We start from the raw sequence: 57,671 nt of genomic DNA, 5'->3' as shown, positions 1-57,671 counted from the left end.
TACCACAGCTACATAGATACAAACTTAACGTTCCCGTGTTTGTATCCATGTTCCCATGTCTACAAACACTATCTAAAATAGCTGTAGAAATATGTATGGTTGGCTGATGTTAACTGACCACTCACTAACATATTGTAGTTCTCCGTTTCTCATTTCTTTAAGGATATTAAAATAATAAACCATTTTTATCCACTTGTCAAGAATTTTTATACATAAATTGTCAGATTTTTCAATTTTTTTGATATTTCTCTTGATGATAAGCAGTATTAGGCGTTTCATTTCCTTTTAGTATTCGATCCAATAGTCTGGGAGACTGTTGGAGGTTGGAAATAAAACGAGTGTAACTCGTGTCAACAGCTGCAGACATAATTGAATTCGAGCTAAGCACTGTGTGAAAAAGATAGGCAGCTGTTTCGGCTTTAGCCGATTACAGCTGAGAATCCCTTTAGTGGATAGGTAGCTGTTCTCGCTTTAGCTAGTTACAACTACGAACGCCTTTAGGGGGACGTAGCCGTTGCGAACTCTGTTCGCTTACGGATACGGAAGAAATAATCCAGTGGATTGTTTCTTCAAACAAAGTACACAGTGTACTTTATACGCTTTCATATCTTATAGTAGTTCGTTTAAGGGTTTGAAAATAATTTTTTCCAAATCAGCAATGTAGATAGAAAGCTGTTGCTGCTTGCCAAAGTATTCTACTAGGAGGGGCTGAGCTTGGATTTTTTGATTAAAATCTTTCAAGCGTTCCTGCAAATCCTCACCCGGCAGCTCACCCGCCTGCAACTGCCCTTGAATCTCACGTTGGAAAGAAATGTAGTTCTCCAACAGCTCTTTTGCTTCTTGATTGGCTTCAATCGAATCCTTCATCGCTTCCACTGCCTTGTATTCTGGCAGTTGGCGAATGCTACGCTCTAATTCATTGGCAATATCATAGATATTTTGTGTCATAATAATAGTCTCCTAATCTACGAAAACTTGGTAACTCGTCTGAGTGCGGATGATGCCCTCAGCGCGCTCCAAATCTTCTTTATTTTTAAACGTAATTTGTAAAATACCGTGAATATCCGCTCGATTATCCTCGTTGATACGGATATTGACGACTGAAATCCCCCGCAATAATTCAAGAATCTGTAAAATGGTGTCTTCTTGGTCAGGGATATTGATGAAAAGGTCATAGAAACTGTCCACTCCAGCTCGTTTATGGATTTCCATTTCTTTGCGAATCCGACGCCCTTGATCAAAAAACTGCCAGATAGCCTCCTCAGCGCCTGCTTCTATCAACTGCTGGATGTCTTTTAGACGCTCACCAAACTCTGCCAAGCGCTCGACAATACTCGTCCGATTGGTCATGAGGATACTGGTCCACATGCCTGGCTCGCTCTCTGCAATCCTCGTCATATCTCTGAAACCTCCCGCTGCAAAATGCTGGGTAAAGGGATGGTCTTTTCGATAATCGCCTGCCTGATTCATCAGACTAGAAGCTAAAATGTGAGGAAAATGTGAAATTTGGCTGGTCACACGGTCATGCTCTGCCGCATCAATCTCAACAAAACGTGCATGAAGGCCTGAAAGCACCTCTTTCAAGCTTGGAATCGCATCCGCCTTGGTCAGACGACTAGGCGTGAGAATATAGTAGGCATTCTCAAACAAATGGACATCAGCTGCAATTGCACCTGTCTTATGGCTTCCCGCCATGGGATGGCCACCGATAAAATGAATGTTCCGTACAGATAGGTAGGTCTCTGCCGCCTCCACAATAGCTTCCTTGGTCGACCCTGCGTCGGTCACAAGCACCCCTTCTTTCAGGGGCAAGGTGGACAATTCCTTCAAAAAGTCAATGGTCTGCTGAATGGGCACACAGAGAAAAATGATGTCTGCTTCTGCTGCAAACTGGCTTAGATGGTCTGTTGCCTCATCCACAATTCCATGTTCCAAGGCAATCATCCGAGACTGATCGCCACGATTGTATCCGACAATCCGATACTCTGGATGCTCCCTACGAATCCCCAAGGCTAGCGAACTTCCAATTAAACCCAAACCCACGATATAAATGGTCTTTGTCATGTTTAAAATTCTTTCACAAATCTCCTGTGCTGCTCAACAGCTTCTCTTAGTTCTTCCATGTTGTCTGCCGAGAATTTCTCCATGATTTCTGTCGCAAGAACAGTAGCTACAACTGCTTCCATGACGACACCCGCCGCAGGTAAAGCCGTAGGATCTGATCGCTCCACCGTTGCCTTATAAGGCTCATGCGTCTCAATATCAACAGACATCAGGGGTTTGTAGAGGGTCGGAATCGGCTTCATCACTCCGCGAACGATAATGGGCTCGCCATTGGTCATGCCCCCTTCAAAGCCTCCGAGGTTATTGCTGGATCTGCGATACCCTGTCTCTTTTGACCAGACGATTTCATCCATGACCTGACTGCCTTTACGATAGCCCGCTTGAAATCCTAAGCCGAATTCTACACCCTTAAAGGCATTGATGGATACGACAGCTTGAGCAATTCTTGCGTCCAGCTTGCGGTCCCACTGAACATAGGAACCAAGCCCGACTGGCACACCGCCGACAATGGTCTCAACAATCCCACCGATGGTATCTCCGTCACGTTTGATTTGGTCAATATAATCCTTGATTTCTTCCTCACGTTCTGGATTGACAATCGAAACTTCAGATTGACTGGCACGCATCCGAATGTCTGCTACTGTCAGTCCTTCTGGAACATCGATTTCTTTGCCACCAAAGACGACCACATGATGAGCAATGACAATATCTAATTCGGCCAGCAAGCGCTTTACCACCGCACCGACTGCCACCCGCATCGTTGTCTCACGCGCGCTTGAGCGCTCTAGAGAATTACGCAAATCATCAAAACGATATTTGATGCCTCCAACCAAGTCCGCATGTCCTGGCCGGGGATGAGTGATTCTGCGTTTGCTCTTTAAGCGATCCTCAATGTCTTCTACCGCCATAATATCCAACCATTTTTGATGGTCCTTATTGATGACGTGAAGCGTGATAGGAGCTCCTGTAGTCTTACCATGCCGTACACCAGAGGTGATTTCCACTTGGTCTGTTTCAATCTGCATTCTAGCTCCGCGACCATAACCACCCTGACGGCGTTTCAAATCCGCATTGATGTCTGCTGCTGTCAAGGCCAAACCTGCTGGAACACCTTCGATAATCGCAGTCAAGCGCGGTCCATGAGATTCACCCGCTGTTAAATAACGCATTTACTCCTCCAAGATATTCAAGATTTTGTGAACAGCCGACAAGGCAATTTGCCCTGGGGCACTGGCCTCATCGAGGCTTGCAAATGTCCAGCAAGAGCCTGTAATCACACCTGCCACACGCGATAATTTTCCTAAATGTCCCATAGACATAGTCGCATAGGCCTGCTCCGCATTCAGCGTCTTAAAGCCACGGGTATAGTTCATGACATCGAGGACATCCTGCTCTGTCTGTGCCATCACGGCCATCTTGACAACGGCAGGGGACAAGCTGGTCAACTCCGACATGATTTCCATGTAATTTTCAGGAGTTTCTTCAAAATTATGGTAACTCAAGACCAAGTTTGGAAAGTCCAGCATTTCCTCAAATACTTCTTTGTGTGAATAATATTCAAAGTCGATGAATTCTGGCTGATACAAACCCGCAATTTCTTTTAATAAATGGATATATTCCTCGTTTGTCAACTCAATATGTCCACCTTCACGGCTGGTTCTCAGTGTAAAAATGACTTCTCGACCCACAAATTTTTCAAAAACAGCTGGCGCAACGGTCAAAATTTCCTCCTTAGAAAGAAAGTCAGCCCGCCACTCAATGATATCGGCAACTGCTAATCGGTCTACATCTATATTGGCAACTTCCTCGAGACTGCGAGGCATGATGGGAACTACAATTTTCATTTTTCTACCTGTATCGTAAAGACCTTGAGGTAATTACTACTTTCATCTTTTTGATTGGACACAAAATCGCTCGGCAAGCGATAAGTCTTGAGATAGCGGTGATTACAGCGACCAAATCCCTTTTCGATTTCTTTTTTAAATTTTTCAATCGGAACATTGGAAGCATTCGTTGATGCAATGATGATTCCTTTAGGACTTAAAATCTCTATGGATTGGGCAATCAACTGATGGTAATCCTTGGCTACAGAAAAGGTCTGTTTTTTATTACGCGCAAAACTTGGCGGGTCAAGGACAATCACATCGTAGGTCAAGCCTTTGCGTTTGGCATATTTAAAATACTCAAAGACATCCATCACGATAAAGCGATGCTGATCGACTGCTAGCCCATTTGCCACAAAGTGCGCTTCTGACAATTCTTTTGACCGTTTGGCCAAGTCTACAGAGGTTGTCTCACGAGCTCCACCCATTGCAGCGGCAACGGAAAAAGCAGCTGTGTAGGAAAACATATTCAAGAGACTTTTTCCAGTAGCAAGTCCATCGACTAGTGCTCCTCGTACTTCGTGTTGGTCAAGGAAAATCCCTGTCATCAAGCCATTGTTCAAAAAGACCTGATAGGCCACCCCATTTTCAAAAACAGTCAATTCTTGAGGCGCTTCCTCACCATAAAGGTAGGCTGATTCATAGTCCAGTCCCTTAAAGCGAATCTTTTCATAAGCTCCTAGAACATCTGGATAAACTGCCTGAAATGCTGCCACAATCTCATCCTTAATAGAATAGATATATTCATTATACCACGAAAAGACCGCATAATCCTGATAACGGTCAATGGTGACACCTCCAAAGCCATCGCCATCTTGATTAAACAAGCGGTAGGCTGTTGTTAGAGGCGAATGTTCATAGGATTGTCGCTTTTGTCTTGCTTCCAACAGCAAGGCTTGCATAAAATCCTGATTTATTGGCTCTTTCTTTCTCGAAATAAGCCACCCCACCCCCTTGTTTTGCGCAGAAAGGTAGGCTTGCCCCACAAACTTCCCTTGCCCATTGACCAAATGAACGAGGGCATTTTCTCCCCCAAGAGACGGAAAATCACGTGCTTCCAGCACACAGATTCCCTGCTTAATTTTTCGTTCTACAATGGGGCTTACTGTCAATTCTATCATAACTTGATTATAACAAATTTTACATGATATCTCAAAAAAACTTCTCTTATTCACATGCTAAAGGTGCGAAAAAACGATTTTCAAACTCTTATACTCTTTGAAAATCTCTTCAAACGTTGTCAGCGTCGCCTTGCCGTACGCCAGTACAGCCTTCGGCTAGCTTCCTAGTGTGCTTTTTGATTTTCTTTGAGTATTATCTGTTACGATTTTTGATTGTTTACAAACGATTACTTACCACGCAAACAAATGACTTCGTTCTGACTAACCATTCACGAACTTAAAAATATTAAAACAGGTGATATCTACTACATACGATAGAACTCTCTACTCCTTGATGGAATGTTTGAGGGCTTAGACTCAAACATTCGCACTTAAAATCCAACATTGGTGTGGGTTGGGTGCGTCCGTACTAGCCAAGAAAGTATCAAAAATCTACTTTTAAACACCTTTCCGTGTAAAAAACTTCTCTTACTAAGGAATATTTTAAAAATATGGTATAATGGACTAAGATTTTGTAAAATGTACAATTACTAGAAAGGAAGCTCTCGTGAACAAAAATCGTTATCTATTATCAAAACTATTACGTTCTAGAATGGGCTTTATCCTCATTTTGGTCACACTCTACTGGGGAAAGACACTGTGGGCTTACCTCATTGACTTTAATTTAGATACCGAGGGTTTTTATCAGAACTTTATCCTCTTTATCAATCCACTTCCTGTCGGTCTCCTCTTTATCGGCCTTGCTCTCTACGTTAAATCGACCAAGTGGTTTTATCGAACAGCTGGACTTCTCTACTTCTTATTATTCTTATGGCTATTTTCAAATACCCTCTACTTTAGAGAGTTTTCGGACTACATCTCGATTTCCACCATGATGGCGAGCTCGAGCGTTGCCTCAGGATTGTTCCAAACAATCCTCAAGGCCTTGAGGGTCTGGGATTTGATGTATGTCATCGATTTCATTGGGATGGCCTATCTTTATGTCAAGAAAAAAATCCCTGTTGATCCACAACCTTTTAATAAGCGATCCAGTTTTGCGGTCACCGCCCTCTCTATTCTGCTCTTTTCGATCAATCTGTTTCTCGCAGAAATTGATCGCCCTGAGCTCTTGTCACGCGGCTTTTCCAATACCTATATCGTCCGTGCCCTGGGGCTTCCCTCTTTCCTAGGCTACAACGCATATCAGACCTACAATGTCCACAAAGACCGTTCAGAAGCCACTGCAGAGGATTTAGTACCCGTCAAACAGTATGTCTCCGAGCAGTATGCCAAGCCAAATGATGAATACTTTGGTCTCGCCAAAGGGCGCAATGTCATCTATCTGCACTTGGAAAGTCTACAGCAATTCATCATTGACTACAAGCTTAAGGTCGAAGAAAAAGAGTATGAGGTCACGCCTTTCCTCAACTCTCTATACCACTCCAACTCCACCTTTGCCTTTTCCAACTTTTTCAACCAAGTAAAGGCAGGGAAAACCTCGGATGCGGAAACCATGATTGAAACCTCCCTCTTTGGGCTCAACCAAGGGTCCTTCATGGTTCAATATGGGGGAAGTAACACTCAGCAAGCAGCACCCCACATCCTCTCTCAAGAAGCAGGCTATGCTTCAGCTGTCTTCCATGGAAACGCTGCTAGTTTCTGGAATCGCAATAACACATATAAACAATGGGGTTACAATTACTTCTTTGATAAGTCCTACTTTACCGAAACCACTTCGGAAAATTCCTTTGAATACGGCTTAAATGATAAGGTCATGTTCGCAGACTCTATCCAATACTTTGAGCATTTGCAACAGCCTTTTTACACCAAATTTATTACCGTTTCAAACCACTATCCCTATACAACCAGCCTCACAGGCGAGGAAACGGGATTCCCACTAGCCGATACCAAGGATGAGACCATCAACGGCTATTTTGCTACCGCTAATTATTTGGATGCTTCTATCAAAGCCTTCTTTGATTATTTGAAAGCTACTGGCTTGTATGAAAAATCCATTATCGTCCTTTATGGTGACCACTACGGCATCTCTAATTCCCGCAATCCAAGCCTTGCTCCCTTACTCGGTGCCAACCCGGAAACATGGTCAGATTATGACAATGCTATGCTCCAACGTGTTCCGTACATGATTGTGATCCCAGGAATGAACAAGGGAAGAATCATCGATACTTTCGGTGGGGAAATTGATGCTCTTCCTACGCTCGAGCATCTCTTAGGGATCGACGCTAAAAAATACCTACAAGTCGGACAGGATTTGCTTTCTAAAGACAACAAACAGATTGTAGCCTTGCGGACTCCCGGCAACTTTATCACTCCAGAATACACCAGCTATGGTGGCAAACTCTACAAGACGCAAACAGGGGAGGAAATTACCAACCCTGATGAAGCAACTCTGAAAAAAGTGGAGGCTATCCGAACCAGCGTCAAAAATCAGCTGGCCGCTAGCGATGCCATTCAGACAGGGGATTTGATTCGTTTCTTAGACAATGGTCTTCCTGTAGTAAACACCAAGGATTTCTCCTATATTGATTCCCTCAAGGCGCAACTGGCTCTTGAGTCAGAACTAGGAGACCAGTCAACCAGTCTCTATAGCAAAAATGGTGAACAATCCACGGTTGAGCTATTCCAAGCTCCAAGCTATCGCATTCTGCATGAACCTACACAGGCCTCAAGTACGAGCGAAAGCTCTACATCGACTTCAACCTCTACCACTAAAAAAGAATAAAGCAGTTGGGCACAATGCCCAGTTGCTTTTCTTTCTGTCCTAGTCAAGCATCTCGATACCAAAGGTACAAAAAAAGGTAGATTGCTCTACCTCTTATAGTGAATTGAAATAAAGGTTAGGACATCGTTAAGTCGCTTTGATGAACGCTAGTTCTATCTGCAGCTCCTTGCCTTGTCCTATTCCTTTCTCAATCCACTATAGATGATTATTTACCAAGTTTTGCTTTTGCAGCATCTGCAAGTGCTGTGAAAGCAGCTGCATCGTTTACTGCAAGATCAGCCAACATTTTACGGTTTACTTCGATTTCAGCCAATTTCAAACCATGCATCAATTGTGAGTATGAAAGACCGTTCATGCGAGCCGCTGCATTGATACGAGTGATCCACAATTTACGGAAATCACGTTTTTTCTGACGACGGTCACGGTATGCATAGTAGTAAGAGTTCATTACTTGTTCTTTTGCAGTACGGAACAAGATGTGTTTTGCACCATAGTAACCTTTAGCTAATTTTAAAATACGTTTACGGCGTTTGCGTGATACAACGCCACCTTTAACACGTGCCATTTCTATTTTCCTCCGAATAATTCTCTAATTTCTAGTAGCTCGACTTATTTAAGTCCTGTAAGCATTGCTTTGATACGTTTGAAGTCACCTGAATGTACCATTGCTGCTTTACGAAGGTGACGACGTTGTTTTTTAGTTTTACCGTGGAAACGGTGTGAAGTATAAGCGCGGAAGCGTTTCAATCCACCAGAACCTGTACGTTTGAAACGTTTAGCTGATGCGCGGTGAGTTTTTTGTTTTGGCATTTTAATTCTCCTTTTGCTTAGTAAGCTTATTTTTTCTCCGAAGCTGGTGCCAGTTGCATGAACATTTGACGTCCATCCATCTTAGCTCTTTGCTCAATAATCGCAATATCTTGCGTTGCTTCAGCAAATTCTGCCAAGACCTTTGCTCCAACTTCTTTATGGGTAATCATACGTCCTTTGAAACGGATGGATACCTTTACTTTGTTCCCTTTTTCAAGGAACTTACGGGCATTACGAAGTTTTGTATCGAAGTCTCCCTTATCAATTGTCGGACTGAGACGCACTTCCTTGACCGTCACAACGCTTTGTTTTTTACGTTGCTCTTTTTGTTTTTTCTGATACTCAAATTTGAACTTACCGTAGTCCATAATCTTCGCAACAGGTGGTTTAGCTTGCGGTTGAATCAACACTAAATCAACGTTAGCACTATCAGCTATCGCTTGGGCTTCATTGAGTGGTTTAATTCCTAACTGTTCACCCTCGAGACCGATAAGACGAACTTCACGCACACGAATTTCATCATTGATGAACAAATCTTGCTTTGCTATGGCTTTCACCTCATTTTATTTTTTTCGAGAAAAACAAAGTGGACTTGCTAACACAAGTCCACCACTACACCATTATCTTTCCGAAGAAAATGTAACACGTAGAGCCAGACAACGTTAGTCGCAAGGCGAGAAGCTCTCACTTCTGCTTTTCTCAATGTCAATAGTATACCAGTACTTTTTTTACTTGTCAAGAATTTCTTTTGCTTTTTTGGAAATAAATGCAACAACACCCTCAATAGATACACCGGTCGTGTCAAAGGTGATGGCATCATCTGCCGCTTTTAGAGGAGAAACAACTCGTGTACTGTCCTTATGGTCACGAAGAGCAATTTCTTCCTTCAAGCATTCCAAGTCAGTCGGAATACCTTTTTCCTTATTTTCCTTAAAGCGACGAAGTGCTCGTTCTTCAACGGATGCAATAAGGAAAATCTTTAACTCCGCTTCAGGAAGCACAACTGTCCCAATATCACGTCCATCCATGACAATGCCACCTTGAGCTGCTATCTTGCGTTGCAAGTCAACCAATTTCTCACGAATAGGAGCAAGGGCCGACACCCAGGACACATTGTTGGTCACTTGATTTTCACGAATGGCATGGGTGATGTCAACATCGCCGACAAAGACCAACTGTTCTCCCTTTTCATTTCGCCCAAAGCTGATAGGAAATTGATCCAACAGGGCAACAATGGCGCTACTATCTTCTTGCTCTACCTGATGTTGCAAGGCCAGATAGGTCGCCGCCCGATACATGGCACCCGTGTCCAAATAGGTATAACCGAATTGTTTAGCGATAATCTTCGCAACCGTACTCTTACCACTTGATGCAGGACCATCAATGGCGATTTGAATTGATTTCATAGTTCCTCTTACTTAATCTTAACGAGGTCACCTGGGTTTGCCCACCAAGTGCCACCAGGGCCTGTCATTTTATCCGGATTTAGACGTTCCAACTCTTGAGGAGAAATACCTGCACGAGCTGCAATCATATCACGTCCTTCACCTGCCTGAACAGCAATAGTTTCACCCGCGACTGCTGTAGAAGATTGCGTTGTGTCTTCTGCACTACTGCTGCTTGGTTCACTTGCTGGAGCGGATGATCCTGACGGCTGACTACTTGTACTTGCTGCAGAAACATCTGCCTTAGTGCTACTTGCTACGGCCGCTGTACTGTTGCTATTGTAGAATTCTTGAGTGGCATCTGTCTTGCTACCTCCATGAGAGAGATAGACCATCGCAATAGTGGTTATAATCACAATAAATAAGAATAGTACCGCTAATATACTAAGTACTCTAGTGCTAGAGCTACCTTTCGCTAATCGGCTTCTTCTACTTTCAGTAGATTGATAAATTTCCTCATTCCATGGTTCTTGTGACATGACTAATCTTTCTCCTTGTTTTTTTTATAAAATCTCATTACAATACTAAGTATGAACATTACACTTTATCCAGAAAAATGTATCGCTTGCGGACTGTGCCAAACAATGTCAGATGTCTTTGACTACGATGATGACGGCATTGTCATATTTGCCGATGACCACCAAGCATCTACTATGACACTATCTGACCGAACAGACGCCCTATTAGCAACAAAATCCTGCCCTACAAAAGCGATTTCTGTCGACTAGTTAGTCTTTATTCGCATAATATTCTTCAAAATAGTCCTGCGTGACCAGATGATCCGTCAAGACAATTTCCCCTTGAAAATGGGGATTGAGGGCGATCGCATTGACAAAATACTTTTTCGGCCACTTGCGGATATAATAGACTTTTCCCTCTGGCATATCGGTCGAAAAAATTTTCACGAATAGATAGGTCACTTCAATCTTAGAAATCGTATCTATCCGAACCTTTTTTGAAGCAAAGGGATTTGCCGAAGCAATTCGTAAATACTCCTCATCGATCACAAAATACCGATGCCAACCAATCCCAAACATAATAATGACCATGACAAATAGCTGAATAATGGTATCAGATATTCGCAACTTTTCTAATATAAGAGATAAGGCAAGAAAAGCCGGAGTAATTGCTAAGGACCAATAAATGATGGACCAGGACAATTCTGGCTGCCAGTGATATCGAATCCGACCAAATATCTTAATCATGTCGCTCCTCCTCCTACCATTTTAGCATAAAGCGAGAAAAATTTCATGACGAACCCCCTTGATGAGACAAACTTTTCAAAATAAAATAAATAAAAGCTCGAAGTATTTCTTTACTACTTTGAGCTTTTATATGTTCACATATATCTTATGCTAATCAGCGACTGAATAATGAATCTATCTTTTATACTTATTACTTCGGGGGAGGAAACTTCGTTTCCTAATTTCCAACTTCCAACAGTCTCCCAGACTATTGGAGCGAGTACTAAAAGGAAACGAAATGACTATACAAAAGGTATTAATAAAACTGTACAAGACCAGATGCTTTATCAAAATATCCAGCAGTATCCCAGTCTGCGCTAGCTGGAAGTCCTGTTAATCGTCCATTAAATACGATGCTATTTGTAACGACACGTGCTGATGCAGCATTATTGGCAACAGCTTGAGTATCTATTTTAGTCATAATACCATTATTGATATTGAACTGTGGTGTTCCTGTCCAGCTTCTTGTCGGGATATACTGTCCACCGCTCTTCAGACGAATATTGGTAAATTGAGCATTGATTGTATCTCCTGATTTACGGGCAGCTCCTTCTACTCACAAAGCGATATCCGAACGATTTGCCAATGCAGGATTTTTTCCTCGAACAGCTTCTACTCCATTAATATAGCCTACGTAAGTCCCATCTCCTTGTAAGGTCAGCATCAGACGATAGGTCGTATTTAGCTTCGCATAATAATTTGCTCGATGGTAAGATTGTCCGCCTGCGTCATTGCTTTCGATATTTTCAATGAGGAATGCCGTTTTGCCTGTAAATGGAACTACTGCAGCACTATCATATTGCAAGCCAAAGCTAACACCAGATGTCGGCGTAACCATAACCAATTTAGCATGATAGCCCGTGCCACTACCTGATAGAGTCACATTTGATTCAATCGTTAACTTAGAACCTGTATTTTCAATAGTGCTATTTCCAGAAGGAACGGTCGTTGAGATAGCTGGACCTGAATTATTTTTGTCAGGAGCAGCATTATGGTACTGGGTCTGAATCGGAACACCCACTCGAAGTGCATTCAATTTCACACCCTCTTGGCTCCATCCATGTCGTGGCAAGACCTTGTATTCGTTGGTGTCTGTTGTGAGATGGTGAAGTCCTCTCAGTGCTCGGTTATAGACACGATAGATACTAGATGAACCGCCAGAATAAAAGACAGGATTTCCACCATTATCCATCGTCCAACCATGCTTTTTGGTTAAAACAGATACCTCATTACGATCTGTTGTGTACAAATGATTTTGAAGTCCAGCATTATACAGACGATAGACTGGTACACCTTGACCATTATCTGGAGCATACCAAGCTTCTCCCTCATAACCCCAGCCATGTGAAGTAAACAAGACATCTTTTTCATTCTTATCTGTCGTATACAAATGCTCACCATTTTGTCGATTATACAATCGATAAACAGTTGTCTCTGCCTCTGCTTTTACAGGATATATACCAAGAACAAACCCGAATAAGCACAGAAAAGCGAGTAATAAACAGTTTTTCTTTTTCATCCTAATTTCCTCCTCAAGTATAAGAGCATCAAAAATATCCTCTTCGTCAACAATGAATACATAAGTATTATGGATTTATCGGTTGTTGGGTTTTAGCTGCAAAATATTTTTGTAGTTGTGACTCTAGGATTTCCTTGCTAACATCTGACAAGGGCTCTACTTGACCTTCTTGCGTTGATAGCAGAAAACTATTGTCAAAGAAAACAGTATCATAAGAATTATTATTTTCTTTCGGGAAGAAGAGACTCTTTCCTAAGAAATAATTTTCCTTACTAATATCAAGATAATCGAGTACTGTAGGCGCTAAATCAACCGAATTTCGTCCATGAACATTTATCTTTTGAGGCGTTATCCCTTCATAATACATAAAGAAAGGTACCATATCAACATCCGGATTTGCACGAGGATAGTCTGGGAATAGGTTGATAAATTCAGCGTCTTGATAAGTCGCATGATCCACTGTAAAGATAAACAAGGTATCCTTCGCTAAGCCACTAGCCTTAAACTTATCCATAAACTTTTTAAATTGAACATCAAAATTATAAAAACGGTTCAATAATGGGCTTTTCCCGTCGTCAAAGCGTTCATGTGGTGAATCAAGAGACAAATGCGTCCCATAAGTATACATGGTTGTAAAAAATGGTTTATCTTCCGCAGCTTGTGCTTGAATCGTATTATATAGCAAATCAAAGGCCTCTTTATCAGATATCGTACCATTACGTCCTTCATACCTTTTGGAAGGATCAGATAATAGGTTTTGAAAGTTTAAGCCTTCCAAATAAGTTGTAAATTGAGTGTTATTTGGCTCAACATTGATAAAGCTCGTCTGATAGCCCTCTGTAGCTAAGATATCCTGCATTGATATAAGCGTGTTTTGATCATAATTATCTAACTGATAACCTGAATAAAGCTGTCCAATAATCCCCCGATAGGTTGCAAAGGTATGGTTATAATAATTGGTAAAACTCAATGATTCCTTCTGAAGCTGGGCAACCGTTGGCATCAGATTACGGCTATCATCAATGATATTTTGAGATAAGCCTTCTACAAAAACCAACACAATATTTGGCTTTTCTTTCAAGCTTTCTGGACGTGCTATAGCAGAGTCAATATGGGAATGATAAAATTCTGATGTCACATTGGGCTGGTTCTCAATCTCTTCTAGTTGCCTCTGATAGGATTGGGCATCAAGTCCCAATTGATAAAGAGCAAAAAACGGAGAGTACATACTTCCTTGCATCAAAGTAATCACCAATTCACTCAAGAGAACCATTGACAATAATTTGTTGAAATTCACATAGGGTAATTTAAAACGCCGAATGGGAAGGATAGAAAAGAAGAGAAGGGCACCAACTCCTGTCAGGTAGAGCTCTAATTTCCCACTTAAGGATTCGATAGATTCTAAATTGGTCAACATGACCAAGGTCAGATAGCTACCACCAAAAATCATCATCAAAATCTGTGTATTTAATAGTAATAATGCAAGAGAGTTGAGGAACACCCCAAGCCATTTATTAATTCGTAATAAATGATTTGAAACAAGGAATATAGCTGATAACTCTAATAAACTAACGAAAATATAGATATTATTTTGATGAATCTGATGCGAATAAAGGATGATGAGTGCTGTGAAGGAGTACTTCAAGATGGTGGAAATCACCAGTCTCATGTCCCAAATAGCCTGTAATGTTTTTTTTAGTTTACTCCCCATATCCTATCCTCTAATCTCGTTTTTTCAACTATCTTCATATTAATTTCTGTCCTATTCTTCTCATAATGTATTTTATGGCTCTTGCAGGGCCAATAATGATATATTTAAGCGCACCCTTTATACCGCCCATATGATCAAAATTGACATATGTATGTGGAAGCGCATCTCCCCGTTCATTCAAGAGCTTACTATCCACAAATGGCGTCAGGTCAATTGGATTCTTCGCAATTCTAAAATCATAACCCTTGTCCCAAGCGATGTAAATCAGCAAGCGCTCGATAGCGTGTAAAATAGAATTTTGTGGCAACGGCTCTGCTGGTACATCCTGATCTGCCAAATTCAAGTCAAACAAGGCTTCGAGAGCATCATATTTAAACCAGATATAGGTGCCATAAGACATGACGAATGTATGGAAAGCAGCGAAATCAATCTGCTTTTTACAGCCCATTTTCTCCCACAAATCATTCATAATCGGCGCAATCTGATGTTCATTATAGGCATCCACAATCTTGTTGAAACGAAAGAAGGTTGGAATATCTGCGATGACAATCCCTAAATCTTCTTGTTGCTCCATACGCGATAAAATACCATTTGCTGGGCGAACCAGCATCGTAATCAGTTCCTTGCGCCAAGATTCACCAGCCCAAAAGTCTGCTTCTTTGGATTTTTTTGTATGAAAATGTCCGATATGGTCATAGCCCTTGAGTCGCTTCTTGAGTTTGAGCATAGGAAGAACATCGCGCCCGATATTTCCTGTTACAACAATGGTAGCTGGTCGGTTGTTTTCTGCCAAAATGACCTCAATCTCCGCAACTTTTTCCTTACAATCCGTTGTGATAAAGAGATCATAAGAAAACGTAAATGCTTCAAAAGCTGTTAGAAATTCCTGCAATAAATCCACATAAAAAACATGAAGATGGACTGCAACTTTTTTCTCAATCAAGCTCAAGTTTTCAGTAGGTAGGAGGTATTTTCGAGCTAAAAGGTATTTAAAGTCTGGGTGATTGATTTTTGACATATGGGATACAATCAAATCAACTGGATAGTTGCTATTTGCTTCAATCTCATTTAAGATGTAAGGAATAATGGACTGATTCGCATCAATCGTTTTGACTTTTATAAACGGAACGCGATTTTGAATAATTGCTGTCGGATTGTAATAAGAAAAATCTGGATGCAACATGCCTGTCGTATCAAAATCCACTGTATCACATACTGTTTTGTAGCGGAATCCTGCTTCTACAAGATTGGTTGTCACCTGCGTTTCATAGTTTTTGATTACTTCTTGAACATCGGTAACATTTTCAATCCTTTGCCAGAAGGTTTGGAAAACTGTTGAACGTACTACTTTTCCTGAAAACGCTAGGTAATAGCTCTGAATGTGTTCTGGAAAATCCTTCGTTGCCCGATGATTGGTCATGCCCCAGAAATCAACGTCCTCATCCCCTTCAAATCTACGATAGACCTCACCCATATCCCACAAGGGCCCAAAACAGGTATCATTCATCAAGGTAACCGAATCATACTCTCCGAGAGTTGAAAAGCCAACATGCGTCATACCATCCCGCCAGGCCGCAAAGTCAAAGCCGATATTCTCACGCTGAACAAAAGTATCAATTAAGTTCTCGTTTTGTAAAAGCTCTACTGCTTCTTGGGAAAGCTGACTATTTGAGATGAAGACAACTGTTGAAAACAGCGGTCTCATGTGCATCAATTGGTATTCAACATGTGAACTAAGATTCTGAAACTTATTAAAATGCACATATAAAAGTAGGCGCTTCATTTTTTTCTCCTAAAGAAATTTATTAATTTAGTTGGAATGGTCCAGCGACGTGACGCAATCACGCGGTTATACTGATTGGTTAATGCTAATACTTGTTCTTCTAAGCGCTGGATGGCGAGATGTTCTTGCTGATAACGTACTTCATGAGCTTCCATCTGTTTCACTTTCTGTCGCAAATCAAGCAATTCTTGTGCCAATTGTTTTCCAATATAATCATCTGAGATTGTCGAATCAATTTCATACAACTGATAGCTCAGCTGCAGCCTTCTACCATAAACAGAAGGTACTTGGAAAATAATTTGTGGATCGGAATTTGGAAAAATATAAGAATCACGATACACTAATCCATTGGTAAACATCGGAAGAAGACTAGTATCATAATCAAGGGTAAGAAGCTGTACCTGAGCATAAAAGCTAGGCCGCTCAGTCAAATCAATTCGAATTCGCTGACAGTCTATTGGTAATTCAATCTCAATATTGCCGCTGATGTCAAGAGGATAAACGGCTTTGTTATCCTCACTAAAAGCCCCTTCTTTTTCAAAGTAGACCGTGATAGACTGTTCTTCTACAATGGATTGGAGCTGCTGATGATTGACTTCACCTAAGAGATAGCGAATCGCATGAATTCCTTGAGTTGATACCTCAGGATTCCCCTTAATGGCAGCAAGAATATGTGCATAACAGCTTTCGATACGATATTTTTCTTGCGCCATCTCCTGTTGAGCAAGACTACACTTTTTATACGTCTCAAACTGCTCTAAACACTCTCTTAAGCAACGCGTTAATTGGTCCACATTCCCTAAAGGATAGAGGGTTCCTGCATTCAAAAACTGATGAGCTGACTGATAACCTAGATTATTCGATACAATCACTGGTACCCCGTTTAGAACAGCCTCTACAAAAACAAGAGAAAAAGTTTCCGATTGAGAGTTAAAAACACAGATGTCTGATTGAGTGACCCATTCCCAAGGATGATGTTTATGACCGAGAAAATGGATATTTGCCAAACCGTGCTCCTCAATATAGGCATCACATAGCACCTTGTACTCCTCATCCCAATCACCAATAAAGACGAGTGGATACTGGGATTGTGCTAGTTGATGGTAAGCCTTTATCAGCTCCAATTGATTCTTGTTTTCATTGATTCGTCCAACGGAAACAATCCGGCGCTCCTTGCTTTCTTGTAAATGGGTGCTTTCTAAATGTGAATAAGGGATAAAGGATTGAATATCCACCGAATCAGGAAATAAGGTCTTCAAAGTTGCAAAAAGATTACCATGAACAGCAAAGATACCTGCTGAACTCTGAGCCATAAACTCAAGTTTTTCCCTATAGTATTCAAATTCTTTCACAGGAAACTCATGGATGAGCCAAAAATGGGGGACTGCTTCACAAGCAGCTGCTAGGCTCCCTTGAAACACGTTGGCTGTATTTGAAATAACTAACTGAATGTTTTCATCTTTGATAATCTTACGAATGCTAAAAACAGCCTGCTGATAAGATAGCACCTGTTCTGTTTTTAAAAATGGAACCGCCCCAGGTGCCTCAGGCCACCACCATTTTACAGTTGGAATAGGAAAGAGCTTAACCTGATGATTTTCCAATTCTTGAACGTATTTCTCTTTGGTTTCATGCTGATTATCCGGATAAACATTGAAAATCTGATAACCCATGTCTGCCAAATAAATCATGAGATTTACAATAGACTTTTCCGCCCCATTATCCAATGTTCCCGTTGGAGAAACAAATAAAATCCTTTTATTCATCTCTTATTCCTCTTTACATCCACTGACCGTTACGCTTCAACAAACCTGTTGCAGCATCTTGCTCTGAGGCAGTCAGCATCTCATCCCTCTCTCGTTCCACAAAGATGACGGGGGTATTCTCCTCGGGCAAGAAAGCTAAGACCCGCTTATGTTCATCTCGTACCGTTGCCACTAATTTTAACCTTGCTTGATTAAAATAAGGGAAACTGCAGCGATAGTGGACAACATGCTTGCCCTTTTTGTGGATTGCAATATCCATTGAGTTGTCATTATAGTAACCAACATTCGTATCCAAATCAACGAAAGACATGGCAATGTGTGTCGACTGTTCTTTTAACAATTCATAAGAAAATTCAAACTCAAATTCGTCAGTTGGTGTCATATTGGGACGAGATAGTAATTTAGCTGTAAAATGTTCCACTTCCAATTGAACTGGTGGCACTTCATCAACTTGTTCGTCTTCAACAGCTGCTTGTGGGGCAGATGTTACCGTATTATCAAGACTGTACTGATTAGCAACATCATAGGGATTCCCAAGTGCTTTGACAAGGCCATTTTCAATCAGAACAGCCTTGTTACAGTATTTTTTGACGGCGCCCATGTCGTGGGTGACGAGAATCGTTGTCTTGCCACTTTCCTTACGTTCCATGAAGTAATCGTTACATTTGCGTTGGAATGCTTCATCCCCCACTGCCAATACTTCATCAAGAATCAAAATATCTCCCTGTGCTTTAATAGCAACAGAGAAGGCCAAACGAACCTGCATACCACTTGAGTAATTCTTTAATTTTTGATTCATAAACTCTTGGAGCTCGGCGAACTCGACGATATCGTCGTACATGGCATCGATTTCTTCCCGAGAAAATCCAAGGAGGGCCCCATTTAAATAGACATTTTCACGACCAGTCAGCTCTGGGTTGAAGCCGACTCCCAACTCAATAAAGGAAACGAGTTTCCCGTTTACCGTAACAGAACCTTTTTCGGGTACGTAAATTTGGGAAATAATCTTGAGCAGGGTTGATTTTCCCGAACCATTGCGGCCAAGAATCCCAAAGAAATCACCCTTTTCCACTTCAAAAGAAATGTCTTTTAAGACATGCTGCTCCTTGTAGCCTTTGATTCCTTTGAATCGATTGACCATGGTTGTCCGCAGGCTTTGCGTGGCTTCTGTCGGCAATTTGAAAAATTTGCTGACATGATCTACTTTTACTGCAATCTGTTTGTCTGTCATTAGAGAATCTCCGCAAATTTCTTAGAATGTTTCTTAAATACTATTACCCCAATCACAAAGACTACGATTGGGATGAGGTAAGGAATAAGGACAATGGCCTTATTTTGAATGATTTGCCATACAGGAATATTGGCCCGATCGATGACAAAATACCGCATATCTTGGATAATTTGAGCAAGGGGATTGAGCATGATGAGCTTGGCTGCTAGGACGCTTTTATTCATCACAAAGGAAAGCGAGTAGATAATCGGCGTCGCATACATGCCTGCCTGCATAAAGACTTCCCAGATCTGTGCTAGATCACGAAAACGAACAAAGAGGGTCGATAGGATAAAAGCCACCCCTGTCGCAAGCAAGAATAATTCTAAAAAGAGGGGGAAGGCAACGATGACTGTCCAAGTAAATTCAACCCCATTGAAAATCGAAAAAATCAAAACCACAATCAGGTTAATCGAAAAGTTAATCGCCGCTCCAAAAATCGAAGACAAGACGATAATTTCTTTTGAAAAGTGGAGTTTTCTCAGCAAATCACCACGTGTCACGATGGACACCATCCCCATATTGGTCGCTTCTGAAAAGAAGGACCAAATGACATTTCCCAACAAAAGGGCTACTGGAAAATGGGGAACATCTCCTCCTAAGCGAAGAAAATGAATGAAGACGACATACATGATAGCAAAGAGCATCAAAGGCTTCAAGATGGACCAAAGGTAGCCAATCATACTTCCCTGATAGCGTAATTTAAAGTCTGTTTTAATCAATTCTTTTAGTAAAATACGATTTTTTGTGGAAAAAATATCCATGTTTACTCCTTATAGGCAAATTTTGTCAGAATTAGGCTGGTAAAGACAAGGGTATGAAATCCCTTATTTTTCCGATAGCCATAGGTGCGCAGGCGCTTGAGACGCTCTGCAAATGGCACCTCCATGAGGGTGACAAAGTTCTCTACTAATGCTCTGTCTGTAGCTGTTAAGGGCAGGGCTAAGAGATTTTTTGCCTGTGTCTGGCTATCTCTGATCAATTTCCAATATCTAGCAAATAGTACATGGGGACGAATCCAATTCTGTATGCGTTTTTTGAGCGTTCTTGCTCCCAAAACATTGGCTTCGTGCTGACGATAGAGTTCAGTCGGATCATCAATGTAGACTAGATTGCCTACAGCAGAAGCCACAAGTGCCAAGTACCAATCGTGCATGAGCAGGGCATGTGCCTCACGCCCTGTCCAGAGCTCTGCTAAGGCATGATTGATCATGGCAACGCCACCAGTGACTGTATTTTCGGTTAATTCCTGTACCAATTGAGTATTGGCATGATCCGACTGAGTTTTGATCATACTTTCAGACATAACAGCCAAATCCTGTCCCACCACTTTCAAGTCTGTGTAGACGAGCAGGGGCTTTTCTACCTTACAGGCTGTTGCAGCGACAAGCTGGATTTCCAGCTTATGAGGTAGCCAGATATCGTCTTGGTCACTAAAGAAATAGTAGTCTGCTCTTTCATATTTTAAAAGAGTGTGAAAACTTTGAATCACGCCGAGATTTAACGTGTCATCTGGATTGATGAAGAAAATTCGCTCGTCTTTTAGACAATAGTCCCTGATAATCTGCCGTGTCCCGTCGCTTGATCCGTCATCGCGAATCAACAGGGTCCAGTCCTGAAAGGTCTGCTTTCGTATACTCTCAATTTGTTCCGCTAAAAATCGTTCACCATTGTAGGTGGATAGTAAGATATGTACTTTCATTGTAAAAATAAGTCCTCATACTGGCCGACAATTTTCGCCCATGTATAGTGAGTTTCCATGCGTTTTTTTGCTGCTTGACCCAGAGCTTGGTTTTCCTCTTGAAGGTCGATATCATCTAGCAAATTCGCTAAATTCCCCTCTTGCTTGGTCCAATAACGGGCGGTACCCGCCGCTACTTTTTGGTTGAAATCAACATCCAAAATCAGGTTTTCATTGGTCTGAGCAAGCGCCTCCAGTAAGCCTGGGTTGGTCCCGCCGACCTCGTGTCCGTGGAGATAAGCGCGTGCTTCTTGGCGAATGTATTTCAGCAATTCCTGCTGATAGACGGTCCCTACAAACAAGATTCGCTCATCTGTATCAAATCTGGTCTCAGCTTTCAAGGTTTCAAAATAAGCCATCCCTTCGTGATTACAGATAATAACCAATTTTCTTGAAGTATGAGACGTCATAAATTCCCGAATAATGGTCGCATAGTTGTTTTCTGGAACAAAGCGCCCAACGACCAGATAATAGTCTTTTTCCACCAACTGAAAACGGTCAAAAAATGCGCGTACAACAGGGCTGTCCTTGGTCAAGCTGGTTGGCGCTAAATCTGTCCCGTAAGCAATATAGGTCGTCTTGGCCCACGGGTAGGCTTTACGGATGTACTCTTCAATCCCCTCATTGTCTGTCACCACAAAATCTGCATGGCAACTCATCAGCTTCTCAGAATACTTAAGATAGCTTTGTACAGGTCGTGACCACTTGCTCCGCTTCCACTCTAGCCCGTCTGGATTGACAAACAGTTGACCATCTACTGCATGAATTTTCTTAGCAAACGGCGCAATAAAGGCACCGATTGTATTTCCCAAAATATAGAAAATCGGCTCTTCTAGCTGCTCTTTTTTTATCATAGAAAGGGCGTAGCCAATCGCCATCATATCGTAGGCAATCACACGCGCTGGGCCCAACTTGGGAGGATTGATGGTAAAGCAGTCTACCCCCTTGTAATCACTGTGCTCATGATGAGATTGGTCTGACAAACAGGCCACATGATACTGGATATTCGTGCTGATTTGACGGCTGACCAACTGCTCCACAAACGTCTCAAAACCGCCGTACTTGGCTGGCAATCCACGACTGCCAATAATAAAAACGTGTCTCATAATATCCTAAACTCTAAAAAAGTATAATCAGATAATTATACCATAATTACAGGTGAAAAACATAGAAAAAGCGAGAAGAACTCGCTTTCACTATTTCGTTTCTTGCTGATAAAATGCTTTCAGGGCTTCTTGCCATGTTGGAATGGTAAAACCTGTTGCCTTGGCTTTTTCCAAACTCATGGTTGAGTTAAATGGACGTTTTGCCTTGGCAGGGAATTGGCTTGAATCTACTGGCAATACCTTGGTATCGGTATCTTTCAAAATCTCTGTCGCAAAGTCAAACCAAGTCGTATCTTCTTTCGCATCATTTGACAAATGGTAGTAACCAAATGCTTGGTTGGTGTCGACCAAGTGAACCATAAATTCTGCCAGAGTACGCGTCCAAGTGGGGCGGCCATGCTGGTCATTGACAACAGTCAAGGTGTCGCGAGTTTGTGCCAGATTTTGCATGGTAAAGACAAAGTTTTTCCCGTAATTTCCAAATACCCAAGCGGTACGTACTGTATAGAACTTACTGGCATAGTTTTCTACTGCTTCTTCACCCAAACGCTTGGTGCGACCGTATTCCGATTGCGGATCTGGCTGATCATCGACCTGCCATTCTTGACCAACTGGCAAATCTCCATTAAACACATAGTCCGTTGAGATATAGACCAAGGTTGCGCCGTACTGCTCAGCAGCTTTTGCAATATTTTCAGAACCTGTCACGTTAATGGCATAGTTCAATTCTTTTCCTTCATCTTCCGCCATATCCACTGCTGTGTAAGCTGCGCAGTGATAAACGATGCTTGGTTTGACTTCTTCAAAGAATGCCGCTACTTTTTCCGCGTTGGTAATATCCATTTCTGCCACATCTGCTGCGACATATTCAACACCACGTTCATCCAAAAGATGACGTAGCTCTGTTCCTAATTGACCATTACTACCTGTAATTAAAATCATGATTGACTCCTTTATTGCATTTCTTGTTTTATTATACCAAAAAAATAGAGAAGTGCCTTATTTGATGTTAGATAATTTAATAGTAACCAAAGAGCAATATACGTTATAGTCTAGTATTCATCATCTGTTCGTTTCTCAATAATGTAACGAGGGCGTTTTTTGGTTTCTAGGTAAATTTTTCCAATGTACTCGCCAATAATGCCGGTAGAGATAAGCTGAATACCGCCAATAAAGGCTACAATGATAACGGTACTAGCCCAGCCTGATACAGTAAAGCCAAAAAAGTACCGAAAAATGGTCCATAGAATAAAGAGAAAGGAAACAAGAGAGGTGAGCACCCCTAAACCAGTGATAAAACGCAAGGGCTTGACACTTAGGCTTGTAATACCATCAATGGCAAGGCCTAGCATTTTACTGAGTGGATAGTGGCTTTCTCCTGCTATTCTCTCAAAGCGGTCATATTCCACGATGGCGTAAGTAAACCCGACCATCGGAACCATACCACGTAAAAACAGATTGACCTCAGAAAATTCTGCTAAAGCGTCAATCGCGCGTTTTGACATTAGTCGATAATCTGCATGGTTAAAAATAATCTCAACACCTAATTTTTCCAAGAGGCGGTAGAAACCTTCTGCTGTCGCACGCTTGAAAAAAGTATCGGTCGTACGTTCCTTCCGCACACCGTAAACAATTTCAGCTCCATTGACATAAGCCGCTACCATATCATCCATGCAATTGATATCATCTTGTCCATCACAATCAATCGTAATGACAATATCCGCTACTTCTTTTGCTTCCATCATTCCTGCCAAAACTGTGCTTTGATGACCACGATTTCTAGATTGAGCAATTCCCACCACGTGCGAATCTTGAGCGTAACTCTCAATCAATTCCCAGGTTTTATCAGAACTGCCATCATCAACGTACATCATTTTGCTAGTTGTTGCCACCTTTTTCTCTGCAATCAACTGTTTTAACTTTGCTAAAAAGAGAGCAAAAGTTTCAGGCAATACTTGTTCTTCATTGTAACATGGAATGACAATATATAGGATTGGATTATCTCTCACTATCTTTTCTCCTTTGCTTGAACTTCTGATTCAGCTGAGCGTAACCTATCCCTGATAAGATAAGAATCTGCGGTAAAAATTGAATCAAATAGCGAGTCTTTCCACCCTCAAAAATCATTAAGAATAGCAACCCACCAAAGACTGCCAGACTGAGCATACTGGCTTTACTATCTGAACTATACCAAACAAATTGACAGACAAAACCAATAATCAAAATGATGTAGACCACTTGAATAAAGTAACGGTAATAATTGTAAGTCGGCTGGTCGGTATAGAGGAGGTAATTGCGAATTTTTTGGGCAATTGGGTGATGTTCTGTTTTAGCATAGAGAGGATTGATATAGTAAAATCCTTCCTTACTAGCATCTTGATAATTCCAACCTAGAGTTCCGTCTCGCATGGTTAGATTTTGTTTATAGAGGATATGCCCGACAAAAGTTGATAGGGTATATTCTTCTAACCGTCGCTTAATGTCTTTTAGGACAACTTCATTCGAAAAGCGACCGTCATAGTTGTCATCCACGCGTGTCTCATCGCTGACAAACTGCGATAAGCCCGTCTGAAAATCAATCTGATCTGTCCCTACATAGGTCAAGCCAAGGTCAATGTAAGCTAGAGCTGTAATACTATATTCCTTGTGAATGACTACCTCTTTTTGGCTATTTTTTACAATCATCAACCCCTTATAGCTAAGGATAAATACAGACAAAAACACAAACAAAGCCTGTAAGTACCATTTCCAATTTTGCACAAAAGCCTGAACCAAAAATACAGCAAGCGGCAAAATAATTAAGGTCGGTCTCAGCCATACGCCAATAGCCGTGATAAGAGCAAATAGAACAGCAGCGAGCACTCCCTTTCCAACCTCCTTACGTCGCGGATAAAAGAGTTCAAAGATGAAATAGAGTTGCAAAGCAATCACTGGAAGTACCATGATGTCCGTATACATAGTCAAAAATTGTGGTGTAAAGGCGATAAAAAATAAATAGAAGGTAAATACCCCGTCTGCAATTCCTTGACCAAATTGTTTTTGGACAACCTTATACAGTAGCCAGCCCGCACTATTGGCATAAAAGATGTTGAAGCCCTGCATCACCCAGACTGCATTTTCTGAAAATAGATTGTAGAAAAAGCGTTCGTACAAGAACAACAGGAGATTATTGGGATAACGCGAGAGATAAAGAGAAATAATCCCATGATCTACAATACGGGTCGCACCACTAAACACCATTGCTGCATCCGATCGAATCATCAAGTTGGTTACCAGAACTAATAAAATTTGATAGATGATTGCAAAAACCAAAAGAACCACCTTATACTTCATCAGAAAACGATAACACGCCTTAAATAGGCTAGGAAATAAAGCAAAAAATGCCAGCAAAATCACTATCAAAGCGAGCATGACCTGTGTCGCACCTGCTAACACCAGACTACTCGTCACCAGCCAGTATAGCCCTATCAGCAGCATCACAACTGTAAGAGAATAATTAAATATCGAATAACATTTCTGTAACATCTTCATAAAAAGGTATCCTATCACCTGTATAGGATACCTCGCCTCCTTATTTAATGACCTTCTGCGTCTTGGCGTAGTTGGCTTCAACGGCTTCTTTTTCTGCCTGCCACCAGTCTGCGTGGTCTGTGTACCACTTAATCGTTTCTTCTAGGCCTGCTTCAAAGTTGGTAAACTCTGGTTTCCAGCCCAATTCATCACGAAGTTTGCTTGCATCAATGGCATAGCGCAGGTCGTGACCTGCACGGTCTGTCACGTGGTCATAAGCATCGGTAGCTTGCCCCATTTTCTCTAGGATTAGTTCTAAGACTTCCTTGTTGTTTTTCTCCCCATCTGCACCGATTAGATAGGTTTCTCCGATTTCACCCTTGGTCAAGATGGTCCAGACACCTGATGAATGGTCATTGGTGTGAATCCAGTCGCGAACATTTTTCCCTTCCCCGTATAATTTTGGCTTGATACCGCTCAAAATATTGGTAATCTGGCGTGGGATAAATTTTTCAATGTGCTGGTAAGGTCCGTAGTTATTTGAACAGTTGGAAATGGTTGCTCTGACACCGAAAGAGCGCACCCATGCTTTCACAATCAAGTCAGACGCAGCCTTGGTGGATGAATAAGGCGAGCTTGGATTGTACTTGGTTTCAGCGGTGAATTTCTCACCTGGCCCTTCCCCATGACCTGGCAAATCTTCACGAAGCGGAAGATCTCCATACACTTCATCTGTTGAAACATGATGGAAGCGAATATCGTACTTACGAGCTGCTTCTAAAAGGGTATAGGTCCCGATAAAGTTGGTATGGATAAACGGACTTGGATCATTGAGCGAGTTGTCATTGTGACTTTCAGCTGCATAGTGAACAATGGCATCTGCTTTTGCGGCTAGCTTGTCCACCAATTCAGCATCTGCAATATCCCCAACGACTAGCTCCACACGCTCACCGAGAATCTCCACAAGATTCGCACGATTTCCCGCGTAGGTCAACTTATCCAAGACGGTCACATGGACATCTGGATGATTATTATAGACATAGTGTACAAAGTTTGAGCCGATAAAACCAGCCCCACCTGTAACGATGATATTTTTAAATTCAGACATGATTTCTCCAGTACTATTTTTTTCATTGCCAATCAACTCATGTTTGTAAGACTTCTTCCAAGTAAGCGATTTTGGCAAAATCTTTTTGATTGTTCTTGTCATTACGATAGCTATCTTTAGAGGATGCTTGGTAAATCTTTAAATATTGCTCCAAGGTAGGCAAATAGTAGCGAACGTCACCATCGATTATTTCTTCTAATTCCTCTGGAGGAATTCCCGCAAATGTCGGGAGCGAAGAGAGACCTCCAAATTCTACCACACAGTCCCCTTTTTGAAAGGCAAATTCATGGCGATCCACAAAGGCATAGCCGAGTTGCTCCATCATGGCGAACAATTCATCTGCCCGATAGATCCTCTCCTCATCTGGCGCCTCCCAGCCTCTAGGGTCACTTGGAACGTGAATATCCAAATCACGGGCTGACCAACTTCGACCTGATCGTTGCTCTAAGCCAACCGATCCCATCAGTAGAGGGACGATATCTAGCTCATTTAATACCTTCGCAATCTCTAAAAAGCGATCGTACATCTCACAAGTCCTCTTTTCTCAACGGCTTGACATCCTTGAGCAGTGGATGATTCTTATCTGCATCAGATACCTCTGCTTCCTCAAGATTTTCCCACTGAATCCCCAAACTTGGATCTGCATAGTTGACAAAGGCATATTTAGGTTTTAATTCCAATGCCCAGTAGTCATTGACCAAGTAGCTGTATGCTACGGTATCTGACAAAACTTGGAAACCATTTGCTACCCCGCGTGGTACAAAGATTCCCTTGCTAGCATCAATCTCTGTCTGGTAGATATTACCAAAGGTGTCACCCTCGCGCAAATCCACCCAAGAGCCGAGCACTTTTCCGCCATCTGCAACAGAAATATACTTATCCCACGGCTCTGCATGAAGCCCACGCAAGACATGTTTGCGGGAAAAGCTGACGTTGTTTTGCAATTTTCCTTCTGCAAAAAAGCTCTCTGGAAAACCTAACGGCACCATTTTTTCCTTTTGAAAATTTTCTTTAAACCAGCCACGGTTGTCACCGCGGACAGGAATATCAAACTCTAATAATCCTGGAATTGCCTCAATTTCGCGACAAGCTAGCTCTTTATCAAAAAATTGTTCAGTCATTAAGCCTCTCCAATCAGACGGAGCAAGTATTGTCCGTATTCATTTTTCTTCAGTGGTTGAGCGAGTTCATAGACCTGCTCTTTGGTAATGTAGCCCATGCGGTAGGCAATTTCTTCAAGGTTTGCCACTTGAACGTTCTGTAAGCGTTGCACGGTTTCGATGTACTGGGCTGCTTCTAACAAGCTCTCATGCGTACCTGTATCAAGCCAAGCAAAACCGCGTCCCATCAACTCGACAGACAAGTCACCACGCTCCAAGTACGCCTTGTTAACATCAGTAATTTCTAGTTCACCACGAGGAGATGGTTTGATGTTTTTGGCAATCTCAACGACATCATTGTCGTAGAAATAAAGCCCTGTCACCGCAAAGTTTGATTTAGGTGTTTCTGGTTTTTCCTCGATTGAAATCGCGTTCATATCCGCATCAAATTCGACCACACCAAATCGTTCTGGGTCTTTTACTTGATAACCAAAGACAGTCGCTCCCTTTTCCTTGCTTGCTGCGCGTTGAAGCATCTTGGTCAAGCCATTTCCGTGATAAATGTTGTCCCCTAAGATGAGGGCAACATGGTCGTCACCGATGAACTCTTCCCCAATAATAAAGGCTTGCGCAAGACCGTCCGGACTTGGTTGAACTGCATAAGAAAGCGAAATACCAAGTTCAGAGCCATCTCCCAACATTTCCTCAAAACGAGGTAGGTCTGTCGGTGTGGAGATGATTAAGATGTCCTTGATACCTGCCAACATGAGAGTTGACAAGGGATAATAAACCATTGGTTTATCGTAAATGGGCATCAATTGTTTGGATGCAGCACGGGTCAATGGGTACAAACGTGTCCCAGAACCTCCTGCAAGAATTATACCTTTCATAGTTGCAAAAACCTTTCAATCTTATTTGCTTTATTTTACCATTTTTTAGTCGAGCTGTCACCTGTTGCTCGGTCTATAGATGACGAAATGGATTGGTCGACACAGTTGAGGCCTCAATCGTGATGTCCCAGTTCTCTTCTTGTTTCCATTCTTTCAATCGTTGGGCAATTTTCTCCACAAACAACACTTCGATGTGGTGTCCCGGATCAATCGCTAGAAGACCTTGGGTCAGCATTTCTTGCCCCGTATGGTAGTAAACATCACCTGTAATGTAGACATCTGCCCCTTTTGCCAGTGCATCCTTGTAGAAACTGTCGCCACTTCCTCCGCAGATTGCAACGCGCTCCACATATTGCTGGGCCTGATGCCCATACGTTACGAGGCGAACAGCATCTAAGCCAAAGACTTTCTTCATCTTGAGTGCCAACTCTTCCAAGGTCTGCGGCTCCACAGTTCCAATGCGACCGATGCCTTGACCTACCTGCGTTTCGTGAAGATAGTCTGTATCTGTGATGTCCAAGGCTTCACAAAACCAATCATTTAGACCACCTGTCACCACATCAATGTCCGTATGGCTGACATAGACTGCAATATCGTGCTGAATCAAGTCCAGATAGATTTTCGTCTGCAAGTTATCTGCCACCAAATCCTTAATGGGACGAAAAATCGGTGCATGCTTAACAATAATCAAGTCAACCTGTTTGTCAATCGCTTCTGCGACTGTTGTTTCCCGAATATCGAGCGATACCATAACGGTCTGAATGTCCTTCTGCAAGGTACCAATCTGTAAGCCTGATACATCGCCCTCCATAGACAGGCTCGGAGGACAAAAGGCCTGATACCGTTCAATGACTTTACTTGCTAACATCGAGTACCTCCTTGATGTGCTGAATCTTTTCTTGTAGGCGGGCGCGTTCTAGCTCATGTTCCTTAGGAATCTGTGCGAGGGCATGTTGTAATTTATCAACTTCCCGATTCCATTTTTGCTGAAAAACTGGGGACGATTCTTTCAAGAGATGCGGTCCAAAACGCTTTTCCTTAGCAGTTAAGGATTGCTTACCTTGCTCTGCAACTAAAATCTCATAGAACTTGCCATGTTCCTCTAAGATACTTTCAGCAATCAACTGAAAATCATGTGCTTCTAGCCATGTCCGCACATCATCTTCACGGTTATTGGGCTGTAAAATGAGCCGTTCAATCTGACCGAGCTTGTCTTTTCCAGCCTCCAAGATGTCAGCTATCAATCGTCCGCCCATACCAGCAATCGTGATTGTGGTCATCTGGTCAGCCTCACCAAAGGCTGCTAGGCCATTTGCCAAGCGAACCTCAATGCGGTCCTTATAGCGGGAATCCGCTACATTTTGCAGGGCTGATTGGTAGGGACCTTGGACAACTTCCCCTGCAATGGCATAGGAAATCACACCCTTTTCTACCAAAAAAAGAGGGAGATAAGCATGGTCACTCCCTACATCTACCAAACGAGCATCTTGTGGTACAAACTGCGCCACCATTTCCAATCGTTTTGAGATTTTCTGATTCATGTTCTACTCTTTCCAATAATCCATAGCTTCCAAGAAATCCGCTGATGCTGTGACATTTCGAGGTTGCTGACCTTCTCGTTCAGCCCGCTTTGCCTCTACCTGTGCCACTGTCGTGATTCCCTCACGACGCCAATTTCGTAAAATAGCCTGGATATACTTCCAATTTGTCTTGTTATTAAATACAGCTTCCCGCAAGGCTTCTCGCACCAACTCCGGCGCTGTCTGATCATCTTTCAGCGTTTTTTGCAAATCTTCAATTTCAAGCGGAGAGAGCAACCTACCCAATTCCGCTTCAAAATCCGCCACTAATTGCTTCAAATCATAGGAAATTGGCTGCGCTTCCTCTTCTGATTTCTTAGGCTGTAAGAGAGCATCTAGCTTTTCCAAGGCAGGTGAGGCATCAAAAATCATCTCGATTTCCCCAGAGAGATTGATGGTCTTAAAATCCAGCAATCCTGCTTCTTGCAAGTGTTCAATCGACCGATTGATTTCAGAAATGGTCTTACCGCAAGCCTGAGCAATCTGGCTAGGCGCTAGCCCATCGATATTGCTGGTATGTTGATAAAAGAAGAATTGCCAAACGACATAGTCATCGGCTGAAGGAAATAAGTCCTTAAAATGAAAGAGCAGATCTGGTGGCAAGACCAGATAGCCTTTCTGAAACTGCTGTAAATAATTCATCGTTCCTCTTTCTCCTCGTCACAAATCAATTGTTGACCTTGTTGCTGAACGGTTGGAAGCAGAGCTCAAGTCCGGCTTTTTTAGTCAGATATAGCAAAAACAGATGCTGAAGTTTATAGAAGATTACAAACTGGCTGACAAGGCTGACTGCTCAAAGATTTTCCAGTCGTATGGCGTTTCTTGGTAGACAGCGTAGTTGATCCAGTTGGTGAAAAACTGGGCTGCTGGTAAATTCCATGACAGGGCTGGACGAGCTGTCGGGTCATTTCCCTTAAAATAATGCTCGGGAAGAGCAGGGTTTAGACCAGCTAGGCAGTCCCGTTCGTACTCTTTGGCAAGTGTGTCACGGTCGTACTCCAAATGCCCAAAACTATACACCTCACGCAAATCACTACTTGCCACAATAGAAAGCCCTACTTCTGCTCCCTGCGCCAAGACATGAAGATTGTCCAAATGCTCAATATCTGTCACTTTTATATCCGTATGGCGCGAATGGGGTGAGCGAAATTCATCATCAAAGCCCCTCATTAAAGGATTACGGTCATCGACTACTTCCTGACAATAGACCCCTGACAGCTTCCGAGTCAGGCTGTGCTTTTCAATTCCGTAGCGGGCATAGAGTCCCGCCTGCGCTCCCCAACAGATATGGAGCGTTGAGTAGACATGACTCTTTGCCCATTGAAAGACTGCGAGCAACTCTTCCCAGTAATCCACCTCTTCAAAGGCTAGATTTTCAACAGGCGCTCCCGTGACAATCAAGCCGTCAAAATACCGGTCCTTGACCTCCTCAAAAGTATGGTAGAATTTCTCCATGTGAGCCGCCTGTGTCGTCTTGGAACGGTGACTCGTCATGTAGAGAAAGTCAATCTCCAGTTGCAAGGGAGTATTTGCCAAAAGGCGCAACAACTGCGTTTCGGTCACAATCTTCTGCGGCATAAGATTTAAAATTAAGATATTTAAGGGGCGAATATCTTGGTGACTGGCACGGTCATCGTCCATGACAAAGATATTCTCTGCTTTTAATTGTTCAACAGCGGGTAAGGATTTTTCTAACTTAATCGGCATCGTTCACTCCTCCTTTTTTACATTATATAACAGGAGGCTATGCCGTTCAATTAGAATAAAAATAGTAATTCTTATAGTTTCAAACTATAATTAGTAGTGCATCAAGACCTTGTAATCGTAATCGCCAATCGCTTCGCGACCTTTCAAGTCATCCAACTCAATCAAAAAAGCACAGCCTGCTACAATACCGCCCAAGCGTTCAATCATGTCAATGGTTGCTTTGACGGTTCCACCTGTTGCAAGCAAGTCATCGACAATCAAGACACGCTGTCCAGGCTTGATCGCATCTGAATGCATGGTTAAGGTATCAACGCCGTATTCTTTTTCATAGTCCGCTGAAATCACTTCGCGCGGTAATTTGCCCGGCTTACGAACAGGGGCAAAGCCAATGCCCAATTCAAAAGCAACTGGACAGCCCACAATAAAGCCACGCGCTTCAGGTCCTACAATCATGTCAATCTTTTTATCCGTCGCATACTGCACAATCTCACGAACCGCATAGCTGTAGGCATTTCCATCGGCCATTAAAGGGCTAATATCACGGAAGGTAATTCCTTCTTCCGGATAATTTTCAATTGAAGCAATATAATTTTTTAAATTCATCGTATTCTCACTTTATTCTTCTATTTTACGGATACTCTCAAACATCAATGATTCCTACGGTAGAAAGGCTCTGATGTTTCATGAGCAACACTCTTCATTATATCATATTTTTTAGTATTTGAGAGTTTTTACGGTCATTTGGATTAGCTTTGATACAGTAGCACTTTCAACTATGGTCATTTCGTTTCTATTTTTATAGAGCCCAATTACTACTTCGTTAACTCGTCTTATATAATTGAACTCAAGCTAAGCACTGTGCGAAAAATAGCCATACCTGTTTCAGCTTTAGCTAGTTACAGATGTGGCAAATATTCCTAGTTCCAAAGGTATAAGTATACCTCTGGAGGCGGGAAATAGAAGTTTGCGGAGCAAACTCTCCCGAGTTTCTTCGTCATGTTTCCTAATTTGCCGTAGCCGTTGCAGGCTATGCCTGCTTTACAGGTACAGTAATAACAGTCAGGGAAGTGACTGTTATTACATAAAGAAGTGCGCTTTGAGTTCTTAACGGGCTTTGTATCTTGTGGAATTGAGTTCAGCCTAAAACCTCGGAAAAAAGAGACGCAGGTGTTCTAGCTTTAGCTAGTTACAGATGTGGCTCCCTTTAAGGGATAAACATTCCTAAAAGCTCCGCTTCTTCGTCATGTTTCCTAATTTTCATTCGCTTTTTTAACGGCTTCACATCTTAAATAGTCATATATTTCCTGAACCGTCCCCAGCGCCATCAGTTCTTGCTCAGCAACCTGCTTTTTCAGTGCTTGGTAAATGCTGCTCTCACCAATATCACGTTTCGTCGCTCCCTTATTGACCGTCATCACACCATCTGTAATCGTAACAAAGTCTAATTCTTGGAAAATATGTATCATTTTAATCAAGAGCGGTTGCTTGATTTTCAGATAGTTTGCCAACTCTTTCAATTTGTAACGAACATCAAATTCTTTGAACTGGTAGATGGTCTTGTAGAGACGCGCAAATTGTTCCCTACTACCATAGCCATCCAAGTAGTAGGGAGTAGCAATCTCATTTTTAAAATAGATAGCTTGAAAATCATGTGCTTGGAACAAATCTTTCAACACCTGTATGTCATCTGGAACCGTCGCAATTCCGATAGCTTGATGACCAGTCACATCTGGTAAGTCTTGGTTGGCATCAATCACCAGAACACCTGCTGGGAAATTCGCTTTTTTACTGCGAAGATTATAGAGTTGAACACCCTCTACCCGTAAGTCGACTAAGATCAATTGCAGGGTCGTCTGGCCATTCCATTTGTTGACGGATAGACTGACAGCCAGCTCCAAGCGCTTGCTCTGGGAAATTTCAAGCGCCAAATGCCCCAAGCCAAAAGCAACCACATCAAAGGCGGCTTTTCCTTTAGTAATGCGGAACTTGAGGTGGGCATTTTGCTGCCCCATGGTTCGAGCTGATTCGACTTGAAAATCCTTGATATAAAAGACAGGTTTTTTATGATCCATGCCGTAGGGAGCCAAACTCTCAAAGGATTTCAAGGTATCGAGGGTCAATTCTTCCAGATCCAATTCTTCATCCAGCAACAATTCTCCCTTGCTGACCTGATCCAAGCCATTGTCCAAAATATAGTTTGAGAGAGTATCCGATAATAGATGCAGCTTATCCACTTCTAAGGTCATTCCCGCAGCGCCTGCATGTCCACCAAAGGAAATAAACAAATCTTGATGCTCTTTCAAGGCTTCAAAAATATCGATAGAGGCAACCGAACGCGCAGAGCCCTTTGCCCTCCCTTCATCAATGGATAAGACGATAATCGGCTGTTGCAACTCTTCTAGCAAGCGCCCTGCCACGATACCTAAGACCCCAGGATTCCAGCCTTCCTTAGCCAAGACCTGAACAGGTTTTTCCTTGTCAATCATCTGCTTTGCCTCGTCATAAATGGCTTGGACAATGTCTTTGCGTTCAGTATTTTTCTGATCGATCATCTGGGCAATCGTCTGTGCCTGCTCCTCATCAAATCCTGTCAGTAATTCAATCGCTGGATTAGGATCATCAAGACGCCCCAAGGCGTTCAAGCGCGGTGCCAATTGAAAACCAACCGTTTCTTCTGTCAGACTTTCCGGGCTAATATCCGCTAAACTCATCAACTCCTGCAAGCCCAGTCGTTCTGTCTGCTTGAGCATGGACAAGCCATACTTGACCAAGATCCTATTTTCATCAGTCAAGCTGACCATGTCCGCAATAGTCCCAATCGCTACCAAGTCGAGCCACTCTAGCTGCACCGTTTCCAACAAGGCACAGGCTAGCTTAAAGGCCACACCGCAACCCGCTAGATGTGGAAAGGGATATTGGCCGTCTGGATGCTCCGGATGGACGATAGTATAGGCATTGGGCAAGCTTTCAGGCAAGGAATGGTGGTCTGTCACAATGACATCAATGCCGACACTCTGGGCATAGTCAATGGCTTCATGCCCTGCCACGCCATTATCAACCGTGACGATCAAGGACACGCCTTGCTGTTCAATAAAGTATTTATAGACGGATTGATTGGGTCCATAACCATCTGTAAAGCGATTGGGGAGATAGACCAAGCATTCCGCTCCCAGTTCCTCTAAGGCTTCTTTGACAATAGAGGCTGATGTCATGCCGTCAGCGTCATAATCACCATAAACTAGAATCCGTTCATTCTCTTCAATGGCGCGACGAATCCGCTCCACCGCCTCCTGCATGCCATGTAACAGATAGGGATCATGCAAATCCTCTAAACGAGGGCGTAAAAATTTTGTAAGAGCTTCCTCCGTCTGGATTCCCCGTGTATAGAGGAAGTTAGCCGCAGCCACATCCAGCCCCTCTTTTTTGGCTACTTTCGTAAATCCTTCATCTGAAATCGTTGGAACCAAGGTCCACTCATACGTTGATTGTATCACTATTGTTCTCCTTATACTCTTTGAACAGAAATTCGGTCATGTTCAATTGATACTCACTAAAAACCAATAGTAATGATTTTTACAGAGTATGAGTATGATATTTGCCTACCATTATACCATGAAGCAAGGCTGGCGTCAGCTATTGATATAGCTGTTAAGTTTATCTTTTAGAATTGAACTCGAAAAAAAGAGTGACCAACCATACAGGCATACACTTCATACTCTATAAAAATCAACATCTGACTAGGCAACAAAACCGCCCCATAGAAAAAGCCCCTACAAAAGGAGCCTTATTCTTCTACAAAAGCGGTGCGATAATTTTCATCAGAGCGCCAGCAAAGCGTTTGTACCATGGATAGGTTCGGACAAAGCTACTTAGGGTAATCTGCTCGGATTGGGCAAAGGACTCTTCAAAATCCTTGTAAATATCCGCTAGAACTTGGCGGTGTTTGTAGATATAAAGACCGCATTCAAAATTGAGATAGAAGCTGCGGAAATCCATATTGACTGTCCCGACGGTCGCTTTTTTATCATCTACAAGAACAACTTTTGAGTGAACAAAACCTGGTGTATATTCGTAAATCTCAATACCTGCTTCCAAATAGGTCGGGAAATCTGTCCGTGCAGCTAGATAGGCTGATTGCTTGTCATAAATATGCGGTAATAACAGGCGAACGGTTACCCCTCGCTTGGCTGCATAGGTCAAATTATCCAACATCTCATCATCCAAGACCAGATAAGGGGTCATGATATAGATGTACTTGGTCGCCGACTGAATCATATCGAGACAGACCCGCTTTGCTACCTCGTCTCCATCAAAGGGGCTCTCGCCATAAGGCAGGAAGAAGCCCTCCGAATCAATGATTGACTTTTCTTGGTCATGATGGTCTTTTAGGTATTTCAAGTCATTATTTTGTGTCTTTTCATTGAAATTCCACATCTGCAAAAACATGAGGGTGAAATTAGCAACAGCCTCTCCCTTGACCATAATAGCTGCATCTTTCCAGTGACCAAAGCGCTCCTTGCGATTGATGTATTCATCAGCAATATTGACCCCTCCTGTGAAGGCCACCTTGCCATCAATCACCGCAATCTTTCGATGGTCTCGGTTGTTTTGAACAGTTGATAAGGCAGGGATAATTTGAGAAAAGACCTTGGCCTTGATACCGTATTTTCTCAAGGTTTTATAATAATTATAAGGCAGAAGGGTCAGGGAATTGGTACCATCGTACATAAATCGAACTTCCACTCCCTGCGCTGCCTTTTCCTTTAAAATTTCTAGGATAGAGTCCCACATGTAGCCAAAGTCAACAATAAAATACTCCATGAAGATGTATCTTTCTGCCTGGCGCAATTCATTCAACAGGGCTTCAAACTTAGCTTCCCCAGATGAAAAATAGGTCGCATCAGTATTGGAATGAAGAGCATAGCCAACATATTGGTTCATATAGTGCGCTAGCTTCAACTGATCCTTGTCCTGCTCTGCTAGTGCATTTAGAACCTTGGGTGAGGTCTGTCCATATAGGCGTAAGAGCAAACTCTGGCGTTTAAAGGTCTTTCGGTAACGCCTGGTTTCGATATTGGACTGTAAGATAAAATAAAACAGGGCACCAAAAATCGGAATCCCGATGATAAAGATGATCCAGGTCAATTTAAAGCTGGTATTCATCGGGCGGTTAATCACCGAAATGGCTACCAAAATTGAAAAAATCTGTAAAACAGAGAGTAGGGTTGGCGCTAACAGCGTTGCTGAAGTGACCGTCCATAAAATAGCCCCAACTGTCACTCCAATCAATAAAAGAACGATAAAGGTCCGACTATAAATCAATCGCCATAGTTTTTTCATGTCATCTCCTTTCATAAGATATGAGAGCGTTAAGAGCACACAGTGCACTCAAGAGTATCCGTATCTGTAAAGCAGGCATAGCCTGCAACAGATACGGCAATATAGGAAATCTGACGAGTGAAAAGCTCCAGTGGAGGTTTTCATCCTAATTTCTAAAGGCATACTATACCCAAAGTCACAAACTTCGTTTGTCCTATTTGTTAGCCACCAACAGTCTTCCCGTAGACTGTTGGTGCTAGGAAGATTTATCCCCAAGAGGATTCCTAGCTGTAACTAGCTAAAGCGAGAACAGCTACCTATCCACTAAAGGGATTCTCAGCTGTAATCGGCTAAAGCCGAAACAGCTGCCTATCTTTTTCACATAGTGTTTAGCTCGAATTCAATTACTCAAGATATGAGAGCGTAAAGCCACTCCTAGACAAAATAGGCGACCAAATAGGAACTCTAGGCTTCGTCGTGAGTCCCCACAAAGGCAACTAAATTGTTGTGACAGCAACAATCAGATGCCTACTGTGGCCAATATTTACTAACTATAACCCCGCCATGATTGTCAGCGAGTTGTAGCTCGAATTCAATTATATACTCATTTCGTTTATACCTAAAGGTAGCAACAGCTGTAACTAGCTAAAGCCGAAACACCTGCGTCTCTTTTTACACAGCTCTTAGTCCGTATTTCATTCATCCATACTGTTGATTATTTATAATTAAAAACTGTTCGAGCGAGAAAATCCGCTAAAGTTGGAAATAAGGTATAGCATTTGTAGGCAAAGGACAAGGTCCAAGGTAGGTTGAGCTCGCGTTTTTTGGTTCCCATCACTCCAACAATCTTTTTAGCCACATCTTCAGGCTGTAACAAGAAGGCCTTGACCGACTCCAAATAAGCCCCTTCTGGGTCAGCCTGGTCAAAGAAAGCTGTCGCAATTGGCCCCGGATTGACTGTGGTTACCACGACATTGTACGCTGCCAGCTCCAAACGCAGGGCATTTGAAAAACCAATGGCCGCAAATTTGGTCGCCGAATAGACCGATGACTTGCTAGAGGCAATCAACCCTGCCATACTGACGATATTGATAATCTGACCTTTTTGCGCCTTCTTCATCTGCTCTCCGACCAATCGGGACAGGGTCATGAGGGCAAAAGTATTGATGTCAAACATTTCCCGCACTTCCTGACTGGAAAAACCTTCAAAATCCGCAAAGCGACCATAGCCTGCATTATTGACCAAAATATCAATCGTCCCGACACGTTCCTCCAGCTGACCTAGCATTTCTTTTAAGGCTGACTCATCCCGAATATCGGTATCAAAAATCAACGTATTGGCATGCCCCGCATAGAGACGCTCCAGCTTTGCCCGATCACGCCCCAACAAAACTAGAAAATCGTCTGCCAAAAGTGGTACCATGGTTTGGACCAGACCACCTGACGCGCCCGTTATCAAAATCGTTCTCACACTTCAACCTCTTCTAAATCTTTGACAATATGCACATGTTCAAACACCCTACTTGCGTCTCTCCGAAGTTGGCTTACATCCTTGGACAAAAAGCGCGGACTAATATGGTTGAGTAACAAGCGCCTAGCACCCGCATCTTTTGCGACCAGAGCCGCCTCCATATTGGTCGAATGCCCGTGCTTACGAGCAATGACCTCATCCCCCTTGCCGTAGGTCGCCTCATGCACCAACACATCCGCATTGACCGCAAGCCGCACACTGGCATGGCATTTCCGTGTATCACCTAAAATGGTCACAATTTTCCCTGGACGTGGCGGTGACACGTAGTCACTGGCAACAATTTCCGTCCCGTCCTCCAAGACCACATTTTCACCGTTTTTTACCCGACCAAAGAGAGGACCAAAGGGTACACCTGCTGCGCGCAGCGCTCCTGCATCTAGTGTCCCTTCCAAATCCTTTTGCATGACACGGTAGCCGACACAAGGTACCGTGTGATCCAACTTGTCTGCAAATACCGTGAATTTGTCTGTCTCTAGTACCTTTTCGACCTGCTCCACCTCAAATTCATGAAAATGAATCCGATACGGTAGCCGCGAACCGGACACTTTCAGACTGGTCAAGACAAACTGACGAATGCCTGTCGGTCCGTAAATATCAATATCGGTCTGCTCCTCATTTCCTTGAAAGGAACGGCTGGATAAGAATCCTGGCAATCCAAAGATATGATCCCCATGCAGGTGGGTAATAAAAATCTTGCTAATCTTTCGCGGGCGGATACTGGTCTCTAAAATCCGGTTCTGTGTTCCCTCCCCACAGTCAAAGAGCCACACTTCATTGATTTCATCGAGTAATTTCAGTGCCAAACTGGACACGTTGCGTGATTTGGAGGGTTGACCCGCTCCTGTTCCTAAAAATTGAATATACATATACTTCTTTCTATTGTTGAATATAGATTATCGCTCTCCGCCCTGACCAAGCGTAATAAGCTTGGCCTGAGTAAGGACTAGCAGCCTCTATCACCTCTTCTTGATTCAAGCCCGAAATCCGCATCCAGTCCGCACTGGCGACAATTTCCGTCAAGAGATAGGCACTTTCTACCAATTCAAGCCCTTCCTCGTCTACCGCCATTGGCAACATAAAAGCCATCTTATCCTTGACAAAAACCTTGTAATGCGGGAAAATCTGCGCAATCTCAAAAAGTAGGGCTGGGGTAATATCTTCCTCTTTTTCTGAAAAGACACGCGCCAACTCTTCCTCATTTTGATAGGCAAACCCAAAGGATTTCCCCGATAGATTCAAGCGGATAAAGGGCTTTTCTTCTGCAAAAGAGGGCTGGTCACTGAACAGCTGGAGCTGTTTGGACAAGTCCAGATAGTAGTCTGTCGCAGCTTGGGGGCTTGTCTTTTGATAGATTTCAGCAAAATAGGCATTGATAACAGAAGGCGGTGGCGTGATGAAGGCGAGCTTCTGCTCCTCTGTCAAATCAAGTAATTTCCTTGACAGATAGACTTTATCAAGACTGGTGAAGCCACCGTATTTCAAGGCTAAGTCAATATAATCCATCCGAAAACTCCTCTAATTTCCACTTGTGTTCCTTGGCAATATAACCCTTGATGATTTCAACATCGTCCTCGTAAAAACGCTTGTCAATCAAACATATGTGCCCCAAGTCATGAATCTTATAACTATCTTTTATAGGAACGCGAATCTCAAAAGGCTCAAATAGGGTCTTAATCTTGGCCAAGGTCATCATCTGAATGTGGGATTTGGCATTCTCATCTTTGGCAGACAGCATGACGTGCGGGAATTGGCTCGGTGTAAAGCTGTCATCCGTCTTGTCTAATTTATTATAAAGGACGAGGCGGGGAATGTCCAACATCTCTAACTCTTGTAAAATGCTCAAGACCACTTCTTCCTGTTCTGCGTGATTGGGATCAGAGGCATCAATCACGTGGAGCAGCAAATCCACATTCATCGATTCTTCTAAGGTTGATTTAAAGGCGGAAATCAATTCTGTCGGCAAATCTTGGATAAAACCGACCGTATCGGTCACCGTCACCCGAAAGGTATCAGACAAGTGGACCTGCTTGGTCGTTGCATCCAAGGTCGCAAAGAGTTCATCCGCTTCATACTGGCGCTTGTCGGTCAGGGCATTCAGAATGGTTGACTTACCTGCGTTAGTGTAGCCAATCAAGCCAATCTTAAAAATGCCTGACTGGAGCCTCCGCTCCCGCACCGTTGCCCGATTTTTCTCCACCACTTTCAACTGACGTTCAATATCTGCAATCTGGTTGCGAATGCTTCTGCGGTTGAGCTCAAGCTGGCTCTCACCTGGTCCGCGCGAACCAATCCCACCTGCCTGACGGCTAAGCATGACTCCTTGGCCAATTAAGCGAGGCAACATGTATTTCAACTGGGCTAAATGCACCTGCAATTTTCCCTCATGGCTTCTCGCCCGCATGGCAAAAATGTCCAGAATCAACTGCATACGGTCAATGACCTTGACACCCAAAATCTCCTCTAAATTCACATTCTGACGCGGTGTCAGACGGTTGTTGACCACAACAGTATCAATGTTATCAGCCTCAACCATGAGCTTGATTTCTTCTAATTTACCCGAGCCGACAAAGGTCTTGCTGTCATACTTTTCCCTCTTCTGGGTATAGGTTCCTTTTACCACCGCACCAGCTGTTTTTGCAAGGCTCGCAAGCTCTTCCATAGACATATCAAAGTTTTCTGTCTGCTGTAGTTCTACCCCAATCAGCAAGACCCGCTCTTCTTCTTTTCTCGTTTCAATCATGATGTTTCCCCTAAAAATTCCGTTACTCGTTGGAAAATCTGGTCCTTGACCCCCTCTTTAGATACGAGGTCAAACGCCACCTGCATGCGATTGCGAAACCAAGTCAATTGGCGTTTGGCAAAGCGGCGGGTGTTTTGTTTAACCTTTTCAACGGCAGCTTCAAGATTGATTTTCCCCTCAAAATAGGGAAAGAACTCCTTGTAACCGATGCCTAAACTTGCCTGAGCGGTCGGATGCGTTTCATATAGCCAGTTAGCCTCTACTAGTAAGCCTGCCTCCATCATCTGATCGACCCTCTGGTTAATGCGTTCATATAGGACAACCCGCTCATCTGATAGGCCAATCACCAAGGCCTCATAGGGTGGTTCTTGATTTTCCAAGTTTTGGTCAAACTGTGCCAACTCCAACTGCCTCATGGCCCGTCTGCGGTTGATTTGAGGAATCTCGATTCCCAGCTCTGCTATTTTCCCAAATAAAACCTCATCTGACAAGGTGTCCAGCTCCTTGCGATAGGCGAGAACCTCTTCATGTGTCACTTGACCGCCCAGATGATAGCCTTCAAGTAGACTTTGAATATAGAGGCCCGTACCACCCACGATAATCGGCAACTTGCCTCTTTCTTTTATCTCTTCCATCAAGCGAGTGGCCTCTGCTACAAAATCATAGGCCGAATAGCCTTCAGTCACATCACGTACATCAATCAAATGGTGGGGTGCAAGGCTCTGCTCTTCCTTGGTTGCCTTAGCTGTTCCAATATCTAGTTGCCTGTAAACTTGCTGGCTGTCACCACTAATAATCTCACCATTATACTGCTGTGCCAGATCGATTCCTAGGGCTGTTTTTCCCACCGCAGTAGGCCCGACCACTACTATTATCTTTGTTTTCATCTTTTTCCTTGAAAATTTTTTGTTTTTTCGCTACAATCTATTATAACACAAGTAAAGGAGAAACAACTATGGCTAAAGGTTTTGGAAAAGGTTTCTTGACAGGAGTTGCTAGCACAGTTGCTCTTGCCGCAGGTGCGATTTTTACCATTCATAAAACAATTATCGAACCTGAAGAAAAGAAAGAAGCGTTCATCGAAGAAAATCGTAAAAAAGCAGCACGCCGTCGCGTCGCACATTAAAAAAATGCTCCAGTGGAGCATTTTTTCATGAGCTTGAAAACAGGAAGACGAGTTATACCCCACTGGGGTATTTTTTAAGGTGCTGAAAAACAAGAAAGCGCATCTGCAATCCCAGCTTTCACCAAGCATACAAAGAAATGAGAACTTCTTTCTCCACTCTCTTTTTGTTTGATTACACAATCACATCTTCTTTTTCAATCACGAAAATCGAAACCATCATGGCAATGGTGACGATGATGAGACTGACGACAAGGGGAAACCAAGAGGCCGCTACAGAATAGCTATAGCCCAAGGCTACAGGCCCCACCGCCGCAATGAGATAGCCACCTGTCTGCACCATACCAGAAAGACGAGCTGTTGCCTGACTGTTGCTGGTTTTGAGCGATAGCGACAGCATCATATAAGGGAAGAGGGTGCTGACCGATACTCCTAAGAAGAGATGAATCCAGAGCCACATTGTAAAACTAGCTGATGCGAATAATATCAAAACCAAGCCCAACAAGGTCAAGCACGATAGACCAAGCATCAAGACTGCACGCTGTTCTTTCTTCAGGCGAGAGATAATACCTGGTGTAATCATCGACATCGGAATACTCACCAAGCTAAAAATCCCTGCTAAAAACCCTGCCTGTGCCTGCTCTATCCCTGCAGTTTGTGCCATGGTCGGAAGCCAGGTCAGCTCCGTATAAAAGAGCATGGACTGAAGACCACTAAAGACAAGAAAAGTCACTGCCGCCTTGTTCTTCCAAAGCGACACCGTTGTTTTCTCCTGCACCTTTTCGTCCACCCGATGACTCTCTTTCATATTGGGTAACCAGCAGACAAACGCAAGACCGATGAGCCCCGTTACTAGGAGAATTAAAAATTGCCAAGAAGTCGCAGAGACAATCGGTACTGCGACCATGGACGCAAGCGTTGATGTAACCCCCATAACCGTTATGTAGAGAGTTGTATACAGACCGATTCGTTGCGGGAAATTCGCCGCTACAATACTAGGCAATAGCACATTGATGACCGCAATCGTTGCCCCCACCACAATCGTTCCTAGGTATAGAAACGGAAGATTGACGATCCGCAACAGCGAACCAAGCACCATGAGGAACAACACGCCACCCATTAAGCGCTCCATGCCTAGCATACTTGCCAATTTCGGAGCAAGAGATGAGCAGAAAGCAAACATCAGCAAGGGAATGGAGGTAAGAATTCCCAACTCATTGACCAACACACCCAAGCTACTCGCAATATCGGTTAAAATAGGCGGAATGGCTGTAATGGGCACGCGCATCACTGCACCCAACATCACGATTCCAAGTGCAATAAAGAAAGTTTGTTTCTTCATGGATACCTCATTCTATTCAATGGAAGTTTTTTCTTTGATGATACTCACGCCATTATATCACAATTTAGGCGAAGAAGATAGCACTACAAAGACATTTCTATCCAGATATAGTCTCTAGCTATATCACTTCTTTTAAAATAACTATTTTTCATTTGTGTGGAAATTCGATAGAATAAGAACATCAACGAGAAATGGAGAACGAATATGACAAGATCACGATTTCAACTAGTAGGTTCCCTCTTACGTCCAGCAGATTTACGGGCATACAAGACACAGATTGAACACCGAGATGACATCCGCTATCCTTTTTACCAAGATTTCCCTGGCTACCAAGAGACAGAGACCAAGGACATCAAAACCATCGTCACTGAGCAAAAAGAAAAGGGCATTGACATCGTGACGGACGGTGAATATTCCAAATCCATGTGGCACCTTGACTTTGTCTGGGGTCTTAGAGGAATTGAGCGCTACATCGCTGAACATGGTTATACCTTTAAAGATCATGATGGCGGGCATTTTGAGACGCGAAAAGACATCGGAATCCGTATCACTGAAACACTCTCTGGAAAGAACCATCATTTTATCCAGATTTACAAATTGGTTCAAGCAGAGGCAGGTGATACAGCTACCAAATTAACCGTTTGGGGGCCTGCCCATGCCTATACCGAGTTAGCAGTCTTTGATGGCTTGTATGGAGAAGGTCAGGTCTATCCGACAGCTGATGCTTTAAAAGCAGGGCTTATCCAAGCCTACAAAGAATTCCTCGAAGACTACAAGGTGGCAGGTGGTAGCATTATCCAATTTGATGACTGTCTTTGGGAATTGTTTGACGAGAACAACCCTGCTAGCTTCTTTGCGGACGGAAATGCTGGTCTGGCTGATTTGGCAGATGCCTTTGTCGCCCTCAATAATGAAGTTGTTGACTTTGCCCATGAGCTTGGCTTGACGGTCTGGACCCACAATTGCCGTGGAAACTACGAAAGTCGCCATGCAGCAGGCGGCACCTATGAAGCCATCGCACAGAAATTCCTGCGTGACCAACACTATGACCGCTTCTTCCTCGAGTGGGATGACGAGCGAGCAGGTGATTTGAAGGCGCTTGAAAGCCTCAAAGATTCCAAGGCTGAAATCGTCTTAGGCCTTCTCTCTAGTAAGACCAATACCCTCGATGATGAAAAGCGTGTCTACCAATTGCTCGAGCAAGCTAGCACCATCATTCCAAAAGAACGCCTCTACCTCTCCCACCAATGTGGCTTTGCCTCATGTGATTCTGGAAATGAACTGTCTGTAGCGGAACAATGGGCCAAAATCAAACAAGGCCAAGAAATTGCTGACAGATTCTGGGCGGACCTATAAGAGTTAAAATAGCACAATCCTGTTTTAGCTAAAGCCTTGCTCTAAACAAAAGCATAGAAACCTCGTTTCTATGCTTTTTATCGTCTTTTCGTTTCCTTTTAGTACTCGCTCCAATAGTCTGAACTTGGAAATAAAACGAGTATAACTCGTATCAACAAGCTTTTGTATCTTAGTAATTGAATTCGAGCTAAGCACTGTGTGAAAAAGATAGGCAGATGTTTCGGCTTTAGCCGATTACAGCTGTGGCTACCGTTAGGTATGAACGAAATGACGATACAATCTAAAAGAAAATACTAAACCGCATCCATCTATCCTCAACCGCTTCAAAACGATAGGCCAACTGGTGCTGATTCAAAATCTGTTGGACGATAAAGAGTCCCAAGCCAGTCCCTCCGTCTTTTTTACTACGGCTGTAGTCTGGTCGATAGAATGGTTGGAAAATCTTCTCCACCTGCTCTTTTGTCAACACCTTTTCCGCTTCATTTTCAACGATGAGCTGATGTCCCTCTAGTCGGAGTACAATTTCTCCGCCGGCACGAGTATAATGAAAAGCATTATCCAGCAGATTCTTAATGGCTTTGAGAAGATAGGTTTGGTTCCCTTCTACATCTAGTGGTTCTAGTTTTACCGAAAAGCGATAGCCCTGAACTTCCGACAAGGTCTGGTAAAAACCGACCTGTTCCATCAAGGTATCCGACAGAGAAAACTTCTGATTCAAACCATCTGCAACCTGCATTTCTAACTTAGACATGTCTAAAATTGATTGCACCAATTGCGATTGGTGCTCTAAAATGTCACGGCATTTTTTTAAGTATTTCTCACGGTCTTTAAATTCTCCAACACCATAAATCATCCCATCGACGATGCCCAGCATGCCTGCGATGGGCGTTTTTAATTCATGAGAAGTCATCTGTAAAAATTCTGCCTTGCTCCGCTCACTCTCTACCACTTTCTCCGTTTCAAGTCGCAAGGCTGCCATATTGCGCAAAAGGCTATCATACAGTGTGTTGACATCTTGGGCCAAATCGGCAATCTCATCTCGTCCTTCCACCTGACAGGCCACATCAGGTGAGAGGCTAACCATCTTGCGTGTGGTCTCAGAAATCTGCTGGAGGCGCTTGGTCGAAACGCGACTATAGATATACGATAGACCTGTCCCTAAACATAGAAAAAAGATAAGGAAATACGGTGACAGATGAAATAAAACCTGACTTGCATCTGAAATGGGTTGTAAAGAATACTCCCCCTCTAGGGTATAGATTTTCCCATCCTTATCCAAGACGGTCTCGTTCATCTTCTCCCATTCTGTATCTTCTGAAAAAAATGGATTCACTTCCAAGGTGATTGGCTGATCTAGACCCTCGACCTCCACTTTGGGATAATAGACACTTCCTTCCTTATCAGATAGGCTGAACCACATCCGACTATTTTTTTGGTCGTATCGCTGTAAAAGGACTTCAATATCCGATATGGACTTTCCCTGCAAACTTTTCGATACATAATCAAATTCCTGCTTGACCTCGGTGATTTTGACAGACTGATAATAAATCGGTACCACAAAATACAAGGTCGTCAGTAAGGCTGTTACAACCAGAAAGATTAAACTACTGGTCCAGAGAAAATGTCGTTTCGCGATCTTCACTATTCATCTCTCCCTAGTTGATACCCCATCCCTGTAATCGTGACCAAAGGAATTCCTGGAATTTTCTTGCGAATATTTTTAATATGGTTATCCAATACCCGCGTATCAAGCTCGCTATAGCCCCAGATGCCATCCATCAATTGCTCACGGGTGACTAGATGATATTTTCGCTTAGCTAGGGTTTCAATCAGCTCGTACTCGGTCTTTGTAGGAGACATTTTTTCCCCTTTCCAATAAACCGTACAATCTTCCAAGGAAACGCGGAGTTCGTCTACAACGATTTCAGAATAGGTCGCTGTACGGCGCAAGATATTCTCAATCCGCTTGACCAAGATGAGCGGTGAAAATGGCTTGGTCACATAATCGCTAATCAGATGGTTAAAGCTGACTAATTGCGTGTATTCATCATCCAAAGCTGTCAACATCATGACTGGAACTTGAGAATGAAGTCGGATTTTTTTCAATACATCAAGACCATTGACTGTCGGTAGCATGATATCCAAAATAATCAAGTCAAAATTGTCTTTCGCGAAGCGCTCCAAGGCCTCTCCACCGTCCATGACAGATGTTACTTGATAACCATGTTCTTTTAAAAATTCGCAAATAACTTGATTGATGGTTGCATCATCTTCTACGACTAAAATCTTATACATTATCTTTCTCCTTTTCCTATCTTAATGTCTTCCTACCTGTTTTTTGAAATAACAAGCACCATCCATTATACACCAGTTTCAGAAAAGTGTCTGGCGACTACTCAAAAAACAGATAAAGCACAGATTCCCTGCTTTGCTGATTATCCAAATTTCCGTATAAAATGGTAGCTGAACAGTCTCTTGCCTACTCAGCCAACTTCTATTTGTGGTTAGATTGAGAAAGAAATAGGACAAGGAGGTAGCAGATAGCAGGGGGGACACTAGCTCAGCACTATAGTATGGCTAGCTAAAGATCTTTCCTTGAAAAATCCCAATAAGCTCAGCCCTAATCGGTGTCTTATCTTGACCAATATGAGGACAACTGCTACACTGAAAGTCCAGCTGATACAGAAGAGCAAGCCTGTCAATAGAGCACTTTTCATCGGGTATCGCTTGAGATAGAGGATCGCACGAGTAAACGAATGCATGAGTTCTCCTTTCCTTCCCCACTGTAATTTCAGTATATCAAACGCTCACCTTCTTTCTCTAATACTCCTCTGTTTTTTCTCTACGTTTTACGTTCTTCCGATGTTGCTTAGACATCGCACTACTCAAACATCTGTTACGAACTGACAAAGAGAGCAGACCTCACAGTCTACTCTCTTCATGACGATTCTTCTCTCGTATTATTTTTTACGATTTTTGACAAACAAACCTGTCAAACCTGCCAAAGCGACCCCAACAAAGGACAGGAGACTAGGCACTGCATTGGTTCTCGGTAAAACGCGGCCACTCTTTCCCAGATCTTGTTGATCTTTCTTGCCAACGACTGTCTCTCCACCGTCTTTTTTGTCCGGTGTTTTCGCTATTTTCTTTTTGACTTCCTTGATACCGATTTCCACGACTTCATCAATAGCGGGTTTGGTAATCGTGTCTGAAATCACTATGCGAGATACAAGGGTTTCCCCTTGCATTTTTACTTCTGCGACAACTGTCCGCACACCTGCCACACCTTTTGTGACAAGGCGTTTTTCACCCTTTGGCAAGTCCGCATTTTCTTTGGTGATTGTTTGGTATGGAACTGCTTCTTCACGTGTTTCTTGGCGAGTGATGATCTCAGCCTTAGGCTTGCCTGACTGGTCTGGCGTTTCTGCCTTAGGAGCAGGCTCACTCGGTTGACTCGGATTTTCTACCTTAGGAACAGGCTGGGCAGGTACAAGCGGAATCAGGGGCGTACCTGATAGGATACGATACAAGTCATTAAACTTCTTCTGCCGTGGATAAATATCCCGATTGAGAAATCCTACAAAATCACTCCTCTTACCTCCAGCTTCTATAGAGGCGTAGACATCATAAAACATTTCCTTGAGTAGGGTTCACAGTTCTTGATTATCTGGAAATTGCTTATGCTTCTGCTCCAAGTCACGAGCGATATATTCCATAGTTCCGTAGTGAAAAGCATTGTACAAGTTACTTAAACGTCTAGCTAGTTCTTGATTTGTCAAGTTGGCATCTATTTCAGGATTTAAACTGTAAAACGATTGCAAATAGCCGTCTAACATGTCGCCAATTGCCGACCATGTATACATTTGACCGTCGTATAAACTCGCATCTGTCAATTCTGGCAACTGTCGAATGTCTCTAAAAATCATTATAGCCTTTTCTACAGTTTCACTTTCTTCATCTTTCAAGGCCTGAATATTGGCTTTTTTGGCTGCAAATAAGGCATTATCAACTTCTATCTCAGACTGAGCAACTTCTATTTGTTTTTTGAATTCCTCTTTTTGTTCTGCGGTCAAATAGGCTAAACTGTCAAGCTCAGCGCGAGAGCTCACTCGCTTTTGAGAGATAAAGTCATGCGCTACCATCGGTAGAGGACTGGCAGTCGTTGCAGTCAAGGGCGCCTCTTGGTTCCCTTCATTCGGTGTTGGTTGCTCAGCCTGTATGGCATGCGGTGCTACCGCTACTAAGGCAGCAGTCGCTGCTAGGTATAGTTGTTTTTTCATATCAGTTTTCCCTCTCTACTTCAATATCGTGACTAATCTAGTCCAATCTTACGACCATTATATAGAAAAAAGAGGGGGGTGACAAATCAAGGTCGAATAAATATGTTATCTAAAAATCCGAATATTTTTTTGAATTTCCTTCCAAAAATATCTAAATTCCAATCCTTAATCACTTTCTATATCAAAATGATACGAATAACCCGAATTTCTCTCTGACATCTGTGGTCTATCTATTTTTTTAACTTGCAATCTACAGATAAAACATAGAAAATCTTTACCTTGTCTACAAATGAAACGTAAAAATCCCCCAGAATAAGCTGAGGGATAGGGATTTTAGAAACTATAGGGATTTTTTCTTAGGAGCTTGTTTGTGGAGATGAACACTGATAGGCTCTACCGCAAGTAAGCTATCCATCAACTGCTGATCGCTCATCTTCCGACTCAGAAGCACCTGATACTCCAAGACCATGACCTCCTTCTTTTTCTTATACTGGACGGATAGCAATTCGACCTGCTGGCAAACCTTGCCCAATTGGTTGTCCACAAAGCCTTGTTTTTCACACTCTTTCGGAAGGCGAATCAACAGATAACGTCGCTCTTGATTGATTTGGGCAAAACGTGTATTCTCTAATATCAGCACCATCAACCCCAAGAGGAGGGTGATTGCAATCGCTAGCGTCACATGCCCCATTCCCGTCGCAAGACCAATCGCCGTCGCCATGAAGACCGCTAAGAGCTCCTTTGAACTCCCTGCTGCCGATCGAAAACGAATCAGACTGAAGGTCCCTGCGACTGCGACACTGGTACCAAGACTTCCATTGATTAAAAAGATGATGACCGCAATCAAGCTAGGCAACAAACTCAAGGTCACCACAAATTCCTTGGTGTAACTAGTCTTATACTTGTAAATCCCTGCAAGCACAAGACCCAAAACGAGACTGGCAGCTAAACTGATTCCTAGCTGTCCTACCGTGACATTGGTCGTAGTGCTCGTGAAAATACTCCTAAACAACTGCGTTTCCATGGCGCTCACCTCCCTTACTTGCCTGTGCTAGACGATAGGCAGTTCCATATTTTGAAAAAGATTGCTTTTCAATCTGGTATTTGGCTAGTAACTCAACCAACCAAGCTGGCTGCTCCTCTGGCACCTTGATTTCCATGATGACCTTATCGTGATCAAGCAGGGGGGCACCAAATTTCCCTGCAAACACATCAACATGGACATCACGATACAGAAGATTCTGATCCACCGTTACGCGCACCTTTCTATCCTCTTTTCCTTTAAAAGACACACGGTCATAGTAGATATACATTTTGGGATTGATAGACCCATAGCGTTCCCGCAAGGTTACTAGTTCTGATGCCACCTTTTCATCGCAAATGGTCTCATCCACCGTTCCTTTTTCCACATAATTCATCACCACAATCGGCGTTGAGGTCAGGCGGTACTTGAACCCTATGCCATTTTCTTTTTTCTTGACTTCTAAAAAAGCCTGACTATCCGGAGATGGTGTGGCATCATAGACCCGCATCCTCACTTTTTCTCGACCATTCTTCTTTTCGATGGCATCCTGAATCATGTCAAATTGTTCATTATCAAAATAAAGATTGGTAATGGTGGACTTGGCATAATCGTCTGCCACCATGTGGGCGCGCAATTCCTGTTCAAACTGGGCAAATACCTTTTTGTCTACAATATACTTTGATTCTTTCCGTCTAAACTGTCTCTGAACAATTCTTGTTTTCATGTGTCACTTCCTTTATCCTTGATGAAGCTAGGATATCAAAGAAAGATGAAAGAAAACTGAAAGTTTCATTAAAGAAATCTTAAACAGAATAGTTGGGGTCTCTTGATAAATATGTTATTGTATAGTCAAGTAACCTCTATCCTTATCAACTATCAGCTTTTGCTTTTTGATATTTTCTGAACGAGTGCGAACGCAAACAAACTCCAAAAGAGTTTCAATTGCTCCTTTTTAACTCTAAGATCTCAAAAATACCGTTCTTAGCACCGACCTTACTGTTGCTAATAATTCCACTACGGCGAAAATATCGCTGTTAACTCACTGATACCCTATAAAAATCAAATTCTGACTAGGCAACGAAACCGCAGGTAGTTGAAATAGTTGAGAACTATTTCAAGTTGGAAATAAGAAAAGTACTACTTTTCTCAACAGTTCATTAAGCTGAGTTAACAATGTCAGAGTTTGATTTTTGACGAGTATTAGTTCGCCACTTCTTTAAGAAGTATAGACAAGGTCAGATAATCATGAAATGATACTGTTGATTTTTATTGAATATGCAACCAAGAATGGAGTATGACTATGTACGAATTTTGCCTTGAATACGGCTGTTTTCCCGTTAAAAAAATCGATGATTTTGGCGAACATCGCAAGGAAATCCCTGATTTTCTAATAGATGATGGGGACTTGATTGCCCAACTAGAACACATCAACCAGCTGTTTCATGAATTATTTCTGACCATCGAATGCAAATTTGACTATATCGGCAAGCAATCCCCAGAAAAAATTGCGGTCATCCACACCCTCTATGACGACATCGCAGAGCAGCTCCTCGCTAAATACGGTGAAACAGAGAAGATTAAGATTGAATTATTTTTATTATAGTCAAATGAATGAACTTTGATACATCGTCACTTTCGACTTGCCGTACTCATACTCAATGAAAATCAAGTACTGTCCGCGTCTCAGTCCCTTCTCTGAAAGTTCATTCATTGACTATATAAAGCTCTGCTAACTGAACATTCGATTTTTCGATTTTCGTGAGCAGAGCAATCCACAGCAAATACTTTTTGCTGTGGTAAAAGTGGGAGTGTGACAGAAGTCATGATTTCGTTGAAATCGATTATCCTCGCTTTTTAGTTTCTGGGCTCGGGCTAAAATAATCCACTGGATTATTTTACTCCGCAGGAAGTCGCTACCGTCCGCACCATCTAAGAAAAGTATCATAAAAGAACTCTTTTTTAATCAAAAAAACTTGGAAATCCAAGTTTTTTCTTGTATCAATAGAAAATTGAAAGAAGATTCGTTCAATCACGATGCTCTACTTCATCTGCTTGATAACGCTCTTCTCCCCACCAGTAAGGCATGAGGTCTTTTAAAATCACCATCTCACGCTTTTCATAATCAAGCATGATTTCCATGTTTTTGTTCTGAGGCGATAGTTGCATGAGAAATTCACGACAGGCACCACAAGGCATACCTGACCCACCTCCATACGGAGGTTTGTCACGAAAGGCAATCATGCGCTTAATGGTCGTTTGACCCGATTGTTGGTACATGTTAAAAGCAGCTGCACGTTCTGCACAAAGATGAAAGACACCTGCCGTTCCCTCCATACAAAAGCCCGTGAAAATCTCTCCATTTTCTGCTTCAACAGCAGCCACCACATGGTGAGCATAGACAAAGGGGGTAACTTCTACTGGAGCGTACTGCCTCTGTGCCTCTTCATATAGTTTGGTCCAAATGTCCATTTTTCTCTCCTTTTATTCTCTCTAACATCAACGATTAGCGAATCTCCGCACCGATTTCTTCGAGTGCTTTTGAAATTTTTTTCATATCCTTAGCCACTTCCTCATCGGTCAAGCTATCATTGGGATTTTGGAAGGTCAAGTTGTAGGCCATGGATTTTTTATCTGCCTCAATGTTACTACCGGTATAAATATCAAAGAGACTCACCTTGGTCAGACGCTTCACATTGGCAGATGAAATGGCATCCAGAATCGCTTGGTGCTGGGTGTCACGGTCAACCAAGAGGGCAATGTCACGGCTAACTGCTGGGAATTTTGAAATCTCAACGAATGCCTGAGCTGGTTGAAGCGCAGCTTCCAATGCATCGACATTGACTTCCGCCACATAGGTTTCAGGAATACCGTAGTCTTTCGCTAGCTGCGGATGTACTTGCCCCACAAACCCAATCACCTGACCGTCTAGCTCAAGCTGGGCTGTCCGTCCTGGGTGAAGAGCCGCTAAGCTACTAGTTGCCACATAATGGACTTCAAGCGAATACTTGGCAAAGAGAGCCTCTAATACCCCTTTTGCGTGGAAGAAATCAACTGGCACTGCTGCTGTTTGGAAATCTTTTTCGGCTACGAGACCTGTCAAAGCAAAGGCAAACTTGGTGATTTCCTGTGGTAGATCTTGGAGTGGGTCACCCGCCTGTTCAAAGACTTTTCCGATTTCATACAAGGCCAAATCCTTATTCTTACGCGCCACATTGTAGGCTACGGTCTCCAGCATACCTGAAATCATATTTTGACGAAGCGCAGAACGATCGACTGTCATCGGCCACATCAATTCGGTGACGGTGGTTGGTGCAAGGGTAAACGCAACAGCCTTCTCAGGAATTGTAAGCGCATAGGTAATAACCTCGCTCAAGCCTGCACCTTCTGCTAGATTGCGAATCTGACGGCGAATTTTTTGGCTGATCGTCAATTCACCTGCTGTTCCGTCTTCTTTTGGCAAAGTGGTTGGCAGATTGTCATAGCCGTAGATCCGCGCAATTTCTTCAACCAAGTCTGCTGGAATGCGAATATCCCAACGGCGACGTGGCACTTGAACGGTAAAGGTTTCTTCATCACCTGCAATTTCCATCCCCAAACGGCGGAAAATGTCCGCGATATCGCTATAGAGAAGGCTGGTTCCCAAGGAGCGATTGACATAGTCCAGACTAGTTGAAACGGCTACTGGGCTAGTCTCTACTTCGCCCGCAGAAACGACACCTGCTAGAACCCGCCCGCCTGCTAGATCTGCAATCATGCTGGCTGCCGCATCCATTGCTGCCGCAATATCTGCCACGTTAATCCCTTTTTCAAAACGAGAAGATGATTCAGAGCGGAGATTCAATCGACCAGATGTTTTTCGGATGGATTGGCCGTCAAAAAGAGCTGCTTCTAGGACAATGTTTTTCGACTGGGCATCAATTTCTGTCGCAGCACCACCCATGACACCACCGAGGGCAACCGCCTTATCGGCAACGGAAATCACGATGTCATCCGCTACTAATTCACGCTCGACTTCATCCAGGGTCACCAAGGTTTCATGGTCTCTGGCATCACGCGCCACAATGGTCTTGCCTTCAAATTTATCTAGGTCAAAAGCGTGCATGGGTTGTCCAAAATAGAGCAAGATGTAGTTGGTCACATCGACCACATTGTTAATCGGACGAATCCCTGCATTCATCAAGAGGTTTTGCAACCACTGAGGACTCGGTGCAATGGTCACATTTTCAATCACACGTACACGGTAGGTTGCAACCTTTTGAGACTCAATGGCCACCTTAATCACATCGCTGGCTGACTTGTCTGTTTCGACAAGCGGAAACTCTTTGAAGTGAGGAGTTTTGTCATAAATCGTTGCGACTTCATGGGCTACCCCACGCATGGAAAGCGCATCCGCACGATTAGGTGTGATAGACAACTCAATCACTTCATCATCCAAGTCAAGATAGGCAAAAACCTCCTCACCATTGACCGCATCAGCTGGCAGAATCTGAATCCCGTCCGCAAACTCTTTTGGCACCACCGAGTCCGAAATCCCCAGTTCTCCGAGCGAACATATCATACCGAGCGATTCCAAGCCACGGATTTTCCCTTTTTTAATCTTGTAGTTGTCTGCAATGCGTGCGCCTGGAAGGGCCACCATGACCTTGATTCCTGCACGAACATTCGGTGCTCCGCAGACGATTTGACGAGGCGCTTCTTCACCCACATCAACTTGGCAGACGTGAAGGTTCGTTTCTGGCACATCTTCGCAGGACAGGACTTCTCCGACCACAATTTTTGACAGACCTGCCGCAGGAGACGTCACGCCTTCTACCTCAATTCCTGTCGTTGACATTTTTTCAGCTAAATCCTTACTTGGCACCTCAATGTCAACTAATTCTTTTAACCATTTGTAACTTACTAACATCTTACTTCCTCATTTTTCTTCATTTATCCGCTTTTTTAGGAGCCAGTCAATATCTATGGTTTCTCCCGTCACGTATTCATGCTCACTAAAGCGTTCAAAGCCATACTTGAAATAAAACTTCTGCGCCTTGAAATTCTTCTCCCAGACACCTAACCAAGCCCAGCTAAAACCGCCTGCTACTGCTTTTTCAAGGGCAAATTCAAACAAGGCCTTACCCAAACCATAGCCTTGGTAGGATTTCAAGACATAAATCCGCTGAATTTCAAAGGCATTTTCCAATTCATGCTCGGTCTGCGCCTCACCCCAATTGACCTTCAAAAACCCAACGGGCTGACGATTATGGAGGACAAAGTAGTAGGCAGATTCTGGATGGCCCCACTCTTTTTCCAAGGTTTCAAGAGCCAGATCATGGGTATAAAAATAGTCCAAATCTGCCTCTTTGATAAATTCTCCAAAGGTTTCACGAAAGGTCTGCATGGCCATTTCACGCAACAGTGGCAATTCTTGTTTCTTGATTTCAACAATCATCTTGACACCTTACTTGAACTGCTCAGAAAAGCGGACATCGCCTTGGTAGAAACCACGAATGTCATTAATTCCATATCGGAGCATGGCAATCCGTTCCTGACCAAGTCCAAAGGCAAAGCCAGAGTATTCTGTTGGATCGATTCCGCTCATTTCAAGCACCTGAGGATGCACCATACCAGCCCCCAAGATTTCAATCCAGCCTGTCTTCTTGCAGACATTGCAGCCCTCGCCCCCACACTTGAAGCAGGATACGTCTACCTCTACAGACGGCTCTGTAAATGGAAAGTAAGACGGACGCAGACGAATTTGACGGTCAGCACCAAACATTTTCTTGACAATCATCTCAAGCGTACCTTTTAAGTCGCCCATGGAAACATTTTTCCCGACAACCAAGCCCTCAATCTGATGGAATTGGTGGCTGTGGGTCGCATCGTCTGTATCCCGACGGAAGACGCGCCCTGGAGAAATCATCTTCAAAGCGCCCTTTGAAAAGTCATGCTGATCCATAGTCCGCGCCTGAACAGGACTAGTATGGGTCCGCATTAGGATTTCGTCTGTGATGTAGAAAGTATCTTGCATATCACGGGCTGGGTGATCTTTAGGCAAGTTCATACGCTCAAAGTTGTAATAGTCTTTTTCCACCTCAAAGCCATCCACAATTTGAAAACCCATGCCGAGGAAGATATCCTCGATTTCCTCACTGGTCTGGGTCAAAACATGGCGAAAACCTTGTTTGACTGCGCGTCCTGGCAAGGTCACATCGATGGATTCTTGGGCGAGTTGCGCCTTGATTTTTTCTGCCTCAACCAGCGCTGCTGTTTCCTCAAAAGCCTTGGTCAAGACATCGCGGACCTCATTGACCTGCTTGCCGACGATTGGTTTCATCTCGTTTGATAGGTCTTTGAGCCCTTTTAATAAATCTGTCAGAGAGCCCTTTTTCCCGAGTACAGCGACCCGCAATTCTTGCAAGTCTTTGGCATTTTCATGACGAATCTTTTTCAGTTCATCTAGCGTTGATTGTCTTAATTCCGCTAATTGTTGTTCAATTGTTGACATATTTCCTCCAAAATAAAAACGCATGACCACACCTAATCGGAGCGTTGTCACGCGGTACCATCCGTTTTCATTTGCCTGTCGCAAACCTTTATTTTTAAGTCCTTGTACGAGTGAATTCGACCTATTTTCACTGAATGAGCTTTCAGTCACGGCTCATCTCCCTGGACAGTTTCCCTAGATGTACTAGTCTCGCAGACCTCTATTCAATTACTACCATTCTAGCAAAAATAGTACGATTTTGCAATGGGGAATTGATTCTATGCACGACGTACGCATGAAAAGTTTCCCAGTGAGCTTTCGTCCTTAGAAAGCATTTTAAAACAGGCAAAACATTCGGTCTCCCCAGTATTGAATCTACTTCCCAAATAATTGTGGTAAATAGTCCT

Annotated in this window: 55 protein-coding genes and 1 other annotated feature; of the genes, 5 read left to right on the top strand and 50 right to left on the bottom strand. The window is 43.0% G+C overall.

The genetic code is table 11. The features are described from left to right. Nucleotides 1-609 precede the first annotated feature (609 nt). The 5 genes from E4T82_RS07675 to E4T82_RS07655 are packed head-to-tail and all read right to left on the bottom strand — an operon-like array spanning nt 610 to nt 5,068. Nucleotides 610-948: a YlbF/YmcA family competence regulator gene (locus E4T82_RS07675; protein ID WP_135182258.1), complete on the bottom strand. Its 339-nt coding sequence runs from the start codon at nt 946-948 to the stop codon at nt 610-612. 12 nt (nt 949-960) lie between these two features. Further along, entirely contained in the window at nt 961-2,064 is a 1,104-nt protein-coding gene (locus tag E4T82_RS07670) for a prephenate dehydrogenase (RefSeq protein WP_135182257.1), read from the bottom strand. Between the two features lie 2 nt (nt 2,065-2,066). After that, entirely contained in the window at nt 2,067-3,233 is a 1,167-nt protein-coding gene (gene aroC / locus E4T82_RS07665) for a chorismate synthase (protein WP_135182256.1), read from the bottom strand. Then, nucleotides 3,234-3,908, bottom strand: coding sequence for a type I 3-dehydroquinate dehydratase (gene aroD, locus E4T82_RS07660; protein WP_135182255.1), 675 nt, complete (start codon nt 3,906-3,908; stop codon nt 3,234-3,236). It abuts the gene before it with no gap. After that, nucleotides 3,905-5,068: a class I SAM-dependent rRNA methyltransferase gene (locus tag E4T82_RS07655; RefSeq protein WP_135182254.1), complete on the bottom strand. Its 1,164-nt coding sequence runs from the start codon at nt 5,066-5,068 to the stop codon at nt 3,905-3,907. The genes aroD and E4T82_RS07655 overlap by 4 nt, the downstream gene beginning before the upstream one ends. 547 nt (nt 5,069-5,615) lie before the next feature. Between E4T82_RS07655 and E4T82_RS07645 the strand changes: the two genes are divergently transcribed. Further along, complete coding sequence (locus E4T82_RS07645; protein ID WP_416222657.1) at nt 5,616-7,790, top strand: LTA synthase family protein; 2,175 nt, start codon at nt 5,616-5,618, stop codon at nt 7,788-7,790. Nucleotides 7,791-7,995: 205 nt separating this feature from the next. Here E4T82_RS07645 and rplT read toward each other — a convergent pair whose 3' ends face one another. The 5 genes from rplT to E4T82_RS07620 all read right to left on the bottom strand — a co-directional run bounded on the left by rplT (nt 7,996) and on the right by E4T82_RS07620 (nt 10,524). Further along, nucleotides 7,996-8,355, bottom strand: coding sequence for a 50S ribosomal protein L20 (gene rplT, locus E4T82_RS07640; protein WP_000124834.1), 360 nt, complete (start codon nt 8,353-8,355; stop codon nt 7,996-7,998). A gap of 44 nt (nt 8,356-8,399) precedes the next feature. Continuing rightward, on the bottom strand, nt 8,400-8,600 hold the full coding sequence (gene rpmI / locus E4T82_RS07635) for a 50S ribosomal protein L35 (RefSeq protein ID WP_003025048.1): 201 nt from the start codon (nt 8,598-8,600) through the stop codon (nt 8,400-8,402). Nucleotides 8,601-8,626: 26 nt separating this feature from the next. Next, nucleotides 8,627-9,157: a translation initiation factor IF-3 gene (infC, locus tag E4T82_RS07630; RefSeq protein WP_075098933.1), complete on the bottom strand. Its 531-nt coding sequence runs from the start codon at nt 9,155-9,157 to the stop codon at nt 8,627-8,629. A 15-nt stretch (nt 9,158-9,172) separates the two neighbouring features. Then, nucleotides 9,173-9,302: a sequence feature (ribosomal protein L20 leader region), on the bottom strand. A gap of 26 nt (nt 9,303-9,328) precedes the next feature. Continuing rightward, on the bottom strand, nt 9,329-10,006 hold the full coding sequence (cmk, locus tag E4T82_RS07625; protein WP_135182253.1) for a (d)CMP kinase: 678 nt from the start codon (nt 10,004-10,006) through the stop codon (nt 9,329-9,331). Between the two features lie 8 nt (nt 10,007-10,014). Beyond that, nucleotides 10,015-10,524, bottom strand: coding sequence for an SAG1386/EF1546 family surface-associated protein (locus tag E4T82_RS07620; RefSeq protein WP_135182252.1), 510 nt, complete (start codon nt 10,522-10,524; stop codon nt 10,015-10,017). Nucleotides 10,525-10,575: 51 nt separating this feature from the next. Between E4T82_RS07620 and E4T82_RS07615 the strand changes: the two genes are divergently transcribed. Continuing rightward, nucleotides 10,576-10,773 carry a ferredoxin gene (locus E4T82_RS07615; RefSeq protein ID WP_135182251.1) on the top strand — a complete coding sequence of 66 codons (198 nt, stop codon included), beginning with the start codon at nt 10,576-10,578 and terminating at the stop codon, nt 10,771-10,773. On the opposite strand, the gene E4T82_RS07610 is transcribed toward E4T82_RS07615, so the two are convergent. The 29 genes from E4T82_RS07610 to miaA form a co-directional block, all read right to left on the bottom strand. Further along, nucleotides 10,774-11,250 carry an EbsA family protein gene (locus E4T82_RS07610; protein ID WP_135182250.1) on the bottom strand — a complete coding sequence of 159 codons (477 nt, stop codon included), beginning with the start codon at nt 11,248-11,250 and terminating at the stop codon, nt 10,774-10,776. Nucleotides 11,251-11,545: 295 nt separating this feature from the next. Continuing rightward, nucleotides 11,546-11,710 carry a hypothetical protein gene (locus E4T82_RS12515; RefSeq protein WP_167753592.1) on the bottom strand — a complete coding sequence of 55 codons (165 nt, stop codon included), beginning with the start codon at nt 11,708-11,710 and terminating at the stop codon, nt 11,546-11,548. A 135-nt stretch (nt 11,711-11,845) separates the two neighbouring features. Continuing rightward, nucleotides 11,846-12,808 (bottom strand): hypothetical protein, encoded by a 963-nt coding sequence (locus E4T82_RS07605; protein WP_135182249.1) that lies wholly within the window; start codon nt 12,806-12,808, stop codon nt 11,846-11,848. A 67-nt stretch (nt 12,809-12,875) separates the two neighbouring features. Then, nucleotides 12,876-14,519, bottom strand: coding sequence for an LTA synthase family protein (locus E4T82_RS07600; protein ID WP_228065094.1), 1,644 nt, complete (start codon nt 14,517-14,519; stop codon nt 12,876-12,878). A 34-nt stretch (nt 14,520-14,553) separates the two neighbouring features. After that, nucleotides 14,554-16,302, bottom strand: a complete 1,749-nt coding sequence (locus tag E4T82_RS07595) for a rhamnan synthesis F family protein (RefSeq protein WP_135182248.1) — start codon at nt 16,300-16,302, stop codon at nt 14,554-14,556. Beyond that, nucleotides 16,299-18,068, bottom strand: coding sequence for a glycosyltransferase (locus E4T82_RS07590; protein ID WP_135182247.1), 1,770 nt, complete (start codon nt 18,066-18,068; stop codon nt 16,299-16,301). The genes E4T82_RS07595 and E4T82_RS07590 overlap by 4 nt, the downstream gene beginning before the upstream one ends. Nucleotides 18,069-18,081: 13 nt before the next feature. Next, nucleotides 18,082-19,299, bottom strand: coding sequence for an ABC transporter ATP-binding protein (locus E4T82_RS07585; RefSeq protein WP_135182246.1), 1,218 nt, complete (start codon nt 19,297-19,299; stop codon nt 18,082-18,084). Further along, nucleotides 19,299-20,102 (bottom strand): ABC transporter permease, encoded by an 804-nt coding sequence (locus E4T82_RS07580; RefSeq protein ID WP_135182245.1) that lies wholly within the window; start codon nt 20,100-20,102, stop codon nt 19,299-19,301. Before E4T82_RS07580 ends, E4T82_RS07585 begins: the two co-directional genes overlap by 1 nt. A gap of 2 nt (nt 20,103-20,104) precedes the next feature. Continuing rightward, entirely contained in the window at nt 20,105-21,040 is a 936-nt protein-coding gene (locus E4T82_RS07575; protein WP_135182244.1) for a glycosyltransferase family 2 protein, read from the bottom strand. Continuing rightward, on the bottom strand, nt 21,037-22,185 hold the full coding sequence (cps2T, locus tag E4T82_RS07570) for a beta 1-4 rhamnosyltransferase Cps2T (protein WP_135182243.1): 1,149 nt from the start codon (nt 22,183-22,185) through the stop codon (nt 21,037-21,039). The genes E4T82_RS07575 and cps2T overlap by 4 nt, the downstream gene beginning before the upstream one ends. A 90-nt stretch (nt 22,186-22,275) precedes the next feature. After that, complete coding sequence (gene rfbD, locus E4T82_RS07565; protein ID WP_135182242.1) at nt 22,276-23,127, bottom strand: dTDP-4-dehydrorhamnose reductase; 852 nt, start codon at nt 23,125-23,127, stop codon at nt 22,276-22,278. Between the two features lie 110 nt (nt 23,128-23,237). Then, on the bottom strand, nt 23,238-24,194 hold the full coding sequence (locus E4T82_RS07560; RefSeq protein WP_209304577.1) for a glycosyltransferase family 2 protein: 957 nt from the start codon (nt 24,192-24,194) through the stop codon (nt 23,238-23,240). Further along, complete coding sequence (locus E4T82_RS07555) at nt 24,184-25,716, bottom strand: hypothetical protein (protein ID WP_135182240.1); 1,533 nt, start codon at nt 25,714-25,716, stop codon at nt 24,184-24,186. The genes E4T82_RS07560 and E4T82_RS07555 overlap by 11 nt, the downstream gene beginning before the upstream one ends. A 40-nt stretch (nt 25,717-25,756) precedes the next feature. Beyond that, on the bottom strand, nt 25,757-26,803 hold the full coding sequence (gene rfbB / locus E4T82_RS07550) for a dTDP-glucose 4,6-dehydratase (RefSeq protein WP_075098953.1): 1,047 nt from the start codon (nt 26,801-26,803) through the stop codon (nt 25,757-25,759). 37 nt (nt 26,804-26,840) lie between these two features. Beyond that, a complete protein-coding gene (locus E4T82_RS07545) occupies nt 26,841-27,329 on the bottom strand; it encodes a phosphoribosylanthranilate isomerase (RefSeq protein ID WP_135182239.1) in 489 nt (162 codons plus the stop codon). 1 nt (nt 27,330) lies between these two features. After that, nucleotides 27,331-27,924: a dTDP-4-dehydrorhamnose 3,5-epimerase family protein gene (locus E4T82_RS07540; RefSeq protein WP_135182238.1), complete on the bottom strand. Its 594-nt coding sequence runs from the start codon at nt 27,922-27,924 to the stop codon at nt 27,331-27,333. After that, nucleotides 27,924-28,793: a glucose-1-phosphate thymidylyltransferase RfbA gene (gene rfbA / locus E4T82_RS07535; RefSeq protein ID WP_135182237.1), complete on the bottom strand. Its 870-nt coding sequence runs from the start codon at nt 28,791-28,793 to the stop codon at nt 27,924-27,926. The genes E4T82_RS07540 and rfbA overlap by 1 nt, the downstream gene beginning before the upstream one ends. Before the next feature lie 73 nt (nt 28,794-28,866). Then, on the bottom strand, nt 28,867-29,661 hold the full coding sequence (locus E4T82_RS07530) for a Nif3-like dinuclear metal center hexameric protein (RefSeq protein WP_135182236.1): 795 nt from the start codon (nt 29,659-29,661) through the stop codon (nt 28,867-28,869). Next, nucleotides 29,648-30,334, bottom strand: a complete 687-nt coding sequence (locus tag E4T82_RS07525) for a tRNA (adenine(22)-N(1))-methyltransferase (RefSeq protein WP_135182235.1) — start codon at nt 30,332-30,334, stop codon at nt 29,648-29,650. The genes E4T82_RS07530 and E4T82_RS07525 overlap by 14 nt, the downstream gene beginning before the upstream one ends. Before the next feature lie 3 nt (nt 30,335-30,337). Further along, nucleotides 30,338-31,015 (bottom strand): DnaD domain-containing protein, encoded by a 678-nt coding sequence (locus tag E4T82_RS07520; RefSeq protein WP_135182234.1) that lies wholly within the window; start codon nt 31,013-31,015, stop codon nt 30,338-30,340. A gap of 123 nt (nt 31,016-31,138) precedes the next feature. Next, nucleotides 31,139-32,080, bottom strand: coding sequence for a homoserine O-acetyltransferase MetA (gene metA, locus E4T82_RS07515; protein ID WP_135182233.1), 942 nt, complete (start codon nt 32,078-32,080; stop codon nt 31,139-31,141). A 90-nt stretch (nt 32,081-32,170) separates the two neighbouring features. Further along, on the bottom strand, nt 32,171-32,683 hold the full coding sequence (locus E4T82_RS07510) for an adenine phosphoribosyltransferase (protein WP_135182232.1): 513 nt from the start codon (nt 32,681-32,683) through the stop codon (nt 32,171-32,173). Between the two features lie 647 nt (nt 32,684-33,330). Continuing rightward, nucleotides 33,331-35,574 (bottom strand): single-stranded-DNA-specific exonuclease RecJ, encoded by a 2,244-nt coding sequence (gene recJ / locus E4T82_RS07505; protein WP_135182231.1) that lies wholly within the window; start codon nt 35,572-35,574, stop codon nt 33,331-33,333. A 298-nt stretch (nt 35,575-35,872) separates the two neighbouring features. Then, entirely contained in the window at nt 35,873-37,420 is a 1,548-nt protein-coding gene (gene cls / locus E4T82_RS07500) for a cardiolipin synthase (RefSeq protein ID WP_135182230.1), read from the bottom strand. A gap of 694 nt (nt 37,421-38,114) precedes the next feature. Further along, entirely contained in the window at nt 38,115-38,870 is a 756-nt protein-coding gene (locus tag E4T82_RS07495; RefSeq protein ID WP_135182229.1) for an SDR family NAD(P)-dependent oxidoreductase, read from the bottom strand. After that, on the bottom strand, nt 38,867-39,796 hold the full coding sequence (gene rnz, locus E4T82_RS07490; protein ID WP_135182228.1) for a ribonuclease Z: 930 nt from the start codon (nt 39,794-39,796) through the stop codon (nt 38,867-38,869). Before rnz ends, E4T82_RS07495 begins: the two co-directional genes overlap by 4 nt. 10 nt (nt 39,797-39,806) lie before the next feature. Beyond that, complete coding sequence (locus E4T82_RS07485) at nt 39,807-40,433, bottom strand: cystathionine beta-lyase (protein ID WP_135182227.1); 627 nt, start codon at nt 40,431-40,433, stop codon at nt 39,807-39,809. After that, nucleotides 40,420-41,670: a GTPase HflX gene (hflX, locus tag E4T82_RS07480; protein ID WP_135182226.1), complete on the bottom strand. Its 1,251-nt coding sequence runs from the start codon at nt 41,668-41,670 to the stop codon at nt 40,420-40,422. Before hflX ends, E4T82_RS07485 begins: the two co-directional genes overlap by 14 nt. Next, nucleotides 41,667-42,557: a tRNA (adenosine(37)-N6)-dimethylallyltransferase MiaA gene (gene miaA, locus E4T82_RS07475; RefSeq protein WP_135182225.1), complete on the bottom strand. Its 891-nt coding sequence runs from the start codon at nt 42,555-42,557 to the stop codon at nt 41,667-41,669. Before miaA ends, hflX begins: the two co-directional genes overlap by 4 nt. A gap of 68 nt (nt 42,558-42,625) precedes the next feature. Here miaA and E4T82_RS07470 point away from each other — a divergent pair, with 68 nt between their 5' ends. Then, the gene (locus E4T82_RS07470) at nt 42,626-42,796 is read left to right on the top strand and encodes a DUF3042 family protein (RefSeq protein ID WP_075098970.1); all 171 of its coding nucleotides are present in this window, start codon (nt 42,626-42,628) and stop codon (nt 42,794-42,796) included. Between the two features lie 172 nt (nt 42,797-42,968). On the opposite strand, the gene E4T82_RS07465 is transcribed toward E4T82_RS07470, so the two are convergent. Further along, nucleotides 42,969-44,135 carry an MFS transporter gene (locus tag E4T82_RS07465; protein ID WP_135182224.1) on the bottom strand — a complete coding sequence of 389 codons (1,167 nt, stop codon included), beginning with the start codon at nt 44,133-44,135 and terminating at the stop codon, nt 42,969-42,971. A gap of 204 nt (nt 44,136-44,339) precedes the next feature. Between E4T82_RS07465 and E4T82_RS07460 the strand changes: the two genes are divergently transcribed. Continuing rightward, on the top strand, nt 44,340-45,491 hold the full coding sequence (locus E4T82_RS07460; RefSeq protein WP_135182223.1) for a cobalamin-independent methionine synthase II family protein: 1,152 nt from the start codon (nt 44,340-44,342) through the stop codon (nt 45,489-45,491). 280 nt (nt 45,492-45,771) lie between these two features. Here the strand turns inward: E4T82_RS07460 and E4T82_RS07455 are convergent, their stop codons facing one another. The 6 genes from E4T82_RS07455 to E4T82_RS07430 form a co-directional block, all read right to left on the bottom strand. After that, nucleotides 45,772-47,133 (bottom strand): sensor histidine kinase, encoded by a 1,362-nt coding sequence (locus E4T82_RS07455; RefSeq protein ID WP_135182222.1) that lies wholly within the window; start codon nt 47,131-47,133, stop codon nt 45,772-45,774. Continuing rightward, nucleotides 47,133-47,786 (bottom strand): response regulator transcription factor, encoded by a 654-nt coding sequence (locus E4T82_RS07450; protein ID WP_135182221.1) that lies wholly within the window; start codon nt 47,784-47,786, stop codon nt 47,133-47,135. The genes E4T82_RS07455 and E4T82_RS07450 overlap by 1 nt, the downstream gene beginning before the upstream one ends. A gap of 665 nt (nt 47,787-48,451) precedes the next feature. Beyond that, complete coding sequence (locus E4T82_RS07445) at nt 48,452-49,126, bottom strand: G5 domain-containing protein (RefSeq protein WP_135182220.1); 675 nt, start codon at nt 49,124-49,126, stop codon at nt 48,452-48,454. A gap of 15 nt (nt 49,127-49,141) precedes the next feature. After that, nucleotides 49,142-49,771 carry a GAG-binding domain-containing protein gene (locus tag E4T82_RS07440; protein ID WP_135182219.1) on the bottom strand — a complete coding sequence of 210 codons (630 nt, stop codon included), beginning with the start codon at nt 49,769-49,771 and terminating at the stop codon, nt 49,142-49,144. Between the two features lie 340 nt (nt 49,772-50,111). Beyond that, the gene (locus E4T82_RS07435) at nt 50,112-50,795 is read right to left on the bottom strand and encodes a DUF4956 domain-containing protein (protein ID WP_135182218.1); all 684 of its coding nucleotides are present in this window, start codon (nt 50,793-50,795) and stop codon (nt 50,112-50,114) included. Next, nucleotides 50,776-51,519: a polyphosphate polymerase domain-containing protein gene (locus tag E4T82_RS07430; RefSeq protein WP_135182217.1), complete on the bottom strand. Its 744-nt coding sequence runs from the start codon at nt 51,517-51,519 to the stop codon at nt 50,776-50,778. Before E4T82_RS07430 ends, E4T82_RS07435 begins: the two co-directional genes overlap by 20 nt. A 576-nt stretch (nt 51,520-52,095) precedes the next feature. On the opposite strand from E4T82_RS07430, the gene E4T82_RS07425 reads away from it, so the two are divergent. After that, complete coding sequence (locus E4T82_RS07425; protein ID WP_135182216.1) at nt 52,096-52,398, top strand: hypothetical protein; 303 nt, start codon at nt 52,096-52,098, stop codon at nt 52,396-52,398. Between the two features lie 422 nt (nt 52,399-52,820). Here E4T82_RS07425 and E4T82_RS07420 read toward each other — a convergent pair whose 3' ends face one another. Genes E4T82_RS07420 through pheS form a run of 4 tightly spaced genes read right to left on the bottom strand, consistent with a single transcriptional unit; the run spans nt 52,821 to nt 57,285 of the window. Further along, nucleotides 52,821-53,264: a cytidine deaminase family protein gene (locus tag E4T82_RS07420; RefSeq protein ID WP_135182215.1), complete on the bottom strand. Its 444-nt coding sequence runs from the start codon at nt 53,262-53,264 to the stop codon at nt 52,821-52,823. A gap of 34 nt (nt 53,265-53,298) precedes the next feature. Then, nucleotides 53,299-55,701, bottom strand: a complete 2,403-nt coding sequence (pheT, locus tag E4T82_RS07415) for a phenylalanine--tRNA ligase subunit beta (protein WP_135182214.1) — start codon at nt 55,699-55,701, stop codon at nt 53,299-53,301. A gap of 9 nt (nt 55,702-55,710) precedes the next feature. Continuing rightward, nucleotides 55,711-56,229 carry a GNAT family N-acetyltransferase gene (locus E4T82_RS07410; RefSeq protein WP_135182213.1) on the bottom strand — a complete coding sequence of 173 codons (519 nt, stop codon included), beginning with the start codon at nt 56,227-56,229 and terminating at the stop codon, nt 55,711-55,713. Between the two features lie 9 nt (nt 56,230-56,238). After that, nucleotides 56,239-57,285, bottom strand: coding sequence for a phenylalanine--tRNA ligase subunit alpha (gene pheS, locus E4T82_RS07405; protein ID WP_135182212.1), 1,047 nt, complete (start codon nt 57,283-57,285; stop codon nt 56,239-56,241). Nucleotides 57,286-57,671 lie beyond the last annotated feature (386 nt).

This window comes from Streptococcus cuniculi (genome assembly GCF_004570575.1).
Lineage (GTDB): Bacteria > Bacillota > Bacilli > Lactobacillales > Streptococcaceae > Streptococcus > Streptococcus cuniculi_A.
Note: the sequence above shows the minus strand (reverse complement) of the source record. Positions and strands in the feature narration are given on the sequence as shown.

Bases quoted from the DNA above. Each gene is read 5' to 3' on its own strand.
- E4T82_RS07545 (WP_135182239.1), bottom strand. From the start codon at position 27,329: ATGTACGATCGCTTTTTAGAGATTGCGAAGGTATTAAATGAGCTAGAT.
- E4T82_RS07655 (WP_135182254.1), bottom strand. From the start codon at position 5,068: ATGATAGAATTGACAGTAAGCCCCATTGTAGAACGAAAAATTAAGCAG.
- E4T82_RS07595 (WP_135182248.1), bottom strand. From the start codon at position 16,302: ATGAAGCGCCTACTTTTATATGTGCATTTTAATAAGTTTCAGAATCTT.
- rnz (WP_135182228.1), bottom strand. From the start codon at position 39,796: ATGTATATTCAATTTTTAGGAACAGGAGCGGGTCAACCCTCCAAATCA.
- hflX (WP_135182226.1), bottom strand. From the start codon at position 41,670: ATGATTGAAACGAGAAAAGAAGAAGAGCGGGTCTTGCTGATTGGGGTA.
- E4T82_RS07575 (WP_135182244.1), bottom strand. From the start codon at position 21,040: ATGAAAGTACATATCTTACTATCCACCTACAATGGTGAACGATTTTTA.
- E4T82_RS07585 (WP_135182246.1), bottom strand. From the start codon at position 19,299: ATGACAGACAAACAGATTGCAGTAAAAGTAGATCATGTCAGCAAATTT.
- miaA (WP_135182225.1), bottom strand. From the start codon at position 42,557: ATGAAAACAAAGATAATAGTAGTGGTCGGGCCTACTGCGGTGGGAAAA.
- E4T82_RS07520 (WP_135182234.1), bottom strand. From the start codon at position 31,015: ATGAATTATTTACAGCAGTTTCAGAAAGGCTATCTGGTCTTGCCACCA.
- E4T82_RS07440 (WP_135182219.1), bottom strand. From the start codon at position 49,771: ATGAAAAAACAACTATACCTAGCAGCGACTGCTGCCTTAGTAGCGGTA.
- E4T82_RS07410 (WP_135182213.1), bottom strand. From the start codon at position 56,229: ATGATTGTTGAAATCAAGAAACAAGAATTGCCACTGTTGCGTGAAATG.
- E4T82_RS07425 (WP_135182216.1), top strand. From the start codon at position 52,096: ATGTACGAATTTTGCCTTGAATACGGCTGTTTTCCCGTTAAAAAAATC.
- E4T82_RS07610 (WP_135182250.1), bottom strand. From the start codon at position 11,250: ATGATTAAGATATTTGGTCGGATTCGATATCACTGGCAGCCAGAATTG.
- rpmI (WP_003025048.1), bottom strand. From the start codon at position 8,600: ATGCCAAAACAAAAAACTCACCGCGCATCAGCTAAACGTTTCAAACGT.
- E4T82_RS07465 (WP_135182224.1), bottom strand. From the start codon at position 44,135: ATGAAGAAACAAACTTTCTTTATTGCACTTGGAATCGTGATGTTGGGT.
- E4T82_RS07450 (WP_135182221.1), bottom strand. From the start codon at position 47,786: ATGTATAAGATTTTAGTCGTAGAAGATGATGCAACCATCAATCAAGTT.
- E4T82_RS07460 (WP_135182223.1), top strand. From the start codon at position 44,340: ATGACAAGATCACGATTTCAACTAGTAGGTTCCCTCTTACGTCCAGCA.
- E4T82_RS07485 (WP_135182227.1), bottom strand. From the start codon at position 40,433: ATGGATTATATTGACTTAGCCTTGAAATACGGTGGCTTCACCAGTCTT.
- rfbA (WP_135182237.1), bottom strand. From the start codon at position 28,793: ATGAAAGGTATAATTCTTGCAGGAGGTTCTGGGACACGTTTGTACCCA.
- E4T82_RS07420 (WP_135182215.1), bottom strand. From the start codon at position 53,264: ATGGACATTTGGACCAAACTATATGAAGAGGCACAGAGGCAGTACGCT.
- cps2T (WP_135182243.1), bottom strand. From the start codon at position 22,185: ATGAGACACGTTTTTATTATTGGCAGTCGTGGATTGCCAGCCAAGTAC.
- E4T82_RS07675 (WP_135182258.1), bottom strand. From the start codon at position 948: ATGACACAAAATATCTATGATATTGCCAATGAATTAGAGCGTAGCATT.
- E4T82_RS07470 (WP_075098970.1), top strand. From the start codon at position 42,626: ATGGCTAAAGGTTTTGGAAAAGGTTTCTTGACAGGAGTTGCTAGCACA.
- rfbD (WP_135182242.1), bottom strand. From the start codon at position 23,127: ATGATTTTAATTACAGGTAGTAATGGTCAATTAGGAACAGAGCTACGT.
- E4T82_RS07670 (WP_135182257.1), bottom strand. From the start codon at position 2,064: ATGACAAAGACCATTTATATCGTGGGTTTGGGTTTAATTGGAAGTTCG.
- aroC (WP_135182256.1), bottom strand. From the start codon at position 3,233: ATGCGTTATTTAACAGCGGGTGAATCTCATGGACCGCGCTTGACTGCG.
- E4T82_RS07590 (WP_135182247.1), bottom strand. From the start codon at position 18,068: ATGAATAAAAGGATTTTATTTGTTTCTCCAACGGGAACATTGGATAAT.
- E4T82_RS07525 (WP_135182235.1), bottom strand. From the start codon at position 30,334: ATGAATCAGAAAATCTCAAAACGATTGGAAATGGTGGCGCAGTTTGTA.
- pheT (WP_135182214.1), bottom strand. From the start codon at position 55,701: ATGTTAGTAAGTTACAAATGGTTAAAAGAATTAGTTGACATTGAGGTG.
- E4T82_RS07530 (WP_135182236.1), bottom strand. From the start codon at position 29,661: ATGTTAGCAAGTAAAGTCATTGAACGGTATCAGGCCTTTTGTCCTCCG.
- E4T82_RS07445 (WP_135182220.1), bottom strand. From the start codon at position 49,126: ATGTTTTATGATGTCTACGCCTCTATAGAAGCTGGAGGTAAGAGGAGT.
- cls (WP_135182230.1), bottom strand. From the start codon at position 37,420: ATGAAAAAACTATGGCGATTGATTTATAGTCGGACCTTTATCGTTCTT.
- E4T82_RS07540 (WP_135182238.1), bottom strand. From the start codon at position 27,924: ATGACTGAACAATTTTTTGATAAAGAGCTAGCTTGTCGCGAAATTGAG.
- E4T82_RS07605 (WP_135182249.1), bottom strand. From the start codon at position 12,808: ATGAAAAAGAAAAACTGTTTATTACTCGCTTTTCTGTGCTTATTCGGG.
- E4T82_RS07555 (WP_135182240.1), bottom strand. From the start codon at position 25,716: ATGAAGATGTTACAGAAATGTTATTCGATATTTAATTATTCTCTTACA.
- E4T82_RS07600 (WP_228065094.1), bottom strand. From the start codon at position 14,519: ATGGGGAGTAAACTAAAAAAAACATTACAGGCTATTTGGGACATGAGA.
- E4T82_RS07615 (WP_135182251.1), top strand. From the start codon at position 10,576: ATGAACATTACACTTTATCCAGAAAAATGTATCGCTTGCGGACTGTGC.
- rfbB (WP_075098953.1), bottom strand. From the start codon at position 26,803: ATGTCTGAATTTAAAAATATCATCGTTACAGGTGGGGCTGGTTTTATC.
- E4T82_RS07430 (WP_135182217.1), bottom strand. From the start codon at position 51,519: ATGAAAACAAGAATTGTTCAGAGACAGTTTAGACGGAAAGAATCAAAG.
- E4T82_RS12515 (WP_167753592.1), bottom strand. From the start codon at position 11,710: ATGACTAAAATAGATACTCAAGCTGTTGCCAATAATGCTGCATCAGCA.
- pheS (WP_135182212.1), bottom strand. From the start codon at position 57,285: ATGTCAACAATTGAACAACAATTAGCGGAATTAAGACAATCAACGCTA.
- aroD (WP_135182255.1), bottom strand. From the start codon at position 3,908: ATGAAAATTGTAGTTCCCATCATGCCTCGCAGTCTCGAGGAAGTTGCC.
- E4T82_RS07580 (WP_135182245.1), bottom strand. From the start codon at position 20,102: ATGGATATTTTTTCCACAAAAAATCGTATTTTACTAAAAGAATTGATT.
- cmk (WP_135182253.1), bottom strand. From the start codon at position 10,006: ATGAAATCAATTCAAATCGCCATTGATGGTCCTGCATCAAGTGGTAAG.
- E4T82_RS07435 (WP_135182218.1), bottom strand. From the start codon at position 50,795: ATGGAAACGCAGTTGTTTAGGAGTATTTTCACGAGCACTACGACCAAT.
- E4T82_RS07620 (WP_135182252.1), bottom strand. From the start codon at position 10,524: ATGTCACAAGAACCATGGAATGAGGAAATTTATCAATCTACTGAAAGT.
- E4T82_RS07510 (WP_135182232.1), bottom strand. From the start codon at position 32,683: ATGAATTTAAAAAATTATATTGCTTCAATTGAAAATTATCCGGAAGAA.
- rplT (WP_000124834.1), bottom strand. From the start codon at position 8,355: ATGGCACGTGTTAAAGGTGGCGTTGTATCACGCAAACGCCGTAAACGT.
- metA (WP_135182233.1), bottom strand. From the start codon at position 32,080: ATGCCGATTAAGTTAGAAAAATCCTTACCCGCTGTTGAACAATTAAAA.